Source organism: Deinococcus marmoris (genome assembly GCF_001949125.1).
GTDB classification, from domain to species: Bacteria; Deinococcota; Deinococci; order Deinococcales; family Deinococcaceae; genus Deinococcus; species Deinococcus marmoris_A.
In genome coordinates this window covers 1-56975 of sequence record NZ_MSTI01000018.1, presented here as the reverse complement: position 1 = coordinate 56975, position 56975 = coordinate 1, and the positions used below count along the sequence as shown (strand labels likewise).

Genomic DNA, 56975 nt, shown 5'->3' with positions numbered 1-56975 from the left:
GGCTATGACCTGACCCGCCCCTTTGTGGGGAGCTTCGGTGCGCTGGGCGAGGCGCTGGAAATCACACTGCGCCTGCGCCCCGGCCTGAGCGCCCGCCACATTTCGGCCTCCGGCTCGCTGGATGACTTGCCCGATTTATCCGCCCGTTTCGCCTGGGAAGTGGACGGGCAGGTTCACCTGATGCACTTCGGGCATGGGAGGCAGGTGGACCGTGCGCTGGATGTGTTGTCTGACGCGGTGGAAATCACCGAACCCGTGGACCTGACCCCGCATTTTCCCGGTGGCATGGGCGTGGGCGCAGGCGGCAGCGTCAAGGACCGCCGCTTCGGCTGGGTGGATGGTGGGGCCGTGCCGCCTGTGCCAGAGCTGTTCGCGCGGGTGGCGGCGAGTCTGTGAGGACTGTTTAACCGCTTGGCAGGTTGATCCACGGCCCCCACCCACTACACTCCACCCATGTCACAACCCAAATCTTCCGGCCCCGGTCCTGGCCGCAGCCGTCAGACGCAGATTTTCGTGGACGGGCTGGGCGGCACGCGCCCTCTGGTTCCGGTGGACCCCGAAGGTCTGCGAAAGGCCGCGCGGCGCAAGCTGGACGCCCCGGCTTTTGCATATCTGGCAGGGGGTGCGGGGATGGAACGCACCATGCAGGCCAATCTGGACGCCTTCTCGGGCGTAAAGTTGCTGCCCCGCCGTCTGTGCGGTTCGGCGTCGCGGGACCTGAGCGTGGAACTGTTCGGGCACACCTACCCCGCGCCCGTGCTGCTGGCCCCATTGGGCGTGCTGGAACTGGCGCACGCGGAGGCCGATCTGGCGGTGGGCCGTGCCGCCGCCGCGCTGGGCGTGCCGTTCATCTTTTCCTCCCAGGCGTCCGAGCCGATGGAGGATGTGGCCGCCGCGATGGGCGACTCGCCACGCTGGTTCCAGTTGTACTGGGGGACCGACGAGGAAGTCACACGCTCTTTCGTGCGCCGGGTGGAGGCGTGCGGCGCGCAGGCCATCGTCCTGACGCTGGACACCACGCTGCTGGGCTGGCGGCCCCGCGATCTGGACCTGGGCAACCTGCCGTTTCTGCGCGGGCAGGGACTGGCGCAGTACCTGACGGACGCGCACTTTCGCTCCCGCCTGGATACCGTGCAACTGCCCGCTGGCACGCCCCGCCCCTCGCCCGCGCTGCTGAAAACGGCGGCCAGCCTCGCCGCGCATGGCCGCAAATTCGGCCTCTCACTGGCGCAGATGCGGACGGCGGCGGCCCACTTCACCGCCAGCTACACCCGCCCCGATTTGCAGTGGGATGACCTCTCGCGGCTACGGGAATGGACCACCCTGCCCATTCTCCTCAAGGGCATCCTGCACCCCGACGACGCCCGTGAGGCCGCCCAGCGCGGCATGGACGGAATCATCGTCAGCAACCACGGGGGCCGCCAGATCGACGGCGAGGTGGGCAGCCTGACCATGCTCCCGCGCGTGGTGGAGGCTGCGGGCGATTTGCCCGTGCTGCTCGACAGCGGTGTTCGCACGGGCGCGGATGTGGCCAAGGCGATGGCGCTGGGCGCGCGGGCCGTGCTGCTGGGCCGCCCCTATGCCTACGGGCTGGCCCTGGCCGGACAGGCGGGCGTGCAGGAGGTCATCCGCAACGTGGTGGCTGAATTTGACCTGACGCTGGGCCTGCTGGGGGCGCACTCGGCGCGGGAGCTGGGGCCGCAGCATCTGGCATGAGGCATCCAGGCACGCGCGTCATGTCACAGACACGCCCCTGACCGGGAGGCGTATTCTGGACAGCGTGAAAAAACACAATTCTCTGGCTCTGATGGCGGCGTTGCTGCTGGGCGGTCTGGGTGCGGCGGGCGCTCAGACGGTCAACCTCCGTATTCTGGAAACCACCGATCTGCACGCCAACGCGCTGGGCTACGACTACTACCAGGACAAGCCCACCGGCGAGTTCGGCTTCGAGTACACCGCCACCCTGATCAAGCAGGCGCGCGAGGAAATGCGCAACACGCTGCTCTACGACAACGGCGATCTGATCCAGGGCACGCCGCTGGGCGATTACGTGGCCAAGGTCAAGCCGCTGGAGCCGGGGCAGATGCACCCGATGCACGCTGCGATGGCCCTGCTGAAGTACGACGCGGGCAACCTGGGCAACCACGAATTCAACTACGGCCTGCCCTTTCTGAAGCAGGTGATCGCCGCCGCGCCCATGCCTATCGTCAGCGCCAATACCTATCTGGAAGACGGCGACGGCAACCCCGCCAACGACAAGAACGCCTTCACGCCGTACCTGATCCAGCGCAAGCTGGTCTACGACACCTATGGCCGCCCGTACTACCTGAACGTGGGCGTGATCGGTCTGGTGCCCCCGCAGATCGTCGATTGGGACAAGGTCAACCTGGACGGCAAGCTCACCACCCGCGACATCGTGGAAACCGCCCGCAAATTCGTCCCCGAGATGAAGGCGCGCGGCGCGGACATCATCGTGGCGGTGGCGCACAGCGGGATTGCCGCCGACTACCAGCCGGGCCAGGAGAACGCCGCCACCGAGCTGACCAAGATCGACGGCATCGACGTGGTCCTCAGCGGCCACAGCCACCAGGAATTCCCCGGCCCGGTCTACAAGGACATCCCCGGCGCGGACATCACCAACGGCACCATCAACGGCAAGCCCGTCGTGATGGCCAGCTTCTGGGGCAGCGACCTGGGTATCGTGGACCTGACCCTGGCCCGCCAGGGCAACAACTGGAAGGTGACCGGAGGCAAGGCCGCCGTGCGCCCCATCTGGGACAAGGCCGCGAAGAAAAATCTGGTCACGCCGGACCCCGCCATCGCGGAGGCCGTCAAGGCTGCCCACGAGGGCACGCTGGCCTACGTGCGCGGCAAGGTGGCTGAACTGGCCACGCCCATCAACTCCTACTGGGCGCTGGTGCAGGACGATCCCAGCGTGCAACTGGTGGCGAGCGCCCAGATCGCCTATGTCAAGGCTGCGCTGGCCGACACCCAGTACAAGGACCTGCCCGTGCTGAGCGCTGCTGCCCCCTTCAAAGCGGGCGGGCGCGGTGGGGCCAGCTATTACACCGACATTCCCGCTGGAACGCTGGCGATCAAGAACGTGGCCGACCTGTATGTGTACCCCAACACCGTGCAGGCCGTGGAGGTCACGGGCGCGCAGCTTCAGGAATGGCTGGAACGCAGCGCCGGGCAGTTCAACCAGATTGACCCCAAGAAGACCGAGCCGCAGCCGCTGGTCAACGACGCCTTCCCCACCTACAACTTCGACGTGATCGACGGCGTGACCTACGAGATCGACGTGTCCCAGCCCAGCCGTTACGATATGGACGCCAAACTGGTGAACCCGGACGCCCACCGCATCAAGAATCTGATGTTTGGCGGTAAGGCCATTGACCCGGCCCAGAAGTTCGTCGTCGCCACCAATAATTACCGCGCCAGTGGCGGTGGCAAGTTCCCCGGTCTGGATGGCAAGAACATCGTGCTTGAGTCGCCCGACGAGACCCGGCAGGCCCTGATCGCCTACTTCACCGAGCAGAAGACGGTCAACCCCACCGCCGACGGCAACTGGAAACTGACGCCCATCCCCGGCGCGACGCTGCTGTACGTCAGCAGCCCCAACGCCCAGAAGTTCGCCCCGGCGGGAGCCACGCTGCTCAAGACGCGCGACGACGGTTTTGCGGAGTACACGATCAAGTTCTGACTAGGGTTAATGAAGGGAAGGGGGAAACCAGAGTTGGCTTCCCCCTTCCCCTTTTGTGCCAGATGCTTTCCTTCAGTTATCGCCCTGCTTGCTGCCTGCGCTGACGATGCCATTTGCCTGGACTGTCACAACCTGACCATTGCTACTCTGGCCAAAGAACTCAATATTTGTAACCAGGGTTGCGCTGGCATTGGTGCTGACTACTAGATCACCCAGGCCGCCTTCCAAATAAATACTGGTTGAGGCGGGAAGGCCGTTGGCGGCCACTGTGGCACCGTCACTGAAGGAACAGGAATCAAGAGCAGTTCGGGTGGGGCAACTGTAGCCTGAAGTCAGATATACATCGATCTTGTTGACGTCGCTACCGGTATTGCGGGTCACGGTTGTGCCACCAGCACTGAGAGTGCTGCTTAGAATCCGGTATCCCCTCAAATACACGGCATCCGATCCGGGCCGGGTCATAAAGGTGAAGGTCACCCCGCTACCTGGCGTCACGGCCCATGACACTTTAGCCGGGTCTTTCTCCGTTGCCGGTGTGACGGTCTTGGTGGCGACTTCAACGGACCGGGCATCGTTCACCGAGACACCAACAGAAACCTTGCTGCCCGAGACCTGTCCGGGCGCGCTGCCGCAAGCACTCAGGGTCAGGCCAGCCAATAGCAGAAGGGCGTATTTCTTCATCAAGTGTCCTCCGGGACGGGTGAATCTTTCAGGTGGGGGTTGAGGGTGTAAAAGGCCAGGCGTTTCATCCCGGCCAGGAAATCGACGTTCTCGACGATTACACCACGCCAATCATCACCAATTTCTTGCTGAGCGTTGCTCTCGGCCCGGCCTTCCGGTGGACGCGGCCCGATCACCACTGGAGCGAAATTGAGGATGCCGCGTACCCCGGCGGTGACCATCGCCTGCGCGGCGTCCTGGGCGCGTTCGGGTGGCACGGCCAGAAAGCCCATATCCACCTTGTTCTCCCGCACGAAGTCGCGCAGTTCCCCGATGTGGCGCACGGTCAGGTCCCGGACCTGCCGCCCCACCAGTTCAGGACTGACATCGAACAGGCCCACGTACTGAAACTGGTAATCGCTGGCCCCCGGATAGTTGGCGATGGCCTGCCCCAGCCGTCCCACGCCCACGATCACCACGTTCCAGGTCTGGTTCAGGCCTAGCACCCGCATCAGCTCACGCTTGAGGATCGGCACGGTGTAGCCCATGCCGCGCGTGCCGAAGCGTCCGAAGTAGGCCAGATCCTTGCGGACCTGAAAAGCGCTGACCCCGGCGCGTTCGGCCAGATCGGTGCTGCTGGTGCGGCTGATGTCGCGCGTCTCCAGTTCTTCCAGAATCCGCAGGTAGGTGACCAGACGGCTGATGGCGGCAGTGGGGACCTCGGCCATCAGCGCACCCGGAAGTGGTCCAGATTGTTGTCGTCCAGCCGCTTCTCGGTACGGGTCAGCGCGTCGCCGGTGTAGGGGCCGACAGCCACCGTGACCTTGCGGCCATCCGGGGCATTGACGGTGGGCACGTAGCCCAGGTCGCGCAATTGCTGCACCATCTTCTGTGCGCTTTCCACCCGGTCAAAGGCCCCCACTTGCAGGTAGATCGGGCCAGCAGGAGAGGCGGGCGCATCAGTTGCCGTCGGGGCGCTGCTGGCCGGAGCCGGGCTGGCGGCAGGGGCGCTGCTGGAGCTGCTGTTGCTGTCAGAAGTGGAAGTGCTGCTCTCAGACGTGCTGGGGGTGCTGCTGGCCTTGGCGCGGGGCGGGTACAGCAGCGCCCCGGGGTAGGCCCGCTGAATGTCACCCAGGGCCTGACGGGCGCTGGCCTCGTCGGCGAAGGGGCCGACCTGCGCCACCACCTGACTGCCCAGGTCGATGGGATAGACCCTGTACCCCAGCGTGCTGACCGGCGCGGTGCGGCTTTGGGCCGTGCCCACGCTGCCGAAGCTGCCCAGGCTGATACGGTAGTCGCTGCGCAGAGGCGTGCGGCTCTCGCTGGTGGCGATGGCTCCGCCGCTGCGGGGCGTGACGGTGGTGGCAGCAGGCGTCTCGGCAGGCGTGGGTGTCTCGGTGATCTGCGCCTGCGGGGTTTCCGGCTGTGGCGTGGGGGTCTCAGCCGTCGGTGTCGTGGCTGGCGGGGTGTCCGTGCTGGCTGCCGCGTCGGGCGTCGCCTGTGGTGTAGGGGCGGCGGGAATGATCGGGGCCTCGGTGCTGGCGTCGGCGGACGGCGTGGTCTGTGCCGTGTCAGCAGATGCTGTGTCGGCAGGTGTGGTGCCAGCAGGAGCCGTGTCCGTGCTGCCCGTATCGGCGGCTGGTGCGGGGTCTGCCGTAGGAGGCGTGATGCCCGTGGTTGCCGTGTTCGGGGTGGTGGCGCTTTCCGCCGTGCCCGGCGCAGCGGGAATGCCGGAAGTGGCCGATGCCGTGGCGGTGGGTGTGGTGGTGGTAGCGGTCTTGCGCTGGCCCAGCAACAGTGCGGCGAATCCGGCCAGCAGCAGCAGCACCAGCACCCCGATCAGAATGTCGGGCCAGCGGCGGGCAGAGGTAGGTTTGCTCATAGTGGTCTCCCAGCCGTGTTCATTCCAGCCGTGCCCATTCCAACTGTGGCCCCTGCCCTGCGCCGAGGACACTGCGGTGTGATGTCTTTATTCCCCCGTGGGAGACCGTGTTCTGTCGTGTTTGCCCGCATACAACCCCCTTGAACCCCTCTTCATAATTCCAGCATTGGTCTGTTTCCGTGCTGGGCTGCCCCAAACAGCGGCGGCCAAGTTGTGAATGCCGTGCCTCAGCTTACAGAAAAAGCGTGTGGGCAGGGCATCCGGCAGGCTCATGGACGCCCGTTGGGTCTGGACAGGGCCGGGGTCTGCGGCGCAGGACGACAAACGGCGGCGGGAAGGGTCAGATTTCCCCCTCCCGCCGCCACTCGTCCTCTTCTTTATTTCAGTGCGTCTTTGGCCTTGCTGTTGCCCAGGTTGGCCGCCGTCTTCAGTGACACCCTGGCCTGATCGTCCTGGCGCTGTGACCTTTGCGCCAGTCCCAGCATGTACCAAGCGTCGGCGGCTTTGGGGTCCTCGGTCACCAGACCGCGCAGCACGGCCTCGGCCTCGGGGTAGCGGGCGCTGGCCAGCAGGGCGGAGGCCAGATTTAGCCGGGCGGTGGGCGTGGGGCTGAGGCGCACGCTGTCGGCCAGGGCACCCGCCGCCGCCGCATAGTCCTGCTGGGCGTAGTAGCTCAGGCCCAGCCACAGCGCGGTGTCGGCGTCGGGGCGGCGTTTGTGGCTTTCCTTAAGGGCGATCACGGCGTCCAGCAGGCGGTTCTGGCGGTAGGCAGCAATGCCGCGCACGTACAGCGCCCGTGCCGAAGTGGCCGCGTCGGGCTTCAGCTTCAGCGCCAGTGCGGTGTCGGCGGCGGCCTCGTCGAAGCGGCCCAGGGTCAGGCGCACCCCGGCCAGGGCGGTGCGGTACATGGCGTTGTCGGGGGCCAGCCGCACGGCGTTCAGGTACGCGGCCTGTGCGCCGGGCCGGTCATTGCGCAGTGCCCGCAATTCGCCCTCGCGCGCAAAAGCCCGGGCATTGTACTTGTCGGCTTTGGTGGCCGCGCTGGCCGCCAGCACTGCCCCACGGGTATCGTTCCCGGCGGCCAGGATGTCGGCCTTGCGCAGCAGCAGCGCCGAACGCTCGCTGGCCTTCTTTACGCGTTTCACGGCGGCGTCCAGCTCGCGCAGCGCGCGGTCCGGCAGTCCCTGGCCCATGTAGATGTCGGCCAGCAGCAGGGCGGCGTCCATACGGGTGCCGTCGGCCTGCAACAGCGCGTACAGGCCCGGCAATGCCTCGGCTCCCTGCCCAGCCAGTGTGCGGGCCTGGGCCAGCCGGTAGGCGGCGTTCAGGTCATCCGGGGCCAGCGCCGTGATCTGGGTCAGGGTGGCGCTCAGGGCCGTGAAGTCGGCCATGCGGGTCTGCTCGGTGGCCAGCGCCTCCAGCACCTGCCGCTGGGCAGAGGCGCTGGCCTTGCCCACCATCAGCGTGGCGGCCTGTCCGTACAGTTGCAGCGCCCCGGCGTGGTCCCCGCCCCGGCCCGCGATCACGCCCAGGTTGTACGGCCCCTCGTAACGGTCCGGGGCTAGCGTCACAAACTGCCGCAGTTCAAAGGCCGCGCCCTTGTCGTTGCCCAGCGCCAGCAGCGAGAGCGCCAGTCCAAAATGCGGCTCCGGGTTGCCGTAGTTCTGCGCCACCAGCGCCTCGAAGCCGCTGCGGGCCTGCGCGTAGTTCTTGGCGTCGTAGGCGACCTGGGCCTTGTCCAGCCCTGCCTGCTGCGCCGGGGTCAGGGGAGTGACGGGCGGGGGAGGAGTGGCCGATGACGGAGCTGTCGAGGGGGGAGTGGCCTGTGCCGGGGCACCCTGGGCCGCCGTCTGAGCCGCTGTGGTCTGGGCCGCCGCATTCTGGCCCGCTGTGGGCAGTGTCGGCATTTTGGGGATGGTGGTGGCCGAATTCAAAGTGTTCTGGATGCCGACAGACGTGACGGTGTCGATCATGGTCTGGGCCGAACCGCTGCCTGCGAAACCCAGCAGCAGGCCGGGCAGCAGGCCCATCAATGCAGCGCGTCTGGAACGGCTGAAACGTAATTTTTGCTTCACCTGGGAGCCTCCTGAGGTCGTTAAAACACCCTCAGCGTAGCACCCGGCTTTTTCCATAACTCTTACGGCAGTGGGGGACCCGGCGGCCCTGTGGTGCCCCCTGTGGTGCCAGGACTAGAGCGCCGCGCCCAGGCCAGCCGCCGGATTCCCGCTGACCGCGCCGGGCCGCTTGAGGGCCAGTTGCCCGCAGGCCGCCCCTGCATCCTTGCCTCGTGAACGGCGCACGCTGACATCCACGCCGCGCGCTTCCAGCGTGTCGTAGAACGCCTGAATATCGGCCTCGGAGGTACTCTGGAAACCGCTGCCGTCCCAGGGATTCATGGGAATCAGGTTGACGTGGCTGACCAGCCCGCGCAGCAGATCGGCCAGCAGTTCGGCCTGCCACACCGCGTCGTTCACCCCGCGCAGCATGGTGTATTCAAAGGTGATACGCCGCCCCGTCACGCCCTGGTACTCGCGCGCCGCCGCCATGATCTCGGCAATAGAATTGGCCGCCCCGGTGGGGATGATGCGCTGGCGGGTTTCCTCGTCGGGCGCGTGCAGGCTGATCGCCAGCTTGAGGCCCAGATCGTCCTCGGCGGCCAGTCGGGTGATGCCCTTGGCAATGCCCACGGTGGACAGCGTGATGCGGCGTTTGCTCATGCCCAGCGCCTGCGGGTGCAGCAGAATGCGCGCCGCCGCCATCGTGTGGTCATAGTTGAGCATCGCCTCGCCCATGCCCATGAACACCAGATTTCGTAGCTCACGCGGGGCCAGACCCTCGCCCCCGGCCACCGCCAGCACCTGCCCCACGATCTCGCCAGGGGTCAGGTTGCGCCCGAAACCCATCGCCCCGGTGGCGCAGAACGAACATTTGGCCGGGCAACCCACCATTGTGGACACGCAGACCGTTTTGCGGTCCAGGTACGGCATATACACCGCTTCCATCTGCCGCCCGTCTTGCAGGGTAAACAGGTACTTGACGCTGCCGTCGCTGCTGCGAACCGTTTCGATCTCGCGGAAGGGGTTGAGGTGGTACTGCCCGGTCAGCTCGGCCCGCAGCTCGGCGGGCAGGTTGCTCATGCCGTCAAAGGTTCCCGCTCCCTGCACGTAGACCCATTCCAGCAGTTGCGTGCGCCGGAAGCCTTCTAGCGGGTAAGCGTCGGGGTGAAGGTCGAGAAGGAGCTGCATCCCCGCAGTCTAGGGGTTCGGCGCGCTGCGTAACGTGACGCTGGACTGCTCAGGTCAGAGGTGTGGCAGACCCGCCCACCCAGACTTCCACCCCGGTCCCGACTTCCCCAAATTGCACACTCAGCTGCGCGGGTTGCCCCGGCATCCGCTGGGCCGCGCGCAGCAGATTGGTGTCGGCGGGCAGACGATTCGATGCGCCCAGCACGCCCACCGTACAGGCCAGCATGTTGCTGCTGGCGGCATCCTCCTGAAAGCCCTTGAGCGGTCCAAAAGCCCGGAAACTCAGATCGGCGCGGCCCAGCCCACCCGCTGCCAGGAGAATCAGGCCCGTCGTGTCTGTGCTTTGGTTGACGGCTGAAATCGCCTCCGCATTTGGCGTGAAGGCGTCCAGCGCAGCCAGAGTGGAAACCTCCACCACCAGATTGGGCCGTCCCAGACTGGAAATCCAGACCCGCCTCGTGCCCAGGCCGATGGGGGAGAGGTCCGCCTCTCTCTCCGCCACGTCTGGCACGCCCTGACGCAGCAGCCATTCGCTGCCGCACAGTTGGGCGGGCAGGGTCTCGCCGCCCATCTGGACCTCGGCCACGTCCAGCAGGTTTGTCCGCAAGTGCGCCAGTGCTGCAATCGCCGCGCTGTCCGAGCTGCCTTTCTCCTTGACTGGCGTGAAGACCCGCAACGCAATCTCAGACAGGCTGGCCGACTGCACGAACACGCTCAGGGGTGCGCCGGCCTCGGCTGCCCTGGCCTGCAAATCATCGTCCGCATCGGGAAAGACGGCGACAAGTTTGCCCCCCTCTCCTGCCTCAGAAAGAACCCGGTAAATAGAAACGTTCACCGCTTCATTCTGCCGCTCCTCAAGCACTGACCCACTTGCGGAGCAGTTCTTCAAGGTGCGCGTCGTCCAGATCGTCGTTCTCGGCCAGCGCCTTGATGTGATCGGTGACGCGGCGCAGGGCGTCCTCGCCGTAGTGCAGGCCCAGTTCGCGGGCCTTGTAGGCAATGGCGTGCTTGCCCGTCACCTTGCTGGCGGCCTGAATGCGGCGGCCCACGCCGAAGGCTCCGGGTGGGATGGCCTCGTAGGCGCCGGGGTTCAGGTAGATGGCCTTGAGGTGCATCCCGGCCTTGTGGTTGTAGGCGAATTCGCCGGTCAGGTAGTTGTTCCAGGGAATCGGCAGGCCCACCATGCGGGCGATCATGTTGTCCAGTTCGGGCAGCATTTCCAGGTTGTACTTGTCCACCAGCCCCTGTGGATCGAAGGTGAACATGCGCGCCAGAAAGCCCCCCAGCGGCGTGATGCCGTTGCGCTCGCCGATGCCCAGGATGGTGGTGTCAATGTGGGTGGCCCCGGCCTCGATGGCCTCATAGGCGTTGCTGACCGCGCAGCCGGTGTCGTTGTGGCCGTGGAACTCGATGCCGCAGCCCTCGTGGATCACGTTCCGCACTTCCCTCACCAGCGCGTAGACCTGCCGGGGCGTCGCCACGCCCACCGTATCCGCCAGCCCGACGCGGTGAACACCCAGATCGGAAACGGCCTTGTACACGGCCATCAAATCGGCTTCCTCGCTGCGGAAGGTGTCCTCGGCAGAGAAACGCAGTTCCAGATTCGGGTGGTGGGTCTTGATCCAGCCGATCACCTTCTGGGCCGATTCGATGATCTGCCCGATGCTCTTGCCGTGGCTAAATTCGCGCAGAAAGCTGGACGTGCCGAACAGCAGGTCCAGGCCGTCCACCCCAGTGTCCACCGCCCGCTGCACGTCCTCCATATGGCAGCGCACATGCGTCAGCAGCTTGGCGTTCAGGTTTAGATCGGCCAGTTTGCGGATATCACATGCCGTCTGGGCGCTGACCATCGGCGTGGTCAGTTCGATGTACTCGGCCCCGAAGGCGTCCAGCGCGCGGGCCACCTCGATCTTGTCGTCACTTTTGAAGTTGCCGCGCGCGAACTGCTCGCCCTCCCGCAGGGTGGAATCAATGATCGCCCAGGAGCGGGCCGGGATCGGGGGAACGGTGGATTGGGCGGGCAGGGGGATTTGCTGGGTCATGGGGGCCTCTTGTGGGGTCATTCTGCCCAGATACCTGATAAATGTCAAGAATAATTGTCTAATACTTTTCAAATGAAAATACAGACCTCAATCTTTTCACGAGCAGACCATCGGGCACCAGTCTGTCTGGGCCGAAGAAATATCTGTCCTCCAGACTGGAGTGGCTAGGATTCCCCTGCTCAACAGAGGACGGAGGCGGAATGCTGAACGATCTGAGAGTCATTTGGAAAATTAGCATTTCATACAATCTTTGTATATCTGTTAAGGGGATGGTTTAGACGAAATATATGAAAATTCACGTATTGCTAGACTGGATTCAGGACGGATTACCGAGGTTGGAGTCATGAATCTGTGAGACAGTATGATCTAGGCTATCCATAAGAATTGAGTCCCACTCCAAAGATTTTAAATCGGTTTCTGAAGAAAACTGATCGTCCTTTTCTATGCCAATATCCGTCATCTCAAAGGAGCCCTATCATGTCGCGTATTCGCCGGTTTACCCTGATCGCCACTGCTACCCTGCTGTTCACGGCCTCCGCGCAGGCGCAGTCCGAACTCAAGATTCTGGCCCCGGCCTCGGCGGGCGGCGGCTGGGACGGCACCGCGCAGGCGATTGCCGAGACGCTGCGCGCCGAGAAACTAGCCCCCAACGTCAGCGTGTACAACATTCCCGGCAAGGCCGGAACGCTGGGACTGGCCGAATTCGTGAAGCTCAAGGGCCAGCCCAATAACCTGATGGTCACGGGATTTGTCATGGTGGCTGGGATTCCCATCAACAAAAGTCCGTATGACCTCAACTCGGACGTGACCCCCATCGCCCGTCTGACCACCTCCTACGAGGTGCTGATCGTGTCGGCCAAATCGCCCTATAAGACTGTCGAGGAAATGATCAGCGCCTTCAAGAGCAACCCCTCGGCCATCCGCTTTGGTGGCAGCAGCGAGGGCGGCAGCGGGCACGTCGCGGTGGGCAAGCTGGCCAAGGAACTCAAGATTCCCATGTCGCAGGTCAAATTCATTCCCTCGGCAGGCGGCGCGCAGGCGGCCAAGGCCATGCTGGGCGGCGAACTGGACGTGGTCAGCGCCGGATACAGCGAGATCGAGGACATGATCAGGAGCGGGCAGGTGCGCGGTCTGGCGATCCTGGCCCCCGAAGCGGTGGTGGGCGTCAACCTGCCCACATTGATCGCCAAGGGCTACAACGTGGACGTGTCCAACTGGCGCGGCGTCGTGGCGACAGGCAAGATCAGTGCTGCCCAGCGTTCTGACCTCACGGTCATGATGACCCGCATGGTCCGCACGGACACCTGGAAGAAGAAACTGGCCGAGAACAAGTGGGATGCATACTTCGCTTCCGGCACGACTTTTGACCGCTTTGTGCGAGTACAGAGGACCGATGTGGCGCAGTTGTTGCAGGATCTGAATATCCTGAAGTAACCGTTTCAGAACATGCGGCGAGGAGAAGACCCTGACAATAGGGTTTTCTCCTCGCTCGCTTTCATTCGCTCAGGCCGGGTGCAGCCCTGCAAACTCCAGCCCCGTCGTTTCCTCCCAGCCCTGCGCGATGTTCAGCGACTGGACAGCGTGCCCCGCCGTGCCCTTGACCAGATTGTCGATGGCGCTCATCAACACCACGCGCCCGGTGTCCTGATCCATCTCGAAGCCGATGTCGCAGTAGTTGGTGCCGTCCAGCAGCATCGGATCGGGGTATCGGTGAATTCCCTTCGCCACCTTGACGATGCGGATAAACGGCTCGGCGGCGTAGACCTCGCGGTAGGCGCTCCAGACGTCGCGGTCACTGTAGCCGTCGGGAATCCACGCCTGCGCGGTGGTCAGGATGCCCCGCACACGCGGCGTGCTGATGGCGGTCAGGTGCAGCGGAAAGTGGCCGGGCAACTCCTGCTGCGCCTCGGCGGTGTGCCGGTGACCGACGGGTTTGTAGACCCGCAGACTGCCCGCCCGCTCCGGATGGTGCGAGGATTCCGAGGCGCTGGCCCCCGCCGCACTGCTGCCCACCAGCCCAGTGGCAATGATGTCCTTGGGCAGCAACACACCCAGCTTGAGCAGCGGATACAGCGCCAGAATCACGGAGGTGGCAAAGCAGCCCGCGCAGGCGATGCGGGTCGCGCCGACGAGTTCCTCGCGGTGAATCTCGGGGTTGCCGTAGACCCATTCAGCCAGTTTCTCGGGTGCGGGGTGGGGTTCGCCGTAGACTTTCTGGTACACCTCCGGGTCTTTCAGGCGGAAGTCGGCGGACAGATCGATCAGAATGCGCCCCTTGCCCTCAAATTCGGCCAGCCGTTTGGCCGCCGAGTTGTGCGGCAGGGCCAGCACGATCACGTCGGCTTCCTCCAGCTCGGCCAGTTTGCGGAATTTCAGGGTGGTGCGCCCGCGCAGGTTGGGATGCACCATGCTGACCGGGGTTCCGGCGCTGCGTTCGCTGGTTACCTGCGTGACGTTCAGGTTGGGGTGCCCCAGCGCCAGCCGCAGGAATTCCCCGCCCGCGTACCCGCTGCCCCCCACGATGGCGACTGTCAGTTGTTCCGAAGATGGACGGCTCATACGCGCCCCACTCTGCCCGAAAACCTTTGGGTGAATTGGGAAGTGGCTAGGGGAGGGGGCTGGGCTGGGTAAATCTGTCCGGCGCTCACGCCAGCGCCAGCAGCAGCCACCCGCTCACCAGAACGCCGCGCAACAGCCAGAGGACGGTCCTCAGCCAGTTGGTCGTGACCAGACGCGCATGCAGCGCCGCATCGAAGCCTGTGGTCAGGCGGCCATGCACGGGCGACTGGATCAGGGCGGTGGAGACCCAGATCAGGATGATCAGTCCCAACCCCAGTCCAGCAGAGGCCGCCGACACGAAAGTTGGTGGGCGCAGGACCAGGGCAGCCCCCGTCGCCAGTTCAGCCAGCATCAGGGGCGCGACGAGCCAGGTGATGCGCGTGACGTGTTCCCGCTGGTACGCCGCGTACCCCTCTGCACCCACGCGGGAGAACAGCGGATAGTGGACGAGCTGGATGGTCAGGATCAGGCCGACCAAGGCCCAGGTCAGTGCGGCGTGAACAACAAGGAGCATGGGCCGAGTGTGCCACTGAACTGGCGCTCGATCTGCCTGATCGAGCCAGGTCCTGATCAAACCGTGGGTCTGGTCAAACCGGGTGTCTGGTCAAGCCAACGTCGGACACAGAAAAGCCCCGCCTCCTCCACATCGGAAGAGACGGGGCCAACGACAGCGGGGCTTACGCCTTGGCGGGTTTTGCTCCACTCTGGCGCTTCTTGTTCCATTCCTCCACGTACACCACCAGCGGCGCGACAATGTAGATGCTGCTGTACGTGCCGATGACGATGCCCACCAGCAGCGCCAGACTGAAGTCGCGCAGCACCGGGCCACCGAAGATCAGCAGGCTGATCAGGGGCAGCATGGTGGAGACCGAGGTCATGATGGTGCGCGACAGCGTCTGGTTGATGCTGACGTTGACGATCTCGCGGAAGCCCTTACCGCGCATCTCGCGGATATTCTCGCGAATCCGGTCCGAGACGATGATCGAGTCGTTCAGCGAGTAGCCGATCAGAGTCAGCAGGGCGGCCACGCTGGCGATGCCGAACTCCAGCCCCAGCAGCGAGTACAGGCCCATCACGATGGCCACGTCGTGCAGCACAGCCACGATGCTGCCCAGCCCCATGATGAAGTCGAAGCGGAAGCCCACGTAGACCAGGATCAGGCCTAGGCCCAGCAGCACGGCGTAGATGGTCTTCTGGGTCAGCTCCTTGCCCACCGTGGGACCGACGGTTTCGGTGGCCTGGACCTCGCCGCCGGGCAGTTTGCTCAGGGCCGCGCCCAGCTTGTCGGCCTCGGCGGCGGTCAGTTCGGGCACCTTGACGTTGTACTGCACGCCGTTCTGGGTGGGATTCACGTCGCGCTGGATCGCCGCGCTCTGGTCGTTGACCTTGGCGATGCCCGCGCCCGACGCCGCCGCCCGCACCTGCTCGGTGTTGGTGGTGGTGTCGGTCCGCAGGGTCAGCGTGGTGCCGGAGGTGAAGTCCACGCCGTAATTCAGGCCCTTGGTGGCCAGCACGCCCCCGCCGATGACGGCGAGCAGAATGCTGGCGCTGGTGATGTACGGCGCGGCTTTAATAAAGTCGATGTGGGTGTTCTTGACCCACTGCCGGGCGTTCATGTTGGGATGACGCCGGGCGATCCACTCGATAAACCAACGGGCGAAGACCAGATTGGAGAACGTCGCGGCGATCACGCCGATCATCAGCGTCACGGCAAAGCCCTTGACCGGCCCGGTGGAGTAGTTGTACAGCGCAATGGCCGCCAGCAGGTGCGAGGCGTTCACGTCCAGAATCGCGGCGGTGGAGTGTTTGTACCCGGCCTCGATGGAATTCCTGATGCCCTTGCCCCGGTACAGCTCTTCCTTGATGCGCTCGAACGAGATCACGTTGCCGTCCACGGCGGCCCCGATGGTCAGCACCAGACCCGCGATCCCCGGCAGCGTCAGCGTGGACCCGAAGCCCGCCAGCATCCCCAAAATCAGGATGCTGGAGAACAGCAGGCCCAGCGCGCCTACCAGACCAAACCACAGCCCGTAGTACAGGAACAGCATCACGAAGACCAGTCCGATACCCACCAGCGCGGCAATTGCGCCGCTGCGGATGGCGTCCGCACCCAGGGTTGGCCCGATGGCGCGTTCGGCCTCCGTCTTGATCTTGATCGGCAGCGCCCCGGATTTCAGCACGAGGGCGAGCTGATTGGCTTCCTCCGGCGTAAACGATCCGCTGATCTGAATGTCGCGGAACAGCTTCTGGTTGATGGTGGCGACGCTCTGGATCTGATCGTCCAGCACCACGGCCATCAGCTTGTTCACGTTCTTGCCGGTGAAGTCGCCGAAGGTCTGCGCGCCCTTGTCGGTGGTCTGGAAGTTGACCACCCACTGCCCGGTCTGCGGGTTGGTGCCCGAGGTGGCGCTTTCCACCACTTCCCCGGTGGCCTCGACAGGCCCAAGCTGCGCCAGCGTGTAACCGCCGGAGCCGGGTTTGCTGGTACGCACTGCCGGATCAGGCTGCGCGCCGTCCTTGACGATGCGGAATTCCAGCTTGGCGGTCTGCTGGATGATCGCGCGGGCGCGTTGCTGGATGGCGGGCGTCGCGCCTGGAATCTCCACCACCACGCGCTTGCCCCCGGCTACCGTCACGGTGGGTTCGGCCACGCCCAGGGCGTTGACACGGTTCTCGATCACCGTTTTCACGCGGTCCAGTTCATCCTTGGTGGCCGTACCGGACTCGGGGGCCAGTTCGATCCGCAGGCCGCCCTTGAGGTCCAGCCCCAGCGTGATGAACTGGAATTTATCGTTCCAGATGCTGCCCAGGTTGTCGGGGTGTTCCCAGGGCCGCCAGATGTAGGTCAGGCTGCCCAGTAGGGTGATCAGCAGTAGCAGCGGAATCCAGGGGCTGGGTTTGCTGGAACTGGGCGCGCCACTGCGCCGGGGCGGTGGCGGACGGCGGTCATTGCCGCCCTTATTTTTGTTGTTGCGGTTGTTGCCGTAGGTCACGGTGGAACTCCTATTCAGATGGGGGAGAAGCAGAGAGGCATGTTCGGCGTCTCTGCCTCTCAGCCACCGTCGGTCTGCCGCCGCCCCAGTACGTTCAGGTCACTCAGCGGCGCGGGCTGTTGCCAGCTCCAGCGGATTGACTGGCCCCCCGTCTGTTCTCGCACCAGCCGCAGGGATGCTGCGGGCGGCGGTGGCGTCAGCACCGGCACACTCGGTCCCGGCTGCGGCATGGCGCGCACCTCGGGCAGGGCGGGGGCCACGTTGCTGGCGCTCAGGCGCTGTCCCACTTCCGGCGGACGCACGGGCGTTCCCAGCACCACGGCCAGCACCGACAGCAATGTCAGCACACCCGGCCACGCACTCAGACGTGAAACCCAGGCAGGGAGGGGGGTGGGGGAGGGACGCAAAGCGCCGCAGCATACCAAGCATGGACTGACGGGGAGATGACGGCCCGCACCTTCTGCGCCGCCTGCGCCGTTTCTTCGCGGTCCGTGGGCCGTTTGTTGATGCCCCACTGAGAGGCTGGACGCAGGGTCAGAAGCCGTTTCTGGCCCGCGACATTCAAGGAGGACTCCACATGAGTCGGTTCAAGACCACCAGCATCAAGATGATTTTCCGCAAAACGCCCCTGATCGTTCTGGCCGCCCTGCCGCTGACCGTGGGGGCAGTGCTGGCCCAGCAGTCTGGAACAGCGGCTGCCGACGCCACCGTGCAGGCGCAGCAAGCCCAGCCCCAGCGTGTCCAGCCAGCGCAACCGGGTCAGCGCGGCGCAGCAGGCACACAGACACGTACCAGAAGCGGTACAAATTACGGTGACGTGTACCTTCAGAAGCTGGCCGCGCAGCTCGGCATCAGCCTGGACAAGCTGAAAGCTGCCGCGCTGGCTGCCGGGAACGCCACCATCGATCAGGGCGCGAAAGACGGCAATATCGCCAGCAACCGCGCCGCAGACATGAAAACCCGCTTGAAGGACAACCCCTTCGGCATGCTGGGTGGCCGGGGCATGGGCGGGCCGGGCGGTGGCCCTGGCGGACGTGGGATGCAAGGCCCTGGTGGGCGGGGCGGGGGGCCGCGTGGGGATTTGAACGCTCCAGACGGCACGCAGGGGCAGACCGACAGCGGCACCGTGGACCCGAACGCGGTGGAGGGCGGAAGCTGACGCCCGACTGCTGAGCAGTTCAAGCAGGCCCGGCGGGTGCATTCCTCCGGGCCTGCTTGCCTGCTCGTTCCATTTCCTCGCCAGTCCCGGTGAATCCAATCCCCCCTGCTGTGCGTATCCTTGAATGGAAGCCCATGATGGTTGACGCATGACGGACGAACCCACGCTGATGCTGCGGCTGCGCCACGGAGACGAGGCCGCGCTGGCCGAGCTGTATGCCCGGCTGGGCGGGCATGTTCACGCCCTGGCCTGGAAGCTGCTGGGAGACCGCGAGGAGGCGCAGGAGGTGGTACAGGACACGTTTGACCGCGTCTATCGACGTGCCTATCAGTACCGGCCCGAACTGGGTTCGCCGCGCGCCTTCGTGTACACGGTGGCCCGCAACGAGGCCCTCAGCCGCCTGCGGGCGCGGGGGGCACGGCCTGTGCTGGACGGCAACGAAGATCTGTTGGGCGAGGTGCCGTCTCCCAGCTCCAGCCCTGAGCTGGACACCCGTATGGTGGTTCAGGGCGCGCTGGTTCGCCTGTCCGAACACGATCAGGCGCTGATTCACGACTCTTTCTTCCTGGGTCTCAGCCACGGCGAGATTGCGAGTACGCACGCCCTGCCCCTGGGAACGGTCAAAACGCGGGTGCGCCGCGCCCTGGCGAGGATGCGCCGTACCCTGGAGGGATCATGAGCGCCCCGCACCCTGACACGAACGTGCTACGGGCCTACGCGGTGGGCGATCTGGGCGGCCCGGTGCAGGCTGAGACCGAGGCCCATCTGCTGGGCTGCGCGGCGTGCAGGGCGCGGGTGGTGGCGTGGCGGGCTGAACTCGTGGCCCAGGTGGAGGCGCTGCCACTGGTGGGCGCACTGGTGGGCGATTTGCCGCCGCTGCGCCGCACGCTTCGGCTGCCAGCGCGGGCGGCTCCTGGAACGCCTGCTAGTAGAAAACGGCTCGTCTCTCCCCGCCCATCTGCCTTCGTCCTGCCCGTCGTTCTCGCGCTGCTGGGTGCGGGGGCTATTGGCTGGGGCGGCCAGCAGCAAGCCCAGGCCAACGCCCTGCGCGCCGAGCAGCGTCAGGTGGCGGGCTGGCTGGCGCAACCGGGGGTGTCCGTGGTGGGTCTGCGGGCCAAAGACCAGCCCACTGCCGGACACCTGCTGCTGCTGCCCAGCCGCGAGGTGCTGTTCGTCTTGCCGCCGCCCGCGCCGGGCAAGGTCTATCAGGTCTGGGTGGCCTCCAACTGGAAACGCGGCGATCCCCTGACGCCCACCACCCGCAGCGCCCACGGCGTCCTGGCCGCCAGCGTGGGCGGCGGCGATTACGTGTGCGTCAGCCTGGAAGACGCGGGGCGCGACATGACTGGGCAGACAAAGCCGACGCTGATTCTGGGCTGGGCTAGCCTCTGAAGTCAGGTCAAGGGTGAGATTGAATCCAAACAGACCTCCGCCGCGTTTCTAGAAGTGGAGGCTCCCCATGATCAAGACCAAGACTGTCCACACCGCCGCCCTCGCCCTGTTCGCCAGCCTGACCCTGGCCAGCACCACGCTTGCCAGCGCCGCCACACCGCAGCTTGAGCTGCGCCAGGACGCCAAGCTGGGCAGCATCCTGACTGGCGACAAGGGCATGACCGTGTACCTGTACACCAAAGACACGCCCGGCGTGACCAACTGCTACGAGCAGTGTGCCGTCGCCTGGCCTCCGCTGCTGGCCGACGCCCTGCCCAAGTTGCCCGCCGGGATGCCCGGTAAGGTCACGCTGGTCAAGCGCAAAGACGGCGCGCAGCAGGTGGCCTACAACGGCTGGCCGCTGTACTACTGGGTGCGCGATCAGAAGGCGGGCGACACCACCGGGCAGGACGTGGGCAAGGTCTGGTACGCGGTCAATCCTGGCCCTACCGTCGGCACGGCCAGGGGCGGCGAGCTGGGCGACTATCTGGTTGCGCCCAACGGTATGACCCTGTATCTGTTCACCAAGGACGAGAAGAGTGTCAGTACCTGTTATGACGGCTGCGCTACCGCCTGGCCGCCGCTGCTGACCGCTTACCTGCCCGCCGAGAAAGGCAGCAAATTAGGCACCACCGCCCGCAAGGACGGCGCGCTTCAGGTCACCTATGACGGTAAGCCGCTGTATTTCTGGGCCAAGGACAGCAAACCCGGCGACACCACCGGGCAGAACGTGGGCAAGGTCTGGTTCGTAGTCAAACCCTGAATTGGGATTGAACACAGCAGGGGCCGTTCCTGAACATGGGAGCGGCCCCTCTCGTGTGGGACGAAAGTGATTTGACCTTGCCGAGACGGGCTTTCAACCCCTCTCCTCCCTCGTGATGCTTGATGCGCTATAGAAATTCGTTGTCCAGGAAGAGGGCTTTTAGCTCCTTGGTAGGGAGGGGCGGGCGTAGCTCGTCCTCGTCCTGGACAGTAAAAACGGTTCTGGCAGCTATTTCCTGGGTTGCCGCATACATCATGCGGACTCCGATTAGAGGGTGTTGAAAACACCCGTAATCCGAGCGGGAGGAATAGCGTCCTCATGGGCGTCTGTTCATGACGAGAGCGAGCAGGAGAAAAACGGGTTCCGGGCGTGGAGTGGAGGGATCGGCGCTGTTCCGATTCCTGCCGCGTTACAAACGGAATCTGTATCCGGCGTTCGCGGCAGAGGAAGGAAGTTGCACAGCGCCGGAAGGGCAAGGGTGCCACCCAGCCACTTCCAACATCCAGAGAAGAAGGGCCGCTCCCCCAATCGGAAGCGGCCCCTTCTTTCCTGCTTGCTCAGGCTTACGCCACTTCCACTTCCACCATCTCGCTGGCCTCGATGATATCGCCGATTTCCGCGCCGTCCCAGTCCAGGTTGATGCCGCACTCGTAGCCGGTCTGGACCTCGCGCACATCGTCCTTGAGGCGCTTGAGGCCCACCAGCGTGCCCTCGTAGACGGTTTCCTTGCCGCGCGTGACCTTGGCCTTGGCGTTGCGCTTCAGGCTGCCGTCGGTGACATACGATCCGGCGATGTTGCCGAAACGTGGGTGCTTGATGACCATGCGGACCTCGGCGCGGCCCAGGTATTTCTCCTCGAATACGGGTTCCACGTTGCCCTTCATCAGGCGGTCCACTTCGTCGATCAATTCGTAGATGATGCGGAAGGACTTGATGTCCACACCCTTGTTATCAGCGATCTTGGTGACGCTGCCGGGCGCGGTGACGCTGAAGCACAGGATGGTGGCCTCGGCGGTGGAGGCCAGCAGCACGTCGCCCTCGGTGGGCGCGCCGATGCCCGAGAGCATCACGTTGATCTTGACGTCCTCGGACTCCTTGCGGGCCAGGATGCCCTGAATGGCCTCCACGCTGCCCTGGGTGTCGGCGCGCAGGATCAGGTTGACGGTGCGCACGGTGGTTAGCGGCCCCATCATGTCTTCCAGGGTCAGTTTACGCAGCACCTGGGCACCCTCGGCGTCGCGGCGGTCACTGGCGCGCGAGGCGATCAGGTCACGCGCGGCGTGTTCGTTCTTGGCGCTGCTGACCTTTTCACCGCTGGTGGGCACTTCGGAAAAGCCCAGAATCTGCACGGGGGTGGAGGGGCCAGCCTCCTTGATGCGCCCGCCCGCGCTGTCCATCATGGCCTTGATCTTGCCGTAGTTCTCGCCCACCACCAGGAAATCCCCGACGTGCAGCGTGCCTTCCTGAACCATCACGGTAGCCAGGACGCCGGACTGCTTGTCCACCTTGCCCTCGATGACCACGCCCGAGAATTGCCCATTGGGATCGGCGCGCAGGTCTTCCAGCTCGGCGTTCAGGCTGATGTATTCCAGCAGGTCTTCCACGCCCTCGCCGGTTCTGGCGCTGACGGGGACCACGATCAGGTCACCGCCGTACTCCTCGGGAACGAGGTTGAGCTGCGTCAGATCGGTCTTGACCTTGTCGGCGTTGGCCTGCGGCAGATCCATCTTGTTGATAGCGATGATCATCGGCACCTTGGCGGCCTGCGCGTGCGCGATGGCCTCGCGGGTCTGGGGCATCAGGCTGTCGTCGGCGGCGATCACGATGATGGCGATGTCGGCGACGTTGGCCCCGCGCGCCCGGATGGTGGTGAACGCCTCGTGGCCAGGGGTGTCGATAAACACGATCTTGCCCTTGGAGGTCTGCGCCTCGAAGGCCCCGACGTGCTGCGTGATGCCCCCGGCTTCCTTGGCCGCCACCTTGGTCTTGCGGATGTAGTCCAGCAGTGAGGTCTTGCCGTGATCGACGTGGCCCATGATGGTCACGACGGGGGCGCGGTGGGGAATCTCAGCCTTGGAGGCCGGTGCGACATCGTCGCGGGTCTGGACGGCGGTGGCCGAAGCCTGGGCCGCTTGAGGCGTTTCTTGCTGCTCTGGCGCGTCCTGAGACTGGGTTGCCTGAGACTGGGTTGCCTGAGATTCGGCGGGTGCGGCAGCCTGGGCTTCCCCGTCTGCGCTTCCTGTGCCTTCCTCGGCCACGATCTGCTTGATCAGTTCGACGGTGTCTTCCTCGATGGTGCTGCTGACGCTCTTGTACGAGACGCCCAGCCCGTCGAGGATTTCCAGCATCCTGGCGTTTTCCAGATTCAGCTCTTTGGCCAGCGTGTAAATTCGGACTTTAGACATGACTCACCTCCGGTGAGACCCGCGCGTCTGGCGCGGAATGGTTCTGATTTGGGTCTTTTTGGTGGTTTTGAAGTTGCTCCGCGATCTCGGCGGCCTGTGCGCGAAAGGCCCGTCGCAGCCGCTTTTCCTGCCAGCATTCGGGGGTGTCAGCGCAGACATACGCGCCCCGTCCGACTCTGTTCCCGGCCCGCACGTCCCACTTGCCGCCTACCCGCGTCACTCTCAAAAACTCGCTTTGAGGGCGTTTGCGGCGGCAGGCCGCGCAGGTGCGTTCCGGCACATGCTTGGCAGGTGTTGGCAGGGCGGCAGTCAAGGCTTACTGCTCCCCGATGTCCTCGGGCGTGGCGACGGCCACCGACTTGCTGTCCTTGAACAGCGCGTCGAAGGCGGACTGCGCCACGTCACCGTCGCGGCCCTCCTGCTCGTCCTGGAGCGCCTGCTGCATGGCGGCGTCCAGATCGCTGATGGCGGCGGTTTCGCGCAGGTCGATTTTGAAGCCGGTCAGCTTGGCTGCCAGCCGCACGTTCTGTCCGCCCTTGCCGATGGCCAGGGACAGTTGATCGGGTGTGACGGTCACGGTGGCTTCCTGGCGATCCGGCAGCACCTCGATCAATCCCACCTTCGCCGGGGACAGCGCGTTGCGGATGAAGTCGCGCAGATTGGCGTCCCACAGGATCACGTCCACGCGCTCGCGGCCCAGTTCGCCGGTCACGGCCTGGATGCGGTTGCCCCGGTGGCCGATGCACGCGCCGATGGGATCGACGTTGGAGTTGTGGCTAAAGACCGCCACCTTGCTGCGCTGCCCGGCCTCGCGCGAGATCGCCTTGATCTCCACGATGCCGTTGGCGACTTCGGGGATTTCCTGGCGCAACAGGTAGTCCAGCAGGCGTTCGTCGGCGCGGCTGGCCAGAATCGTCGGCCCCTTGGGGGTCTTGCGGACTTCCTTGAGGTAGATCTTGACGCGGTTGCCGGGGGTCAGCTTCTCGCCGGGAATCTGCTCGCGGGGGGGCAGGATCGCCTCGCCTGCGCCCAGTTCCACGAACCAGTTGCCCTTGTTGTCGCTGCGGACCACCTGCGCGGTCAGCACCTGGCCCTCGCGGTCCTTGTACTCGTTGAAGACCACGTTGCGCTCGGTCTCGCGCATCTTCTGCGTCAGCGTCTGCTTGGCGGCCTGGAGGGCAATCCGCGAGAACTTCTCGCGGTCCACCGGAAATTCCATCTCCATGCCCAGTTCCACGCCGGAATCCAGCTCCAGCGCGTCGGCCAGCGAGATCTGGAGGTGTTCGTCCTCGATGACCTCCACCACTTCACGCACCACCAGCACTTCCAGCTCGCCGCTGGCGGGGTCCAGATGGACCTCGATGCGCTTGTCGGGTTCCACGTTGCGGGTGTACGCCTGCGCCAGCGATTCCTCGAAAGCCTGGATCAGCGCCAGTTCGTTGATGTTGCGGGCCTGCGCCACTTCACGCAGCGCGTCGGCAAAATTGAATTCGGGTTCGCTCATCTCACTCTTCCTTTTTCGGTTGTCTGTGTTGTCTGTTGTCTGGGTTTTAGAGGCGGTCAGGCTTCAGCGGTGGCGGTCCGGGAACTCGGCCAGATTGGCGGTGAACGTTCCGGCTTTCAGCGTCACGTCGTCGCCGTTCACGTCGAAGGTCACGTCCTGGCCCTCCACCGCCTTGATCGGGGCGGTGAACGCCTGCCCGTCGCCGCGCACCCGCGCCTTGAGGCCCACCATGCGCTCGAAATGCCGGGCCGTCAGCAGCGGACGCTTGGCCCCCGGCGACTCGAATTCCAGGCGGTACTCGCCCGTGATCGGGTCCACGCGGTCAAACTCGGCCTCGGCGGCACGGCTGGCCCCCGTGATGTCGGCCATCGTGACGGGCTGCTCGTCCAGGCGGTCAATCCGCACCAGCACGATCAGTTCTCCGCCCGCGTTTTGAAGCTGAACTTCCAAGACCTCGAAGCCCAGCGCCCCCACCCCTGCCTGCGCGATGGCCTGAAGCCGGGCGATCTGCCCGTCGGTCTGCCCACTTGAATTGTTGGCCGTCTGGCCGTCTGAGTTGTCGTTTGCGTTGTTATTCATATTGTCGGGGCCTCCCATCCGGGCTGCCCACCTGACCACCCCCTCCACGAAAAAAGGTGGGCTTGCTGCACCCACCCCTCTATTCCGAGGAATTTCAAAAGCCAGTATAGCCGACGCGGCCATTTGGGCGGCGAAGGCGGTCACAAAGTCGGAGGTGGAAGGCTGGTTGTAGCCGATGTTCTGGAGACGCCGCCACGGTTTAACCCCTCAGTCAGCTTCGCTGCCAGCTCCCCTCAAAAGGGAGCCAGGGAGCGCGTCTGACGCAGCAATTCCACAACTCTTGCCTCCCTTCTAAGGGGAGGTGGCGCGTAGCGCCGGAGGGGTTAAACCGCAAGCAGACTCCCTCGAAAACCCACATAACAATCCCTCTACTTCTGAACGTCAATCGCAATCACGCCGTTTTGCAACCGCGCCAGTTCCGCCACCGGCTGGCCATCCCGCTGGCGCATGTTGCTCAGGCTGCTGCCTTCCGGGGCGCGGGCCACGGCGTCGCCGATGCGGATCTGGGGGCTGGCAATCGGACGCGCCCACACGATGGCGTCGCTGTAGCCGCCCTGCCCGGCGTGGGCCAGGCCCCGTAGCGCGCCGATCACGATCACGTCGCCGCCCGCGATCACCTCGGCGCTGGGGTTCACATCGCCCAGCACGATCACGCTGCCCCGGTACTCGTTGCGCGACCCGGCCCGGATGGTGTGCGGCACGATCACTGTGCGGGCGCTGTCGATAGGGTGGGCTTCGGGCGCGGCCTGGGCAGGGGAGGCCACCGTCACGCGCGGCGCGCGGATGCGGCCCGGCTGGCCTCCGGCCTCGCGGATGGCGGTCAATGCCTGCTCAAGAGCGCCCGGATCGGCGTCGCCGTTGATCTCGATGGTCACACTGTTGCCGGAGAGGTTGGGCATGGTCAGCCCGCGTGACACGCTCTCGGCAGTGTCGCCCGGTTCCAGCAGCAGATTCAGACCGCCCAGCGTGCCGCGTAACTTCATGACCTCTAATCTAGCGTCACATTTCGCCCCAGGGTCCGCACAGGAGCAGCGCAGGGGTCCGCACAGGATCGGCGCAGCGTCCGGGGCAACCTCTCACCCGCCTTCCCCGTATAAGAGGGCATGTCCGCGCCCACGCCCACCACACCCGAGATCGCCGCGCTGGAACTGCGTGGACTTCACAAGTCGTTCGCGGGCCGGGCGGCAGTCTCCGGCCTGAGCCTGCGCGTGCAGCCCGGCGAGCTGTACGCCCTGCTGGGTCCGAACGGGGCAGGGAAGACCACCACCATCCGCATGATCGCGGGCCTGACGAAGCCTGACAGCGGCGAGGCATTTATCTACGGTCACAGCGTGCAGCACGATGCTCAGGCGGCCAAGCAGGTGCTGGCGTATCTCCCCGACGATCCCCTGCTGTACGGCAAGCTGAGCGCCCCCGAATACCTGGAATTCGTGGCCGGACTGTGGGGCATGGACGCCGCGCAGGCCGCCCCGGAGGCTGAACGCCTGCTGAAATGGCTGAACCTGTGGGACCACCGCCAGGAGCGGGTGGAGGGCTTCTCGCGCGGCATGAAGCAGAAACTGGCGATGGCCGGGGCGCTGATCCACCGCCCGCGCCTGCTGCTGCTGGATGAGCCGCTGACCGGGCTGGACGCGGCGGCCTCGCGGCAGGTCAAGGACGCGCTGCGCCAGTACGTGGATGACGGCGGCGCGGTGGTCCTGACCACCCACATTCTGGAAGTGGCCGAGCGCATGGCCGAACGAATTGGCATCATCGGCGGCGGAAAACTGATCGCGGAGGGCACGCCGGAGGAATTGCTGGCACGTACCGGAACGCAGACGCTGGAAGACGCGTTCCTATCGCTGACGGGCTTGGACGTGCCGCAGACCGAGGTTGAAGTGCTGTGAGAACCGAGACCGTCAAAGCGTCATCTCCTCGTGCCAGAGGCTCCAAACCCGGCAGTCTGCCGTGGCTGCTCAAAAAGCAACTGCTGTGGCAGTGGCAGGCGCTGACGGGCGGGCAGCGCATGGGGCTGTATACCGCGCTGGGTGTGCTGATTCTGGGGGTTGTGGGAGGTTATTTTGCGCTGCGTTCCGTGTTGGCGGACCTGCCGCTGAACGCCCCGTTGCCCGATGTGGCGCTGGGGCCGGTGCTGCTGGCCCAGGCATTCCTGCTGACGCTGATGCTCTCGGCGGCGGTGCGCGCGTCTCTGGTCACGCTGTTCACGCGCGGCGATCTGGACCTGCTGCTGCAATCGCCGTTGCCGCCGCGCGTGGTGCTGGCCTCGCGGGCGCTGGGGGTCTCTCTTTCGGCGGCCCTGCCCGCTGGCCTGCTGGTGGTGCCGCTGACCCTGGCCCTGCTGGTCCTGGGCGTGTGGCGCGGTGGAGTGGGATTGCCGCTGTGGTGGCTGTCGGCCTCATTGCTGGCATCCAGCGCGGGGCTGTGGCTCACGCTGGGACTGGTGCGCGTGCTGGGTGTGCGCCGCACCCGCACGGCGTCGGCGGTGCTGGGGGCGCTGTTCGGGGCGGGCATTTTTCTGGCAACGCAGTGGGCCAATTTCAGCGGGGGGCGGGGCCGGGGTCAGCAATCCAACGCTGTTTTTGAGGCACTGTCCTCTTTCGCACCGGGGCAGGGAGGCTGGCCGGGCCGGGAGGCGTGGCTGTGGCTGCCCGCCCGCGCCGCGTGGCTGGAGCCGTTGCCCGCACTGCTGCTGGTCCTGCTGTCTCTGGCCGTGTTCGCCGTCTCAGTGCTGGCCCTGACCCGTCAGTTCGTGAACGGCGCACAGGAAATCGCCGCGCCCGAAGGCCGGGTCAGGCATTCGCGCACTGCGTCAGGCAAGTTGCGGTTTGTCTCCGGTTCCCGCGCCACGCTGCTCAAGGAATGGCGGCTGATCGGGCGTGACCCGGAACTGCTGTCGCGCACGTTGCTGCAACTGGTGTATCTGCTGCCGCTGCTGTTCTCGGTCACGCGGGGCGGTGGATTGCGGGCGGCAGGCGGCACCGGGGTTATTTTGCTGACCGCTAGCCTGACCGCTGCCCTGGCCCACCTGACCCTGAACGCCGAGGACGCCCCGGACCTGCTGATCAGCGCCCCGCGCAGCCCGGCGGCCCTGCGGCGCGACAAGTGGCTGGCCGCCGTGATTCCTACCGTGCTGATCGGTCTGGTGGCGCTGACGGTGCTGGCCCTGCGTGGCGCACTGGGGACGTCCCACACGCTGTTCCTGCTGCCGCTGCTGCTGCTGGGAACGGGCGGCACGGCGCTGATGGTGCTGTGGCAACCCCTCCCGGTGCGCCGCGCCGACGCCTTCAAGCGCAGCCAGCGCGCCCCGCTCATCAATACGGTTCTGACATTGCTGTTTCAGGGCGGACTGTCTGCAACTGCGTTCGCGGCCAGCAGCGGCGCGGTGTGGGGGCTGGCGACGCTGGCGCTGGCCGTCATTGCGCTGGGCGTGGCTTATGCCATGCGGCGCAGTGACGTGCGGTGAGGCGGCATTTGCACACGCCCACGCCTCCCCGGCAGTTATCCTGATTCCATGCTTCTCAAACGTCTTTTCATCTCCATGAGACAGCCCTGATGTCCGCCCCCACCCTGCGCCCCCGCTCCATGCTGTTCGCCCCCGGCAACCGCGCGGACCTGATCGCCAAGCTGCCGCGCAGTTCGCCCGACGCGGTAGTCATTGATCTGGAGGACGCCATCCCCGGCAACCCCGAGGCCAAAGCTGCCGCCCGCCCCATCGCCCGCGACGCCGCCCGTGACCTGATCGCCGCCGCGCCGCATCTGGCCGTCTTCCTGCGCGTCAACGCCCCGCACTCGCCGTATTTTGCCGACGATCTGGCCGTCCTGACCCCGGAACTGGCCGGGGTGGTGATTCCAAAACTGGAGTCTGCTGCTGATGTTCGGCTCGTCGCTGAGGCGCTGAAGTCGCGCGGCCTCACCCTTCCTCTTCTGGCCGGGCTGGAAACCGGGGCGGGCGTCTGGAATGCGCTGGAAATTCTGAAAGAAGAGGCCGTCACGCTGGCCTACTTCGGTGCGGAGGATTACACGACAGACTTGGGCGGACGGCGCACGGCGGGCAATCTGGAAGTGCTGTACGCCCGTTCAAAGGTGGCGCTGGCGGCCCGGCTGGCCGGGGTTCCGGCGCTGGATATCGTGGTCACGGCGCTGAACGATGAGGCCGCCTTTCGCGCCGATTCCGAGCAGGGCCGCGCTCTGGGCTACGCGGGCAAACTGTGTATCCACCCCGCTCAGGTGGCGCTGGCCCACGACATTTTCGGAACCACTCCCGCCGAGGCAGCTCGTGCCCGTGCCCTGCTGGACGCCGCCCACTCGGCAGCCGAACGCGGTCACGGGGCCTTCAGCTTTGAGGGCCAGATGGTGGACGAACCCATGCTGACCGCCGCCCGCGCGGTACTGGCACAACTTCAGGAGGCCCAACATGAATGAAGACCTGAACCGCCCCCAGGGCCGGTACTTCGAGGAACTCACCCCCGGCACCGTCATCCGCCACCGCGTCACGCGCACGCTGACCGAGGCCGACAACGTGCTGTTTACCACGCTGACCATGAACCCGCAGCCGCTGCATCTGGACCACGAATACGCCGCGCAGACCGAGTTCGGGCAGCCACTGGTCAACAGCCTGCTGACCCTCAGTCTGCTGGTGGGCCTGAGTGTTCACGAGTTGACGCTGGGAACCCTGGTGGCCAATCTGGGCATGACCGATGTGGTGTTCCCCAAGCCCGTTTTTCACGGCGATACCATTCACGCCGAATCGGAAGTGCTGGAAGCGCGGCAGAGCAAATCCCGTCCGAATCAGGGTCTGGTTACCGTGGAACACCGCGCCATCAACCAGCGCGGTGAGGTGGTGGCGCAGTGCAAACGCACGATGCTGATGCAGAGGCGGGTGTAGAACAATTGAAATGGGTGTCGCCGCTATTCACAATTATCCTGTCTCCAAGTGTTGAAAGGGATCGAGAAAGAACTTGAGGTGAAATGCGATACTGCCCAAGAGACGGTGGTAATAGTGTCATTTACAAGAATGTATTTCTACCTACTGGCGAGATAGTTTATATCTGTGATGAGTGTGACTGTGTTTGGTTATCAGATGAATCTCTCGATGATTTATCATTCTATTTCATTCAAGATTACCTAAAAGATAGGGGTATCGAATTTAAGACCGCCGATGACTATAAGGTGCTGCGAAAAGTGTTGCCTGCCGATTAATTGTGAAGCGTCCTGGCCTTACTCTTCCGCCGGGTTGTACCAGTTCCTGTCCCAGCGGTGGGCGTACAGGCGGGCCACGTCATCGGCGGGCAGGCCCTGACCATCGGCAATGGCTACGTTGCGCTCCACATTTCGCACACTCCGCATCCCCACGATCACGGTGCTGACGGCGCGGTGGCTGAGAACATAACGGAGCGAATTCTCGGCCAGTTGCGAGCTGTTGATGCCCAGATCGCTCTCAATGGCCCTCAGACGCGGCTGTAACTCGGCCTTGCGGTTGCCGCCGAAGTAGCGGTTGCGCCAGTCGCCCTCGGGAAACTCGGTCCCGGCGGTGATATTGCCGGTCAGGCTTCCCTCGTCCAGCGCCACGCGCACGATCACGCCCACGCCGTTGGCGAGGCAGGCGTCCAGCAGGCGGTCCTGCGGCGACTGGTCAAAGACGTTGTAGATCACCTGTACGGTTTCCACCACGCCAGCCTCCACCGCTTTCACGGCGTTGTCGGGCTGGTGGTCATTGATGCTGACGCCGAAGTGCCCGATCTTGCCATCGCGCTTGAGTTGAGTCACCGCGTCCTGCCAGTCACCCTGGCCCAGCCATGAATCGTTCCAGACGTGGAATTGCTGCACGTCAATTCGGTCCATTCCCAGCCGTTCCAGACTGGCCTCGGTCATGGCGATGATGTGTTCGGCGGGAAACGCCTCTTCCGCTGGCACACTAGGCTGCGCGGGCCACTGCCCATTCTTTGGGCTGATCTTGGTGGCGACGATGGTGCCGGGATAATCGCGGGCGGCCTGTCCCACCAGCCGCTCGCTGTGGCCGTCGCCGTAGCCCATCGCTGTATCTATAAAGTTGCCGCCCAGGGCCAGATAACGGCGCAGTGCCTCCAGACTTTCGTCGTCCTGCGCGCCCTTCCACATGTCCGCGCCGATGCCCCAGGCCCCGTAGCCGATCTCGCTGACGCCCAGGCCGGTGGCCCCCAGATTTCGCATGTGGATGGTGGGTTGTGGTGTGGTCATGCGCCCCAGGGTAGACCCGGACCTGTAGAGATGAGGCTTGCATTGGGCATTTGACAAGACGGAATGCTGGAGGAAGAGGACTGTCCCGGTGCGCCTCCCCACCCTCTATGTGGGTGTGGGGGAGTAGCCTCCCCAACGTGACTCCGCCCACCACGACTGCCGCTGCCGCCTCACCGAATCAAGCTGCGCTGGATCAGGCGCGCAAACTGGCCACCGTGGGCCTGATTCTGGGCGTGTTTTTAAATGCACTGGAATCCAGCGTGGTGGCCAGCGCCATGCCCAGCGTGATCCAGGATCTGCACGGTCAGGCGCTGTATGCACTGCCCTTTGCCGCGTATCTGCTGACCAGCACGGTGTCCAGCCCGCTGTGGGGCAGAGGCTCGGACATTGTGGGCCGCAAGAAGCTGTACCTGACCGGCATGGTCATCTTTCTGCTGGGCAGCGTGCTGTGCGGCGCGGCGCAGAGCATGGGCTGGCTGATCGGCGCGCGGGCTTTGCAGGGGCTGGGTGCGGGGGCGCTGCTGTCCATCGCCCTGACCATCATCGGCGAGCTGTACACCCTGGAACAGCGCGGGCGGGTGCAGGCGCTGTTCAGTGGCGTGTGGGGCATCAGCGGTCTGGTGGGGCCGCTGCTGGGCGGCTGGCTCACCGAAACGTGGTCCTGGCGCTGGACCTTTTTTGTGTCGCTGCCGTTTGGGATCGCGGCCTTTTTCATGGTGTCGCGTTACCTGCGGCAATCCGGCGTGCGGCGCGAGGCCAGCCTGGACTGGGGCGGCGCGGCGCTGTTCACGGCGGGCAGCGGCCTGCTGATCTGGGGCCTGGAGCTGAAGCACTGGTGGGCGGCGGCGGCAGGTGTGGCGGTCCTGGCGGGGGCGCTGTGGGTGGAAAGCCGCCATCCCTCGCCGCTGCTGCCCATGTCGGCCCTGCGTGACCGTGTTCCGCGCGTGGCCTTCGCCGGAAACCTGCTGGCCGGGGCAGCGTACTTCGGCGTGATCGCCTACCTGCCGCTGTACGCGCAGGGCGTGACGGGCCGGGGCGCGACGGCGGCGGGAGCGATCCTGACCCCGGCGCTGGTGGGCTGGACCCTGGCGAGCATCCTGGCCGCGCAACTGATGCGCCGTATTCCGCTGGCGCGCATCTCGCAACTTGGCTTCGCAGTGCTGGTGGTGGTCTTCGCCGCACTGACCTTCACCGTTCACTCGCCGCTGTGGGTCACGTCTGCGCTGGGCTTCGTGGTGGGCAGCGGCATGGGCTTTTCCATGCTCACGCTGCTGCTCTCGGCGCAGGGTGCGGCGGCCAAGGGTGAGCTGGGCGCAGTCACCAGCGGCGTGCTGTTTGCCCGGCAGATGGGCGGCGCACTGGGCGTGACCGTCATGGCCCTGCTGATTGGCGAGGCGGCCATTGCTAACGGCGGCGCGGCGCTGGCCGAGGGGCTGCGCTCCGCCTACTTCCTGGCGCTGGGACTGGTGGCGGCGGCCTTCGTGTTCACGCTGACGCTGAAGATGAGTCCTGTCGTCGCGCAGGAAGAGACGCGTCCGGCTGCTCCGTAAGGCACATGGTCCAGGTTGCTGGAGAAAGAAAAACCCCCACCGCCGCGCATGAGGGTGAGGGTTGCTGGTCTTGCTGCTCTCAGAAGGCACTCTCGAGGAACGCCGCCAGATCCAGCCTTGTGCCCAGCTTGGATTGATAGGCGCTGGAATTCACGCTATCGATATCCTTGCCGTCCCTGTACAGCAGCATGTTGAGCATGTTCGGCTTGCCCTCTCCCAGCGCCAGCGCCAGCGCGCCCGTGACCATCGGTGCGGCAAAGGAGGTGCCGCTCCAGTACCCCGCGCCGTTGTCGGGCATGGCGGTATAAATGCGTTCGCCAGGGGCCGTCAGGTTCAGAGAGTAGCCGTAAGTAGAGAAGCTGGATTTCACGTCTCTGGCGTTCACGCTGCCCACACTGATCAGATAATCGCTGGGGACAAACTGGCTCGCGTTGCCCGCCGGATAGGTGATCTTCTCGTCGCCGCTGTTGCCACTGGAGGCCACCACCACGATCTTCCGTGAGGCCGCCAGCTTCAGCATGTCGTTCAGCGCCGGGGAGGGCGTATCTGACCCCAGCGACAGGTTAATGACCCGCGCGCCCTTCTTCATGGCCCAGTCCATCGCCTGCACCACTGTAGACACGTCGCCCGAACCGTCGGGCCTCAGCACCCGGATGGGCAGCACAGTGGCTTTCGGGGCAATCTGCAAGATCACGCTCGCCACGCCGGTCCCGTGCCCGTAGGCTGCGCCCTTGACTTCCTGCGGGGTGCTGTCGCCGTCCACAAAATCCTTCCATTCGGAAGCCGGGGCCAGGTTGCCCAGGAATGCCGGGTGATTCAGGTCGATGCCGGTGTCGATCACGGCCACCTTGATCCCCTGCCCCAGCCGGGGTGCCTGAAACCGCGCGCCCAGGAGATTGATCTGGTTCCAACTGACCTTGTTCTCGGACGCGGCTGTCAGGTTTCCGGTCAGCTTCGCCCAGCTTGCAGAGCCGCTACTGCCGGACCAGGCACCACGTCCACTGGACCAGACGCTGTTGCCCTGCACCTCCGGCGGGGCGAAACGGTTGGCGTTCGCCTCACCCTGTGGCCCACCCTGTGCGCTCAGGCCTAGGGGCTGTGACCGGGCGACCAGCGCGAAGCCTTCCTCGGGGTGCCAGGCCAGGATCTGGGTGCCAGGAGTTGCCACCTGATCCTGTGTAGCGTCGGCAGAGAGCGCGATCCGCAGAACTTGGGTGTTCCCGGCGGAAGAGGGCGCAGATGCGTCGGCGGGGGGCAGTGAGGGCGGGGATGTGGAGCAGCCTGCCAGCAGCAGGGTGAGTGCCGCGAGTGCGCTCCAGGGAAGGGGGGAACGGGTCATGAATGATGCCTCCGGGGAATAGGGGATGGGGGTCCGCCCTTACCACTCAGGAAGGGCACGGGCTTCAGGGGGCAGTGTGAAATTTGACCCACTGCCCCATGCTCACATGAATAACCTCACAAAGACTTGACCAATCGGATATTTAAGGTCGGGTGTCGGCGATAACTGGGAGGGGTTTTTATGACCGGACGACTACCCGGTTGCGGCCAGTCGCCTTGGCTTCATACAGCGCGTGATCGGCAGCCTGAAGAACGGCTGTCAAGTCCTCTCCACCCCGGCTGACTGCTGCGCCCAGGCTGATGGTCACGCACAGGCCGGAACGAATGGCCCCCCAGTTGTGGCGCTCGGTGGCCAGCCGCAGGCGCTCGCAGATGTGCGCCGTGGTTCCGGCGTCGGTGCCGACCATCAGAATCACGAATTCCTCACCGCCAAAACGGGCCAGCAGATCGCCCTGACGCAGGCGCACCTCGGCCCCCAGCACGCCAGCGATCTGGCGCAGCACCTCGTCGCCGATCAGGTGAGAATACTGATCGTTGACCTGCTTGAAATGATCTATGTCGCCGATCACCACCGTCATCTGCACGCCGGGTTGCAGGCGTGCCACGGCGCTGTCGAAGGCCCGCCGATTGGCCAGACCGGTCAGGGCGTCCTGATTGGCCTGTTGCTCGACCTGTTCCAGCAGGGCCGAGGTCCGGGCATGGGCGACGGTCAGTTCCTGGTGCGTGCGTGCCAGTTCGCTGTTCAGTTGTTGAAGTTCGGCGCTCAACTGCTCGGCGGCGGCGCGTTGCTGCTCGGCACGTTCCAGTTCAAACTGGATCTGCAAGCTCTGTACCCGCTGATCGGAGGCCGCGTTGAATAGCTCTTCTTTAAGCAGCAGGTGCTGTTCCAGGTGCAGGAACCCCTCGCGGAACTGCCCGGCCTGACGGTAGGCGTCGGCCAGAGCGAGATCGGCGGCGCAGCGTTCGGTCTGGGCCTGGCTCTGTTCGGCGGTTACGCGCGCCGCATGAATGGTGTCCAGCGCTTCCTGCGTCTGGCCCAGGCGCAACTGAAGGCCGCCCAGATGCCGCAGACTCTCGGCCTGACCGCGTAGATCGCCAATTTGCTGGCGTATCTGAAGGCCAAGACGGAAAAAGCGCTCAGCCTCCTCGAATCCGTGCTGATGCTGAGAAAGCCGACCCAGTTCGTCGTGAACTTCTGCCACAGCCGCCTGATCCTCCAGTTCCTCAAAAATCGCCAGCGCCTGCCGATTCAAATCCAGAGCGCGGTCCAGATGGTTGAGCTTGAAGCACGCGCGGGCGGCATTGTGAAGGGCCAGAGCGGAGGTATGGGTGATGGAAGATTCTGTCTCGGGCGCGACATTCAAACTGGCCTGGGCTGATTCCCATGCATCTTGGTATTGCGTGAGTTCGTAATAGACGACGCTCAGGTTATTAAGGGTCTCGCGCCCCACATCCTGTAAGCCATGACTCTGACCGAGCCGAAGAGCGCGCAGATGATAATCCAATGCAGCAGCATGGTTCCCCATACTGGTGTATACCAAGCCAACATTGTTCGTCGCTTCAGCTTCGCCCTGAACCAATCCAAGTGCCACGCTCAATTGCCGCACCTGTAAAAATGTCTGCAAGGCGGCCACCGGCTGGCCCAGCTCGCACTGCACCATGCCCAGAATGTTGGAGGTCGTGCGCTTCTGGAGTAGGTCGCCTGCTTCACTGAACGCATCGAGGGCCTGGATCAGTTCGGTCTGGGCATCGGCGAATTCACCCAGACGCAGGAGGCCGTACCCCAAACACAGCCGCGCCCTGGATTTCTCGGGGCTGGGCAGGGCATAGGTCAGTGCCAGCCGCGCGAGCCGCACGGTTTCACGCGGTTCGCTGCGGCGAATTTCCCACGCCTGATCCAGCATCTCTGTTATGGAAACAGAAACCAGTTCGGAAACAGGGGGGGCGGTAAAGTCAGTCATGGGTGAAGGAGTGAGACAGGTAACTTGTGGCGCAATTCCGATACCAGGGAAATCAGTCCGTCTTCAGACTAGAAGTATGGGGCTTACCTCAAGCTTACAGCCAGTCACTTATAGACCCCTTTAGAGCAGTCGCTGGCTCATCCCGAACGGGGTCTCACCCCAGATGTATTGACCCAAACGAGATTGGCGGCGAGACCAGACGGGGGCGCCACGCCTCTCATCTGGATTTTGGGGCCGTGGAGCCGGATTTCACGTTTCCGTAACGCCTGTCGCCTGAAGATGGACTCAAGCATTATTTCCGTTGAGCGGGCGCATCTGCGCGGTGTGGAATATACGCAGCGTAGAAAGAACCGTATCGAATGGGCAAATTGTCCTGAAGAGCGGGCGGGCGCACCTCTTGATATGATGCGGTTTCTGTCGCCCTCTTTTTACGCCGTGTGAGAGGGAACGGAGTCTCTGTACAGAACGGATTGCGGTAGATTTAGACGAGGTAAATTCCGTTCTATATGCGGCAAAAAAGTGCATGCTACGATACTTAACGCCATCCCTGACCCCTCGCCCTCTCAATACTTCTCTGCAAAGGTAAGGTACTTCATGTCAACACTTTCCATGTTCCGCCGTCCCGTATCCATCGCCCTGGCCCTGACCGCCTCAATTGCCATCGTGTCTTGCGGCGATACCAAGACCCCCACGGCTACCGTGACCAACGTCGCGATCACCGCTCCAGCCGGGTCCGCAGCCACCCTGACCGTCGGTGCCACCACCAAGGCTATCGCCAGTGTCGTGGGAACCAATACCCCGGCCCAGACTGTCAACTGGAGCAGCAGCGTTCCTGCGGTGGCGACCGTTGATGCCACTGGTCTGATCAAGGCGGTTACGCCCGGAACGACGGTTGTCAAGGCGACTTCCACCGTCGACACCAGCAAGAGCGCCCAGGTGACCATTACCGTCAATGCGGTCACCAGCACCACTCCCACCGTCACTGCCGTTGCCGTGACCCTGGCCCCGACCACTGTGGCTGTGGGCGGCACCTCTCAGGCCACCGCCAGCGTGACCGGCACCAACAGCCCGGCCCAGACTGTGACCTGGACCAGTAGCAATACGGCAGTGGCCACGGTCAGCGCGGCGGGTGTGGTCACCTCCCTGATACCCGGTACCGCTGATATTATCGGCACTTCAACGGTGGATAACACCAAGAAGGGGCAGGCGACGCTGACGGTCACTGCGGTTGTGACCAACCGTCCTACCGTCAAAATCAACTTTGCGCCCGCCACTTCTCCGGTGGTTGGTTATGACACCAACTCTGGCGCTGCCTACACCGCCGCTAGCATGACTGGTTGGATCACGGAAGCCAGCGCCGGAACGGCGACCCCTGTTCCTCTGGATATGACCGGCAATGTTCGCCCCAGCACCCCCATCGTGCTGGCCACGGCGGAGCCTGCCCAGTTGACCCAGATCAACATGCAGTGTGGAACGCCCACCACCGGCAACCCCTGCGCCAGCGGGACCACAGTCTCCGGCGCGTTCGAGTACAAGATGGCAGATGGCAAGTACAACGTGACCGTCAGCGTGGGCGACGCCAGTGCCAGCACCAACGCGGGGAACACCAACAGCTCGCACACCATCAATGTTGAGGGAACGAATATCTTCAGCAACAAGACGGTGACCTCCGCCGCTCCGTTCTTCAAGAACGCTACTCCTGTGGCGGTGACCGTGACCGGCGGCGTGATGACCATCGACGCCAAGGGCGGCATGAACACCAAGATCAACTACATCGAACTGGTTCCCGTCAACTAAATCTCAATCTGGTCCCGGCCAGAAGTTGACAAAAGAACGCCCCCCGCAATGGGGGGCGTTTTCTATTCCCTGTTCCAGAAATTTACCCTTCCTTCTCCTCGACCTCCGCGCCCTTCTCGCCCCACTCTTCCAGTTTGCGTTCCAGGGCCAGTTCCAGGTTGTGGGCGGCCTGACCCAGTTCGGTGAAATCGGCGTCGGGGGGGGCGCTGCTCAGGGCGATCTGGGCGGTGTCCAGCTCCGTTTCCAGGCGGGCAATGTCGGCTTCGATTGCTTCCACTTCGCGCTTGAGGTGCCACAGACCCTTACCCTTCGGGGCGGTGGGTTTTGGGGCCGCTTTCGCCTCGGCCTGCGCGGCCTCTTTCGCTTCCTCGGCCTCCAGTTCGACCAGACTGCGGTGCCTGGCGCGGTAGTCCTCCCAGCCGGGGTACTCGTAGAAATGGCCGTCCTCAATCAGCCAGATGCGGTCCGCCAGACCCTCGATAAAGGCGCGGTCATGGCTGACCATCAGCAGGGTGCCGCCGAAGTCCTCCAGGGCAATTTCGAGGGCCTCCACCATTTCCATGTCCAGGTGGTTGGTCGGCTCATCCATGACCAGCAGGTTGCGGTCCTCCTGCGCCAGCTTCAGCAGGGCCAGCCGCGCCCGCTCGCCGCCAGACAGGATGCGGGCGGGTTTGTCGTGCTGGTCATAGGGAAACATGAAGGTGCCCAGCAGATCGTGGGCCTGGGGGTCCTTCTGCACGTACTCGCGGGCCACGTCGTAGAGGGTCTGATCAGGGGAGACGCCGCGCAGGGCCTGATCGTAATAGCCCACGCCCACCCGCGCGCCGGTCAGCACCTTGCCGCGTGGGTCGTCGCTCTTTTCCAGGCCCAGCAACGTCCGCAGCAACGTGGTCTTGCCCGCCCCGTTGCGTCCGATGATGGCAATACGCTCGCCCCGGCGCACCTGCACATTGATGTCCTCAAACAGCTTGCGGAATTGCCCGTCCTCCACCGGAATGCGGCGGCTGAGGTGGCGGGCGTCCAGCACGATGTCGCCGCTGCCGGGGGCGTGGAAGGTGATGCGGGCGCTGCGTTCCTCGGGCGGCGGGGCAGAGGTGGCGCGGGCCTGCATGCGGTCCACGCGTTTTTGCATGGCCGCCGCGCGCCGGGCCAGCTTGCTCATGCCCAGGCCCCAGATCTTCATGCGGTCCGCGCTGCTCTGCAAGGATGAGATCTGGCGGGCGTCCTGCACGGCGCGGGCGGCCTGCTGTTCCAGCTCGGCGTCCAGTGCGGCCCGGAAGGTGCTGTAATTGCCTGGATAGGTCCGCAGGGTTCCGGCGCGCAGGTGGGCCGTTTCGTTGGTCACGCGGTCCAGAAAGGTGCGGTCATGGCTGATCACCAGCACTGCACCGGGGTAGCGGCCCAGGAAGTTTTCCAGCCACTCCACCATCACGATGTCCAGATGGTTGGTCGGCTCGTCCAGCAGCAGCACGTCGGGGTTTTCTACCAGCAGCGCGGCCAGACCCAGGCGGGTGCGCTCGCCGCCGCTGAGGCGCTCGGCCAGGGTGTCCTCGCGGCCCCGGAAGCCGAAGGCCAGTGTGACGGCGTCCTTGCGGCTGCGGCGCTCAAAGCCGCCGCGCCGCACGTAATGTTCCAGAATCTCCTCGTGGCGCAGCACGCTCTCAGGCGTTCCGGCGCTCATGGCCCGCGCAGCGGCGTCCAGCTCGGCCTCCAGGGCGTCCAGATCGTGGAAGGCGGCGTCCAGCACGCTGTCCACTGTCGTCCCGGCTTCAAACACCGGGTCCTGCTGCAAGGCGCGGACGCGCACGCCCGGCGCGCGGCGCACACTGCCCCCATCGGGGGGGAGCTGCCCGGTCAGCAGGCGCAGCAGGGTGGTTTTGCCTGCCCCGTTGCGGCCCACCAGACCGATGCGGTCGCCGCTCCTGACGGCAAAAGTGACCTCAGATAACACGGTGGCGGGACCGTAATCTTTGATGGCGTCCTGCACAGCAACAAGCACGCCCTTAAGTATACCTTGGGTTGCCCAGATGTCAGGTTTTTCTCGTAAACTGGTGGGTAATGATGTCGCGCGTCCTTTCCTCTCCCTCGCCTGCCCGTGAACTTCTGCTGCGGTCAATGGCGCTGTATGGCTGTCTGGGAGCGGGTGGACAGGCCGTGGCGCAGACCTCGCCCCTGTCTCCTGCGCCTGTCCAGGCCGTTCCCGGTCAGGCCGCTTCCGTCCCGCCGCCCGTCTTGCGGGCCGCGCAGGGGTGCGTGGAGATCCAGGGACCGGACGGCACCTGGCGTGCCCAGACCGCGCCCACCGAGATCACCACCCGTCTGCGCGTCGGTACGGGCCGGGCCGTGCTTCAGGAAGGGCGGGTGGGTCAGGTGGTCGTCGGCAGCGCTTCCGAGTTGCGGCGCTATCTGGGCGAGGCCGATCTGCTGTCCGGGCGGTTTTTCCTGCGGGGGCCGGTGGCCGTGCATGTGGCGGGCAACCATGTGGTGATGGACGGCGCGGGGCAACTGCGCGCCGATCTGAATGGCAACGAGAAGCGGGTGGCCGTGATCGCCGGGCGGCTGCGGATCGCCCTGAAGGGACGCAGCATCGAAGTGGGTGCGGGCCAGCAGATCGCGCTGGACAGCGGCAGGGTCAGCGCCTTTCGTGAGGCCGATCCGTGGTATGCCGCGCAATTCACGGGGCTGGGCGCGGCCAGCGTGGAGGCCACGCGCGGCCCCGTCAGCCTGCTTCAGCGGGGGGCGACGCGCGTGGCAGTCATCGGCGACGATCTGCAACCCGGCGCGGCGCTGAACACCGGGGCCGCCGCCTGGGCCGAGATCGGTTTTACGGGCGGCGGCTACCTGCGCCTGAACGAGCAGAGCGCCCTGAGTGTGGTCAGTATCGAGCGCACCAGTGCGGGGCGCGAGGTGCTGCTGAGACTGGACCGGGGCACCGCCTGGAATGTGGTGGAAAAGGGCCAGGGCGGCTACCGCATCGACACGCCAGTGGTCAGTACGGCGGTACGCGGAACCGTTTTCCGGGTGGATGCCAATGGACTGGTCAAGGTCTTTGACGGTCAGGTGGCGCTGCCGGGCCAGATGGCTGGAGGCCAGGAAGCTGGAACACAGGCCGTTTCACAGGGCCAGCAGCTCAGTCCTGGCGGGCAGCTCGTTCCGCTGCAACTCGACGCCGTGGACCGCTTCAACATCGCGCAGGACGCGGTGCGGGCGCAGGCGCTGACGCTCAGCCTGGACCTGCCGGGCCGCAGCTTGCAGGAACTGGCCCTCTTGGCCCGCAGCCTGCCCGACGCGCGGGTCACGCTGACGGTGGCTGGGCAGACCGTTCCCCTGAGCGGCGAGAACGGGCTGTTCCGGCTGGAGCGCCTCCAGGACTCGCTGCCGGAAGGCCAGTACACCGTGACCGTCCGTGCCCAGCGCTACGGCCAGACGCTGACGCGCACGAAGCCCATTACCGTGGACCGCACGCCGCCGCGCCTGAGTGGGCTGGCCGTGACGCGCGTGGGCCGCATCCTGACCCTGAGCGGCGTGGTCACGGATGCCGGAGACTCCCGCATTGGCCTGGGTGTCACGGTGGGCGGCCAGACCTACACCCGCATGGTGGATACCCGCAAACTGGATACCCAGGACGGCGGGCGTTTCGTCTGGTCCGTGCCGCTTCCCACCCCCGACGCCTCCGCCTCGCTGACCCTGCGGGACGGGGCGGATAACCAGAGTCATGCTCGGCTTCCCTGATTCCCTGACGGTCCGCCCCGGCACGGCCCGTCCGGTCCGGCGGCTGGCTGTGCCGCTGGCCGCGCTGCTGGCGGCGGCGCTGGCCTGGGCGGTGCCCGAGAACGGCCTGCTGTGGGACGCCCTGAACCGCGCCCTGCCCAGCCCCCCCGACGGGCGCGTGCTGGTGGTGGGCATCGACGACGCCACGCTGCGGGATTACGGGCGCATCGGAAGCTGGCCGCGCGAACTGTACGGTCAGGCCCTGAACACGCTGGATCAGGCGGGAGTCGCGGCCATCGGCGTGGACGTGCTGCTGGCCGATCCGGCGCGCAACGACGCTGCACTGGCCGCCGTGTTCAGCCGTCCCAACGTGGTGCTGGCCACTGCCCCCGGCGAACCCACCGCGCTGCGCCCCGACTGGCGCTCGCCCACCGGAATCAGCGCCCTGAACCTGAGTGACGACGGCATCGTGCGCTCCTTTCAGGCGGCCTACCCGGACCCGGCCTTGCCCGGCAACCTGGCCCCCAGCTTCGCGCGCCAACTGGCGGTGGCGGCGGGGCGCACCGTGCCGCTGGACGAACAGCCGCGTATCCTGCGCTACAGCGCCCCTGATCCCCAGCGCCTGCCCGTGATTCCCTTCCGTGACGTGGTCAACGGGTCTATTCGCTACGGCGACTTTCAGAACCGGGTGGTGCTGGTGGGTCTGACCGCCAGCGGCGTGGGCGGCCCGACGGTGCGGGACGTGAGCGGTCAGACCGTCCCCGGTGTGGAGTTACAGGCGCGGGCGGTCTCCAGTCTGCTCAGCGCGCCGTTTATCTCTCTGCCGCTGTGGACGGTCATGCTGGCCGGTGTGCTGGCCGCCATTGCCGCCGTGCTGGCGGGCGGGGTGTGGGGCTTTGCCATCGCGCTGCTGGCGCTGGCGCTGGCCGTGCCGTACTGGTTGCTCAATTCGCTGCTGCCGGGGGTCACGCTGTCGCTGTGTGCGGTGCTGGGCACCGGGCTGGTCATGCTGGAACGCTGGTGGATTCTGCGCCGTTCCGGCGTGCGCGATCCCCTGACCGGCTTCGGCAACCGCCTGGCCTTTACCCGCGCCGTGGAGAGCCGCTGGCAGGGCCGCCAGAGCCGTCCGCTGGGGCTGCTGCTGGTGGACCTCAGCGGCTTTCGCAAGGTCAATTCGGTGTACGGGTACGCCGCCGGGGATGAGCTGCTGCGCGAGCTGGCGGGCCGCATCATGCAGCACAAGCGCCGGGGCGACCTGATCTTCCGCTGGGGTCCCGACGAGTTCGCCGTGCTGCTGGACAACACCGCCTCTGCCGAACTGGCCGACCTGACCCGCCGGGTGCAACTCTCGCTGGACACCGTGGCGTACCGTGATCTGTCCCTTCAGGCGAGCGTCGGTGGGGCCAGCACCGGCCCGGACATCAACACCCCCAGCGACCTGATCGAGGCCGCCAGCCGCAGCCGCTACCGCATCAAGTACCAGCGCCAGCAGTGGCGGGTCTAGACTACTTTTCTCAGCGTCACCCGCGCACCCTCCTGCACAAAACCCAGCCGCTCATTGACCGCCAGCATGGGTGTATTGCTGCTGTGGTTGCCCGTCCGCGAATGCGTGAATCCCCGCTCCAGTGCGGCGTGGGCGGCGGCCAGCTTGAGGGCCAGGCCGCGCCCGCGCCACCCCGGCAGAACGCCGGTCAGGCCGTTGTGCAGCGTGCCGGGGCGCGTGGCGATGGGCAGGTACAGTTCGCTCAGGCCCACCCATTCGCCCGTCGGAGCCACGGCGATGAACACGCCCTCGGGCAGCATCTTCACACCCGCGCGGCGCTGCCAGACCTCAAAGGGCCACACGCTGACTGGCGTGGTGCTGGGGACGTCATTCAGCAGGGCCGCAACCAGCGTGTAGAGGCGGCGCTGCTGTGTCTCGTCAAATTTGCCCAGCTCCGAGAGCGGGCGAAGGGTGAGACCCGCCTCCGATACTCGCGTTCCCGTCCCCACAAAACGGTCAAAGTCCAGCGTCCGCAGGTCCAGGGTGCTGTGCCACATCCGGTCATGTTCGGCATAGCCACGCGCGAGCAGAAAGGGATGTTCCCACCAGATTTCGTGGACGTGAGAGACCAGGGTTTTTGCGCCCAGTTCGGCGGCGCTGTTCTGGGCCAGCTTCAATAATTCTTCCGCCAGTTTGCCGCCCGCCTCGTCCTGCCCGGTGCGAATTTTGATTTCCAGCCAGCCGGGATGCCCGTCCATGCGTGGCACGCCCATTTCCGCCAGCCCCACGATGTTCTCGCCATGCAGGGCCAGAAGCTGCCGATGGGGTTCGTCCGGTAGTCGCCCCGCCGCCAGCCGCTCCAAATCCTCTGCGGAAGTGGGGGCGTCGGGATGGGCGGCGCTCAGGAATTGGGCCAGACGGGCGAAGTCTGCGGCGCCGCCCTCCCGGAGTTGGAGGTCTGGGAAGCCGGGCAGTGGGGGAGAGGCTGTGCGTTCCATAGGTGAATAGAACACGGGAGCGTCCGCCGCGCATCGGCCAATCGGCGGAGGACGACAGCAGAAATCCCTCTCCAGCCAACAGAGAGGGACCGTCTGAGAACCAGAACTGCTCTAAACAGCCAGTCCATCGGCGTGTGCGCTGACTCCGTGCGCCGCGTACTGGCCCGGCGGCAGCGAGATGGACGAGGCGTCGTTGTCCCCGTACTCATCCACCCAGCCGATCTCATCCAGCGCTTTTTTCCACGCGCCGATGCTCTCGTTGCGGTAAAGGGTGTAGGCGGCCATGCCAATTTCCGGGCCACCCCGCGCGATCACGCTTTCCACCCAGGCCCATTTGGCAGACACGTTGCGAAGCTCGGCGGTGCGGCGCAGTTCTTTCTGGATACGCTTGAGCCGCGCCTCAATAATCTGCACGCCCCCAAAGGGATCGGCAAAATGCGGCGTGTGGCGCTTGGGAACAAAGGGCGAGATGCCCAGTGCGATGCGGTTGATGCCTGCCAGTTCCTTGGTGAACGAGATCAACTCGGTGATGTCGTCGTCGTTTTCCGGCCCCAGACCGATCATCATGTAGACCTTGAGGCCGGAAAAGCCCAGGTCACGGCTGATCTGCGCGGTTTTGAGCAAGTCCTCGGTGGTAATGCCCTTCTTGAGCCAGCGGCGCAGGCGTTCGCTGGGGGCGTCGCTGGCCACTGTGAAGGTTCGCAGGCCGCCCGCCTTCAGAATCTCGGCCAGTTCCTCGTCCACCGTGTCAGCGCGGATGGAACTGACGCCCAGCTTCACGCCGCGCTCGGTCAGCGTGCGGCCCACGAACTTGGTGTGTGGAAAATCCGAGAGGGCCGCGCCCACCAGCCCCACCTTCTGTGCCCAGTCGGGAATCACGTCCAGCAGTTCCTGGCCGCCGTTGTTGCGGTTGGGGCCGTACATGGTGCGCGCCAGACAGAAGGTGCAGGGGCGCGGGCAGCCGCGCTGCGCTTCCACCAGAAACATGTTGCTCAGTTCGCTGTGCGGCGTCACGATCTGGCTGTAAGCGGGCAGCAGTTCCTTGGGCGCGGTGGCCCAGGTGGGTTCATGCGTGTGCCGGGCGGGCAGGAAAATCCCTGGCATCCCATCAATGAGATCGTAGAAATCTTCACGGGAGGTGGCTTCGCGCAGGGCGTCGGACACCACGGGAATAATCTGTTCGCCGTCACCGATCACGATCACATCGGCAAAGGGGACCAGCGGGTATGGATTAGAGGACGTCAGTGGCCCGCCGATCATCACGATGGCGTCGCTGTCGTCGCGCTTTTCGCGCAGGGGGTGAATCCCCACCACGTCCAGCATGCGGATGATGTTGGTCAGGTCCAACTCAAAGGACACGCTCATGGCGAACAGTTCGCAGTCCCCGGCCTCGCGCCCGGTTTCCACGGTGGGCAGCGGCTGGCCCAGCTTTTCAAAGGCGTCCACATCGTCGGGCAGAAAGGCCCGTTCGCAGGCGACGCCTTCCTCATTGTTGAACATGCGGTAGATGACCTGAAAGCCCAGCGAGGCCATGCCCACGCTGTAGCGGTTGGGAAAGGCCAAGGTCACGCGCACCGGGGCGTGCTTGAACATCGTGCCTGTTTCGTCGTCCAGCAAAGGTTTCATGGTATTGCGCCAGTAACTCAAAACTCCTCCGGGGTGTGCGCGCGGCGGCCCCGGAAATTGCTTGAGGTTAGCAGGGAGGCGGGCGCGTCACAGCCGCACAGTGTATCGCGTTTGGGCGCGGGAATTGGGGGATTGAACGCGGGTTGAATGTCACGCCTCCAAGCGAACATTCACTTTTGGGACTTCGTCGCCTTTCCCTTTCCACTCGCCTTCGTCTCGGTGAAACTCGGCACCCTGTCACCAAAAATTGCGTAAGCGTCGCAGCGCTCGCGCAGGATGCACACGCCACATTTGGGGCGGCTCCAGTGGCACACTTGCTGACCGTGCTTCAGGAGATTCAGATGCAGCTCGTATAGAAAGGGTGGATCGTCGGGCAGCACCTTGAGAAGGGCGCGGTGGGCCGCCTGCTCGCCCATCAGGGGAATCGCGCCTGTGCGGGTGGTGATACGGTGGACGTGGGTATCCACTGGAAAAACGGGGTGGGCGTAGTTGAACAGCAGAACGAGACTGGCCGTTTTCACGCCTACTCCGGGCAAATCCGTCAGCCATTTCAGCGCGTCCTTGCTGGGCATGTCGCGCAGGAATTCCAGATTGTAGCCACCCGGCGAATCCCTGATCTGGCGCAACGTTTCCTTAATGCGTGGGGCCTTGGCCTCCGGGTAATTGCTGCGGCGGATGGCGTGGGCCACGGCCTCGGTGGGCGCGGCGATAATGGCGTCCCAATCACCGATCTCGCACAGTTCGTCGTAGGCGGCGGCCTCGTCCTGCCAGGTGGTCCGCTGCGACAGGATGGTGCTGATCAGCTCGTGCATCGGCTCGCGGCGGGGGTCCAGGTGACGGTCCCCGTATTCGGCGTGCAGCGTTTCCCTGATCCACGCTAGCAGTTCAGCCCGCTCTCTCTCAGGACGGGCTGCGTTCAGGACGGGTTCAGCGGTCATCGCGCGTTAGCTGTGGGGCGTGCTGTCGTCTTCCACGGCGTCCCGGCTACCTTCAGCGGGGCCGTCCTTATCGGCGGGATCAAAGTTGGGAGCCTTGCCCCGGTCTGCCTCGGGAATCGGGTGGCTCTGGCCTTCGGCGGGAGACTGGTTGGCGGGATCGTAACCCGGCTTGATGTCGTCGCTCATGCCCCCCAGCCTGAGCGCAGGCCGGGCCGGATGAGGGCGAAGTGGGTGAAGAGGGCTTTAGGGTGGATGGGTGAGGGTTGAAAGTTGATGGGGAAAACTGTCCGCTGCATGTCCCTTTCTACACGCCATGAACAGAAAAAAGCCGAGCCTCCCAATTCAGGGAAACCCGGCTGCCGTGCAATCCGCTCAGTTCAGGGGATTCAGGCGACTTGCTTTTTCTTGCCCGTCGCGGCGGGGGCGGCCTGCTCGGTGCCCAGCGCCTGCACTTCCTTCATGCGGAAGATGACCAGACTGCCCACGAAGGTGCAGGTGACCATGCCGTGCGCGTTCAGCAGGCTCAGCGCGGTCATGACGTCCTCGCGGGTCATGCGGAGCTGCTCGCTCATGTACAGGGCGCTGTCGGCGCGGCCTTCCAGGTAATCGCGGACTTTCTTGGCGTCCACCGTCAGGGGCGTGGCAGGCACGTCGGCCAGACCGGGATCGGCCAGACCGTACACCGCGCGGGTGCCGGTGCCGGGCAGACGGCGCACGCGGCCCTGATCCAGCAGGCTGGCGAGGGCGGCGCGCAGATGCGACAGGGCCAGTCCAGTGGTCTTGGCCAGTTCGGTTTCAACCCATTCGGGCTTGCTGTCCAGGGCACTCAGGACCAGCTTTTCATTGGCGCGGCGGGTTTCTTGCAGGTCTTCCAGGGTGGGGGGATTAAACATTCAGTGTCCTCCGGGTAGGAATTTCAGCGCGGCGCGACAACCATTTTTCCAGGCACCGACATCAATTCCAAAGAAGCGATTTACATCTTGATCGCCTTGAACGTGAAAAATCAAAAAGGAGTGCGTTTGCGGACGCAACTTTCCTATTGTCACATATTTTCTCTCATTTTTGATGAGGGTACAGAATGTTGACCTTGAGAAACTGAGGCGACTCTGCCAGCGCTAAGTCAAGCTTAGTTGACATTAGGGTCAATGAAGCCGTACTCTCAAGTCAAGGAAGTTTGACGCGCGCGGAGAATTTTTTCCAGGCGGTCAATTCCATCTCAGGCTCGCAGTTGACAGGCAGAGGACCTATCCAATCTCAGATTCTTGATGGGAACTCAACCCCCTGTTGAGTGCATCCATCCCCGAAGCTGCTCTCTAACAGATCAAGGAGGCTTGACATGACTCCCATCCCTATTCCCTCTCCTTCCTCCCCTCCCGGACGCAGCCGCGCGCAGCGGGTGGGCGCTCTGGCCAGCAAAATGGGACTGATCGGAGGCATCCTGGCCGCACTGGCTGCTGTAATGATCGCCATCGGCCAGAGCGGTGAAAGTGATGTCCTCAGTTTCGTGAAGGGCATGGGCTTCGGCATTCTCTCGGCCTTGCCCTTTTTCTTCGCGGTTTACACCGTCCGTGCCGTGTTGCTGATGGACGAATACGTGCGCGCCTTGCAGATGCAGGCCACCAGCATCGCCTTCATGGTGACGATGGTGGTGGCCGGTGGACTCATTGCGCTTGAGGCTGCCTTCAAATTCCAGACGCCTTCCTACGTGTTTTACGCCGTGGGCATGCTGAGCTGGATGATCGCGCTGGCCGTCCTGAATCGGCGCAGCCGCCAGGAGTAGTGCGCCGTGGACAACCACATCCGCACCCTGCGCGCCGCGCGGCAGTGGACCCAGGCGGACCTGGCTGCCGAACTGGACGTGAGCCGCCAGACCGTCAATGCGCTGGAAACGGGCAAATACGATCCCAGCCTGCCGCTGGCCTTCCGTATCGCGCGGCTGTTCGGGCAGCCCATCGAGGGGATTTTTATCGACCCGCAGCAGATCAGTGTGCCTTCCCCGGCACTATCTTCGCTGGCCCCATCTTCCCTAACACCCTCCTCCCTGAAACCAGCCACTGAGCTGGAACCGCGTTTCGACTATCAGACACGCGCCGCCACGGCCTTCAGTGAGCTAGGCATTCTGCGCGAGATGGGCGAACACGGCTGGGAGCTGACCGGCGTGGGTCTGGGAACGCTGTCTTTTCGCCGTGCCAGTGAACCGCAGAGCGCCCCGCCGCGCTGGCTGTATCAGCGGCTGGGCGGCGCACTGAGCGCCCAGCAGCGCCAGGAACTGGTTCAGCAGGGCTGGACGCTGGTAGACACCTGGCTGGGCGGCGTTTTCCATTACTTCAAACGGCCTCTGGCGTAGGTACGTCAGTATCTGAATTCGTGATTGCCGAAGCAACCGTATCCTCTCTGCCCCCGTATCGCTTTCCAGGAGAACCATGACCCAGGCTCAGGTACAGACCATGCTGGACATTCAGAACGTCACCAAGACCTACGGCAAGTTCACGGCCCTCAAGGGTGTGACCCTCAGCGCCCCGGAGGGCGAGGTCTTCGGACTGCTTGGCCCCAACGGCGCGGGCAAGACCACGCTGCTGCGGATTCTGGCGACGTTGCTGCGCCCCACGTCCGGCACGGCGGCGGTGGCCGGATACGACGTGCTGCGTCAGCCCGAGGACGTGCGCCGCCGCGTCGGCGTGGTCAACGGCGGCATGGGCCTGCCCGCCCGCCTGACGGGCCGCGAGGTGCTGCGCTCGTTTGCCGGGCTGTACGGCATGGGCCGCGCCCAGACCGAGGCCCGCATTGCCGAACTGGACGCGCAACTGGAACTGGGCCGCACCCTGGACGTGCGCGCCGGGGACTACAGCACCGGCATGAAGCAGAAGGTGGTGATCGCCCGCGCCGTGATTCAGGACCCGCCCGTGCTGATTCTGGATGAGGCGGCCAGCGGTCTGGACATCTTCGCGCGCCGCACGCTGCTGGATTTTGTTCTCGCCACCCGCGCACCCGGACGCCTGACCCTGTATTCCACCCACGTCATGTCCGAGGCCGAGGAGGTCTGTGACCGCGTGGCGATTCTGCACGAGGGCGGGTTGCTGACGGTGGGCCGCATCCCCGACATTCTGAAACAGACGGGAGAGAGCAACCTGGAACGCGCCTTCTTCGCGCTGGTTCGGGGAAATGGGGTTCGGGGAGATGGGCAGCGTGCGGTCTAACTCTATTCGCCCCAACATGGTCTGGCGCATCGCCGCGCGCGATCTGCTGTCCACTCTGCGGGACCGCCGCACGCTGGCCGCCACCATCCTGATGCCGCTGATCCTGATTCCGGCGCTGTCGCTGGGGCTGCCCCTGCTGCTGGGCAGCTTTATCGGCGGCCAGCAGCAGGAACGGCAGAAGGTGGGTGTGGTGGGAACCCTGCCCCCGGCATTACGCACGGCGCTGGAGCAGGATGAGAAGGTGGACGGCAAGACGGTGCGCGCGGGCGTGGACCTCGTGGCCGTGCAAGACCCGAAAAAGGCCGTGCAATCCGGCGATGTGGACGCGGCCATTCAGGCCCCGGTTGCCCTGCCCACCCGCGCCGGAGAGGGCAGCGCCGCGCTGGAGGTCTATGCCAAGCTGAGCAGCCTGAGCGCCCAGGCTGGGGCTTACGGCAAGGTGCAGGACGTGGTGGACGGCTACAACCGCACCCTCACGCTGGACCGGTTGAAGGGCCTGGGCCTGGGGGCGGATACCCTGACGCCCGTGACCGTCAAGCCTATCGACGCCAGCCCCCCGCAGGAGCAGCGCAGCGGGCAACTGGCCTTCCTGATTCCCTTCCTGATGCTGCAATTCATCCTGTCGGGCGGCATGGCCACCGCCATCGACGCCACCGCCGGGGAAAAGGAGCGCGGCACGCTGGAAAGCCTGCTGGTGTCCCCCGTGCGCCGCGCCGAGGTGGTGACCGGCAAGCTGCTGGCCACCACCATCACGGCCCTGACCAGCGCGTGCTTCAGCGTGCTGGGCTTCATCATCAGCGGATTGGTGGCGGCGCTGTTCCTGGCCAATCGAAGCGGTCTGGGCGCGGACATCACCAGTTCCATGGGCGGGCAACTGACCCTGACCCTGGGCGGCACGCTGGGGATGCTGGGACTGGCCGCCAGCGCCGCCCTGCTGATCAGCGCCGTGCTGATCGCCATCGGCATCTACGCCCGCAGCTTCAAGGAGGCGCAGACGTATATCGCGCCGCTGACGCTGATCATCGTGCTGCCCGCCGTGATGCTGCAATTCGCCGATTTCCTGACCCTGAGTACCGCTGTTTATGCCGTGCCGCTGTTCGGCTCGATGATCTCGATCCTGAACATCGTCAAGGGCGCGGCACAGCTCGATCAGATTCTGCTCGCCATCCTCGCCAATGTGATCGGGGCGGCGTTGCTGGCATTGCTGGCGCTGCATTCATTCGGGCGCGAGGAAGTGATTTTCAGAAACTGATACGGAGTCCGTATGGGCGGATGGGCAGTCTTGCGCCGCCAATTTTCCAGCGGCCCAAAAAAAGGTCCGCCTCCTCCCTTGCGCTTCAATTCAAGCGTTGGGGGAGGAGGCTGACCTTACGGTTGTTAAGCGTTACTTCTGCCCGGCCCAGAACGCGTCCAGCGCCGCCTTGACTTCCGGCATCTTCTCGAACTGGGGTAGGCCATCGGTATCCTGGATTCGCACGGCTTTCACGCCATCCTGCTGGGTGAACTGTTGCAGGCGGTCAAAGCTGACGAAGCCGTCCTGGTCATAAAGAACGATGACGGGAATGGTCAGTTTGCTGTACAGCTCGCCGTAAGCGTCATCCGTGAACAGTTGCCCGCTGATGAAGTACACCGGGGCGTATTTCGCGCCCGGCTGACGGGTGGCGTCCATCGAATAGTCCACCAGCCCGCTGTCCACTGGCCCCCGGAACGAGCGGCTCAGGAAGTATTCGATGCTGGGTTTGATTCGCAGTGCGGCGTACAGCGGCGTGCTGACCGAGTTGAGGCGGTCATACAGCTTCTTGCCGCCGTCCTCTGCGTTGGCTTCCTGCGTGCCGCCGCGCGGTTTGCCCAGACCGCTGGGGCTGATCAGCGCCAGACTGCGGATGCGCGGGTCGCTCAGGGCGGCGCGGGCGTCGAATTCGCTGCCCAGGCTGAGGCCCACCACGTCCACATCCTTGCCGATCAGTTCCACCAGCGCGTTCAGCGAGCGTGTCATCAGTTCCTTGGTGTACCGGGTGTCCGGGCGGGCGCTGCTGCCGAAGCCGGGCCATTCAATCGCGTAGACCGGGCGCGTGCCCACGTAGGCGTCCCACACGGGTTTCATCTCGTAGGCACTGGCGGCGGCGTTGACGCTGGGGGTCAGGACCAGAGGACGGCCTTCCCCGCGTGCATCCACGTAATAGGCCACCTGCCCAAAGCCGGGGAGGTCCAGATACTTGCGCTCGCCACTCAGGGCCGGACGCAGTCCAGTGGTGGCCTTCGCGTCCGGCACGGGCACGGTGGTGGCGGTGGGGGCACAGGCGGCCAGACCCACGGCCAATGCTCCGGCCAGCAGGATGATGGCGACGGTCTTTCGGTTCATCTTCATAATGTAATGTTGCTCGCTAAGGCGTCTCATTGTCTGTTCGTTGCGGTACGGTTCTCTTCATGTTTCAGGCGGTTAGACTTGCGCTCAATGCGCCCTGATCTGCTGTCCCGCGTCCTTTCTCTGCTGCCCGAACACGGCACGCGCCCCGAGTACCAAACCTATTACGACATGCTGCGCGACTATCCCAAACGCGGTGGCAAGGGCATTCGCAGCGAACTGCTGCTCGCCAGCGCCCGCGCTCATGGTGTGGCAAAGAACACCCCACAGTGGGAGGCCGCTCTGTGGCTGGCCGCCGCGCTGGAACTGTTCCAGAACTGGGTGCTGATCCACGACGATATCGAGGACGACTCGGAAGAGCGCCGGGGTCAGCCCGCCCTGCACCGCCTGCACGGCATTCCGCTGGCGATCAACGCCGGGGACGCCCTGCACGCGTACATGTGGGCCGCCGTCCATAAGGCCAACGTGCCGGGCGGCATGGACGAGTTCCTGAACATGATTCACCACACGGCCAAGGGACAGCATCTCGACCTGTGCTGGGTGGAGGGCCGCCGCTGGGATCTGGTGGAAGAGGACTATCTGGAGATGGTCCGCCAGAAGACCGCCTATTACACGGTGGTCATTCCTCTGCGGCTGGGGGCGCTGGCGGCAGGCGTTGCGCCATCCGAACAGTTCACCCTGGCGGGACTGGCCCTCGGCACGGCCTTTCAAATCCGGGACGATGTGCTGAATCTGGAAGGCGACGCGGCCAAATACGGCAAGGAAATCGGCGGCGATCTGCTGGAGGGCAAGCGCACCATGATCGTGCTGCACTGGCTCCGAACCGCGCCGGCTGCCCAGCGTCAGGCGTTCCTGAAGCAGATGGGCCTGAACCGCCCTGACAAGGACTTGCGGACCATCGCAGACATTCACCGCTGGCTGCTGGAAAGTGGCAGCGTGGCCTATGCCCAGGACTACGCCTACGCTCGGGCTGAGGAAGGGTTGACGCTGCTCGCGCAAGCCTTTGAGGCTGCCCCCAATCAGCAGGCGGCGGGCGAATTGCTGAACGCCATGCGCGCACTAGCCACCCGCGAGGCTTGAACATAAAGGTGGGGTGTGGGGACTTTTCCGTGGCGTGGAGCCAGAATCGCTGTCTGAGACACGCTTATCAGGATTCTGGCGGCGACGATTGCAAGGTCTTCAGCGTCCATCATTCATGGACCTCACCACCAGCCTAACGCTCGTTAGGTAGAATGGAACCATCTCAGGAGGTCCTTCCTATGACTCAGCCCAACAGCCACATTGCGCCGAATGAAACCGCCGCCCAGCACGCCGCTTTTGAGGCCCGCATTGAGCGCGGCGAGAAGATTGAGGCTGGCGACTGGATGCCCGCCGAGTACCGCCGCCAGTTGATCCGCATGATCTCGCAGCACGCGCACAGCGAAGTGGTGGGCATGTTGCCCGAAGGCGAATGGATCGCCAGTGCGCCGACGCTGAAGCGCAAGACCATCCTGATGGCGAAGGTGCAGGACGAGGCCGGGCACGGGCAGTACCTCTACCACGCTGCCGAAACGCTGGGCGCAACCCGCGAGGGCATGATTGACGCCCTGCTGACGCGCCGCGCCAAGTACAGCTCCATCTTCAATTATCCCACCACGAGCTGGGCCGATGTGGGCATGATCGGCTGGCTGGTGGACGGCGCAGCCATTAAAAACCAGACCATGCTGGCGGGCGCAAGCTACGGCCCTTACAGCCGCGCGATGGTCCGCATTTGCTCTGAGGAAACCTTCCACCACAAGCAGGGCAAGGAAATGATCGTCGCCTACGCCGTGGGAACCCCCGCCCAGCGCGAAATGGCCCAGGACGCCCTGAACCGCTGGTGGTGGCCCGCGCTGATGATGCTGGGGCCGCACGACGCCGACAGTCCCAACACCGGAATCATGAGCAAGTGGGGCGTGAAGCTCAAGACCAACGACGAGGTGCGGCAGGAGTTCATCAATGAACACGCCCCCGAACTGCTGGAAGCCGGGCTGACCATCCCCGATCCCGATCTGCATCAGGACGAGCAGGGCAACTGGAAGCACGGCCCGATTGACTGGACCGAGTTCTGGGCCGTGATCAAGGGCGAACGCGGTTTGGGCGCGGAACGCCTCGCCACCCGTCAGGCCGCCCACGACGACGGCGCATGGGTGCGCGAAGCCTTGCAGGCATATACGGATCGTCAGCGGGCCGTAGCGGCGGACTGAAAGCCAACCCCTCAGTCAGCTTCGCTGCCAGCTCCCCTTAAAAGGGAGCCAAGGAACGCGGCTGGCCGGGCAATTCCGCGACTCTTGCCTCCCTTTAAGGAGAGGTGCCCCGCAGGGGCGGACTGGCACAGCTCAGCAGGAGAGGGGTTAAACCGCCAGCTCCCCCCTTGTTCCTCCAAAGGAAATTCATGACCCAGCCTCATCCCGATACCCAATGGCCCCGCTGGGAAATCTTCAAGCAGGACAACGAGAAGCGTCCCTATCAGGGGGTGGGCAGCGTCCACGCGGGCGATCCCGATCACGCCCTGTTGACCGCCCGCAACGTGTTCGTGCGACGCCCCGCTGCCGTCAGCCTGTGGGCCGTGCGCGAGGACGACATCCTGAATGCCACGCCGGAAGAAGTCGGCACGCACCCGGAAGTGCTGGACACGCCCGGTGAGGCCGACACCTACCATGTGGGGATCAAGAAGACCCACAAGCGCAGCATGACGTTTGTGGATCTGGTGGAGTCTGTTGAGGCCACTGGCCCCGGTGACGCCCTCCGGCAGGCACGGGAACAGCACGCGGACGCTCTGGCGTGGCTGGTTTTTCCTGATTCGGCCATTGCGCGGACCGACGACGATCCCGGTACGGTGGAAAGCTGGTTTGCCCCAGCCAAGGAAAAAACCTACAAACAGCAGCAGTATTACGGCGTGATCGGCAAGCATGTGGGCGAACTCAAGCGCGAGGGCCGCATGCCCCGCCGCGCCACCGAGGAGCCGCACGCGGGGGACCATAAGGTCTATGACCACCCGCACGACGCCTCGCCCGCAGAACTGAAAACGCACGAGGTCCAGAAACCCGAGGTACAGAAATGACCGCGCCCGCCATGACCCTGTCTGATGTTCAGCAAGCCGCCCTGATTCGCAAACTGACCGCGCTGGCCGACGACGAGATCATCCTGGCCCAGCGCGGCGGCGAGTGGACCGGACACGCCCCGATTCTGGAAGAGGACATCGCCCTGGCAAATATCGCGCAGGACGAATTGGGCCACGCTGGGCTGTATCTGGAGCTGCGCCGCGCGCTGGATGGTAGCGACGCCGACGCCCTGGCCTTCACCCGCAGCGCAGATGAATTCACCTCTGCCCGTTTCGTGGAACTGCCGAAAGGCGACTGGGCGTTTACCATGCTGCGCCAGTACCTCTACGACGCCTACGAGGCCCTCTGGCTGGACGCGGCCCGCAAAAGCGTGTACGAACCGCTGGCCGAGGTGGCGAACAAAGCCTTCCGCGAGGAGCGCTTCCATCTTCAGCACACGGCCCTGTGGGTGGAACGGCTGGCCCTGGGAACGCCCGAAAGCATGAAGCGCACGCAGGATGCCCTGAATGCCCTGTGGCCGTATGTGGGCCAGTTGTGGCAGCCGGTAGAGGGTGAAGGCGGGTTGATTGAAGCTGGACTGCTGCCCGATCTGAACGCCGTCAAGACCCGCTGGGAGGGCCTGATCGTTCCGCATCTGACCGTGCAGTGCGGCCTGATTCTTCCTCCCGGTGGGGCCGAGCAACCCGGACGCGACACGCACACGGAAGACCTCGCGCCGCTGCTGGACGAGATGCAACGCGTGTACCGCGCCCACCCCGATACGCCGTACTGGTAAGCGCCCAATCCTGAAGGAGCTGACATGACCGCAATTCAACCTCAACTGACCCCGCAAGCCATCTGGGCCGTGCTGGATACCGTGCCAGACCCCGAAATCCCGGTGGTGTCCGTCACCGACATGGGCATGGTGCGTGACGTGCAGATCGGCGAGGATGGCGCGGTCACGGTCACTTTCACGCCTACGTTCAGCGGCTGTCCGGCCCTGCACGTCATCCGCGACAGCATTGGCGAGGCGGTGCGCGGGCTGGGGGCGTCGGCGGTGGAAGTCAAAAGCACCCTGACGCCGCCGTGGACCACGGACTGGATCAAGGAAGACGCCCGCGAACGCCTGCGCCAGTACGGCATCGCCCCGCCCGCCCCCGCCGAGGACGGCCTGATTCAGCTTCAGGCCGACGCTACCCGGTGCCCCCGTTGCGCCAGCTTTGACGTGCGAATGACGGGCAGCTTTGGTCCCACCCTGTGCAAGCGTTTGTACGTCTGCGACTCGTGTAAGGAACCGTTTGAGGGGTTTAAGAGCGTGTGAATAAATTGCTAAGTGAGTTGATAGCTGAGAAACTGATAGACTGCGAGGATTTAGTAGAATTTCTTCATAAATTTCTTACTGCTCGCTACGCCGCACTGCAAGATGCTGAGAATTTTCAGGACATATGCTTAGTTATTGAGGAATTCGGATATGATACGGATTCCGATTAATTTGTGCAGAGCGGCCACCAGTGAAATAAGGTGTGTTGGGTGATCAGGTCAGGCTGAGTTTCAAGCCAGGCACATTGGCGGCCCAGCACATCCTGAAGCTCATCTAGAGAATCAAAACAGCGGTTCGCAAGTGGTCTGTCGGTCAAATTCCACGCCCGTTCCACGGGTTGCAGTTCTGGTGAATAGGGCGGGAGCGTGATGGTTTCAATGCCTGGGGGATGTCCCTCCACAGGAGGGACATGGAAGCCCGCGCCATCTTCGACCAGCAACACTTGATGATCTGGACCCGCGCCAAGACTGGCCGCAAACGCGGCAAC

51 protein-coding genes and 1 pseudogene (1 of these 52 running past the window's edge) are annotated in these 56975 nt (G+C 64.7%); 25 read left to right on the top strand and 27 right to left on the bottom strand.

What is annotated here, in order from left to right:
• From BOO71_RS02370 to cpdB, 3 genes are all read left to right on the top strand, one after another.
• On the top strand, positions 1-396 hold the 3' portion of the coding sequence (locus BOO71_RS02370) for an FAD-binding oxidoreductase (RefSeq protein ID WP_075830378.1). The gene continues 258 nt to the left of window position 1, outside the view; 396 of the gene's 654 nt are visible here — the last part of the coding sequence; its start codon lies off the left edge, out of view; the stop codon is at positions 394-396.
• 57 nt (positions 397-453) lie between these two features.
• A complete protein-coding gene (locus BOO71_RS02365) occupies positions 454-1716 on the top strand; it encodes a lactate 2-monooxygenase (RefSeq protein ID WP_075830377.1) in 1263 nt (420 codons plus the stop codon).
• Between the two features lie 91 nt (positions 1717-1807).
• Positions 1808-3703: a 2',3'-cyclic-nucleotide 2'-phosphodiesterase gene (cpdB, locus tag BOO71_RS02360; protein ID WP_083652881.1), complete on the top strand. Its 1896-nt coding sequence runs from the start codon at positions 1808-1810 to the stop codon at positions 3701-3703.
• A gap of 72 nt (positions 3704-3775) precedes the next feature.
• Here cpdB and BOO71_RS02355 read toward each other — a convergent pair whose 3' ends face one another.
• The 7 genes from BOO71_RS02355 to lysS form a co-directional block, all read right to left on the bottom strand.
• Positions 3776-4384 carry a hypothetical protein gene (locus BOO71_RS02355; protein WP_075830375.1) on the bottom strand — a complete coding sequence of 203 codons (609 nt, stop codon included), beginning with the start codon at positions 4382-4384 and terminating at the stop codon, positions 3776-3778.
• Positions 4384-5091, bottom strand: coding sequence for a redox-sensing transcriptional repressor Rex (locus BOO71_RS02350; RefSeq protein WP_075830374.1), 708 nt, complete (start codon positions 5089-5091; stop codon positions 4384-4386). Before BOO71_RS02350 ends, BOO71_RS02355 begins: the two co-directional genes overlap by 1 nt.
• On the bottom strand, positions 5091-6245 hold the full coding sequence (locus tag BOO71_RS02345; protein WP_075830373.1) for an SPOR domain-containing protein: 1155 nt from the start codon (positions 6243-6245) through the stop codon (positions 5091-5093). The genes BOO71_RS02350 and BOO71_RS02345 overlap by 1 nt, the downstream gene beginning before the upstream one ends.
• Positions 6246-6622: 377 nt before the next feature.
• A complete protein-coding gene (locus BOO71_RS02340; protein ID WP_254842993.1) occupies positions 6623-8320 on the bottom strand; it encodes a tetratricopeptide repeat protein in 1698 nt (565 codons plus the stop codon).
• Between the two features lie 114 nt (positions 8321-8434).
• Positions 8435-9490 (bottom strand): 23S rRNA (adenine(2503)-C(2))-methyltransferase RlmN, encoded by a 1056-nt coding sequence (gene rlmN, locus BOO71_RS02335; protein WP_075830372.1) that lies wholly within the window; start codon positions 9488-9490, stop codon positions 8435-8437.
• A 49-nt stretch (positions 9491-9539) separates the two neighbouring features.
• Positions 9540-10325: a PhzF family phenazine biosynthesis protein gene (locus tag BOO71_RS02330; RefSeq protein ID WP_075830428.1), complete on the bottom strand. Its 786-nt coding sequence runs from the start codon at positions 10323-10325 to the stop codon at positions 9540-9542.
• Positions 10326-10344: 19 nt separating this feature from the next.
• Positions 10345-11532 carry a homocitrate synthase gene (gene lysS, locus BOO71_RS02325; RefSeq protein ID WP_075830371.1) on the bottom strand — a complete coding sequence of 396 codons (1188 nt, stop codon included), beginning with the start codon at positions 11530-11532 and terminating at the stop codon, positions 10345-10347.
• A 477-nt stretch (positions 11533-12009) separates the two neighbouring features.
• Here lysS and BOO71_RS02320 point away from each other — a divergent pair, with 477 nt between their 5' ends.
• A complete protein-coding gene (locus BOO71_RS02320; protein WP_075830370.1) occupies positions 12010-12966 on the top strand; it encodes a Bug family tripartite tricarboxylate transporter substrate binding protein in 957 nt (318 codons plus the stop codon).
• 69 nt (positions 12967-13035) lie between these two features.
• Here BOO71_RS02320 and argC read toward each other — a convergent pair whose 3' ends face one another.
• From argC to BOO71_RS02300, 4 genes are all read right to left on the bottom strand, one after another.
• Positions 13036-14091, bottom strand: a complete 1056-nt coding sequence (gene argC, locus BOO71_RS02315; protein WP_075830369.1) for an N-acetyl-gamma-glutamyl-phosphate reductase — start codon at positions 14089-14091, stop codon at positions 13036-13038.
• Positions 14092-14176: 85 nt separating this feature from the next.
• Entirely contained in the window at positions 14177-14605 is a 429-nt protein-coding gene (locus tag BOO71_RS02310) for a hypothetical protein (RefSeq protein ID WP_075830368.1), read from the bottom strand.
• Positions 14606-14768: 163 nt separating this feature from the next.
• Positions 14769-17084: a protein translocase subunit SecD gene (gene secD, locus BOO71_RS02305; protein WP_075830367.1), complete on the bottom strand. Its 2316-nt coding sequence runs from the start codon at positions 17082-17084 to the stop codon at positions 14769-14771.
• Between the two features lie 59 nt (positions 17085-17143).
• Positions 17144-17491 carry a hypothetical protein gene (locus BOO71_RS02300; RefSeq protein WP_139322692.1) on the bottom strand — a complete coding sequence of 116 codons (348 nt, stop codon included), beginning with the start codon at positions 17489-17491 and terminating at the stop codon, positions 17144-17146.
• A 170-nt stretch (positions 17492-17661) separates the two neighbouring features.
• Here BOO71_RS02300 and BOO71_RS02295 point away from each other — a divergent pair, with 170 nt between their 5' ends.
• The 4 genes from BOO71_RS02295 to BOO71_RS02280 all read left to right on the top strand — a co-directional run bounded on the left by BOO71_RS02295 (position 17662) and on the right by BOO71_RS02280 (position 20437).
• Positions 17662-18243: a hypothetical protein gene (locus BOO71_RS02295; RefSeq protein ID WP_075830365.1), complete on the top strand. Its 582-nt coding sequence runs from the start codon at positions 17662-17664 to the stop codon at positions 18241-18243.
• A 148-nt stretch (positions 18244-18391) separates the two neighbouring features.
• Positions 18392-18922: an RNA polymerase sigma factor gene (locus tag BOO71_RS02290; protein WP_075830364.1), complete on the top strand. Its 531-nt coding sequence runs from the start codon at positions 18392-18394 to the stop codon at positions 18920-18922.
• Positions 18919-19635, top strand: coding sequence for a hypothetical protein (locus BOO71_RS02285; RefSeq protein WP_075830363.1), 717 nt, complete (start codon positions 18919-18921; stop codon positions 19633-19635). The genes BOO71_RS02290 and BOO71_RS02285 overlap by 4 nt, the downstream gene beginning before the upstream one ends.
• A 67-nt stretch (positions 19636-19702) precedes the next feature.
• Positions 19703-20437 carry a hypothetical protein gene (locus BOO71_RS02280; RefSeq protein ID WP_075830362.1) on the top strand — a complete coding sequence of 245 codons (735 nt, stop codon included), beginning with the start codon at positions 19703-19705 and terminating at the stop codon, positions 20435-20437.
• Positions 20438-21000: 563 nt separating this feature from the next.
• On the opposite strand, the gene infB is transcribed toward BOO71_RS02280, so the two are convergent.
• From infB to BOO71_RS02255, 5 genes are all read right to left on the bottom strand, one after another.
• A complete protein-coding gene (gene infB, locus BOO71_RS02275) occupies positions 21001-22842 on the bottom strand; it encodes a translation initiation factor IF-2 (RefSeq protein ID WP_075830361.1) in 1842 nt (613 codons plus the stop codon).
• Positions 22835-23155: a YlxR family protein gene (locus BOO71_RS02270; RefSeq protein WP_075830360.1), complete on the bottom strand. Its 321-nt coding sequence runs from the start codon at positions 23153-23155 to the stop codon at positions 22835-22837. Before BOO71_RS02270 ends, infB begins: the two co-directional genes overlap by 8 nt.
• A gap of 3 nt (positions 23156-23158) precedes the next feature.
• Entirely contained in the window at positions 23159-24346 is a 1188-nt protein-coding gene (nusA, locus tag BOO71_RS02265; RefSeq protein ID WP_029480910.1) for a transcription termination factor NusA, read from the bottom strand.
• A gap of 63 nt (positions 24347-24409) precedes the next feature.
• Positions 24410-24925, bottom strand: coding sequence for a ribosome maturation factor RimP (rimP, locus tag BOO71_RS02260; protein WP_083652878.1), 516 nt, complete (start codon positions 24923-24925; stop codon positions 24410-24412).
• A 368-nt stretch (positions 24926-25293) separates the two neighbouring features.
• Positions 25294-25908: a septum site-determining protein MinC gene (locus tag BOO71_RS02255; protein ID WP_075830359.1), complete on the bottom strand. Its 615-nt coding sequence runs from the start codon at positions 25906-25908 to the stop codon at positions 25294-25296.
• Positions 25909-26028: 120 nt separating this feature from the next.
• Here BOO71_RS02255 and BOO71_RS02250 point away from each other — a divergent pair, with 120 nt between their 5' ends.
• The 4 genes from BOO71_RS02250 (at position 26029) to BOO71_RS02235 (ending at position 29810) form a co-directional block, all read left to right on the top strand.
• On the top strand, positions 26029-26811 hold the full coding sequence (locus BOO71_RS02250) for an ABC transporter ATP-binding protein (RefSeq protein WP_075830358.1): 783 nt from the start codon (positions 26029-26031) through the stop codon (positions 26809-26811).
• Positions 26808-28388 (top strand): hypothetical protein, encoded by a 1581-nt coding sequence (locus tag BOO71_RS02245; RefSeq protein ID WP_075830357.1) that lies wholly within the window; start codon positions 26808-26810, stop codon positions 28386-28388. Before BOO71_RS02250 ends, BOO71_RS02245 begins: the two co-directional genes overlap by 4 nt.
• An 89-nt stretch (positions 28389-28477) precedes the next feature.
• A complete protein-coding gene (locus BOO71_RS02240) occupies positions 28478-29347 on the top strand; it encodes an HpcH/HpaI aldolase/citrate lyase family protein (protein ID WP_075830356.1) in 870 nt (289 codons plus the stop codon).
• Positions 29340-29810 carry a MaoC family dehydratase gene (locus tag BOO71_RS02235; protein WP_075830355.1) on the top strand — a complete coding sequence of 157 codons (471 nt, stop codon included), beginning with the start codon at positions 29340-29342 and terminating at the stop codon, positions 29808-29810. Before BOO71_RS02240 ends, BOO71_RS02235 begins: the two co-directional genes overlap by 8 nt.
• A gap of 332 nt (positions 29811-30142) precedes the next feature.
• On the opposite strand, the gene BOO71_RS02230 is transcribed toward BOO71_RS02235, so the two are convergent.
• A complete protein-coding gene (locus tag BOO71_RS02230) occupies positions 30143-31141 on the bottom strand; it encodes an aldo/keto reductase (protein ID WP_075830354.1) in 999 nt (332 codons plus the stop codon).
• 137 nt (positions 31142-31278) lie between these two features.
• On the opposite strand from BOO71_RS02230, the gene BOO71_RS02225 reads away from it, so the two are divergent.
• Positions 31279-32691: an MDR family MFS transporter gene (locus tag BOO71_RS02225; RefSeq protein ID WP_254842992.1), complete on the top strand. Its 1413-nt coding sequence runs from the start codon at positions 31279-31281 to the stop codon at positions 32689-32691.
• 79 nt (positions 32692-32770) lie between these two features.
• Here the strand turns inward: BOO71_RS02225 and BOO71_RS02220 are convergent, their stop codons facing one another.
• A complete protein-coding gene (locus BOO71_RS02220; protein WP_075830353.1) occupies positions 32771-34030 on the bottom strand; it encodes a S8 family peptidase in 1260 nt (419 codons plus the stop codon).
• Positions 34031-34208: 178 nt separating this feature from the next.
• Positions 34209-35990, bottom strand: a complete 1782-nt coding sequence (locus tag BOO71_RS02215) for a diguanylate cyclase (protein WP_083652872.1) — start codon at positions 35988-35990, stop codon at positions 34209-34211.
• A gap of 594 nt (positions 35991-36584) precedes the next feature.
• Here BOO71_RS02215 and BOO71_RS02210 point away from each other — a divergent pair.
• Positions 36585-37787: an Ig-like domain-containing protein gene (locus tag BOO71_RS02210; protein ID WP_083652870.1), complete on the top strand. Its 1203-nt coding sequence runs from the start codon at positions 36585-36587 to the stop codon at positions 37785-37787.
• Between the two features lie 82 nt (positions 37788-37869).
• Here BOO71_RS02210 and abc-f read toward each other — a convergent pair whose 3' ends face one another.
• Positions 37870-39786, bottom strand: coding sequence for a ribosomal protection-like ABC-F family protein (abc-f, locus tag BOO71_RS02205; RefSeq protein WP_075830350.1), 1917 nt, complete (start codon positions 39784-39786; stop codon positions 37870-37872).
• A 59-nt stretch (positions 39787-39845) separates the two neighbouring features.
• Between abc-f and BOO71_RS02200 the strand changes: the two genes are divergently transcribed.
• Together BOO71_RS02200 and BOO71_RS02195 are read left to right on the top strand one after the other, a co-directional pair.
• A complete protein-coding gene (locus BOO71_RS02200; RefSeq protein ID WP_083652868.1) occupies positions 39846-41519 on the top strand; it encodes a FecR family protein in 1674 nt (557 codons plus the stop codon).
• Positions 41503-43002, top strand: coding sequence for a CHASE2 domain-containing protein (locus BOO71_RS02195; protein WP_075830348.1), 1500 nt, complete (start codon positions 41503-41505; stop codon positions 43000-43002). The genes BOO71_RS02200 and BOO71_RS02195 overlap by 17 nt, the downstream gene beginning before the upstream one ends.
• Here the strand turns inward: BOO71_RS02195 and BOO71_RS02190 are convergent.
• The 5 genes from BOO71_RS02190 to BOO71_RS02170 all read right to left on the bottom strand — a co-directional run bounded on the left by BOO71_RS02190 (position 42999) and on the right by BOO71_RS02170 (position 47436).
• Entirely contained in the window at positions 42999-43979 is a 981-nt protein-coding gene (locus BOO71_RS02190) for a GNAT family N-acetyltransferase (RefSeq protein WP_254842991.1), read from the bottom strand. The two genes, BOO71_RS02195 and BOO71_RS02190, sit on opposite strands and share 4 nt — an antisense overlap.
• A gap of 111 nt (positions 43980-44090) precedes the next feature.
• Entirely contained in the window at positions 44091-45626 is a 1536-nt protein-coding gene (locus BOO71_RS02185) for a B12-binding domain-containing radical SAM protein (protein WP_075830347.1), read from the bottom strand.
• Between the two features lie 149 nt (positions 45627-45775).
• Positions 45776-46543 (bottom strand): endonuclease III domain-containing protein, encoded by a 768-nt coding sequence (locus BOO71_RS02180; protein WP_075830346.1) that lies wholly within the window; start codon positions 46541-46543, stop codon positions 45776-45778.
• Positions 46544-46549: 6 nt separating this feature from the next.
• On the bottom strand, positions 46550-46729 hold the full coding sequence (locus BOO71_RS02175; protein WP_075830345.1) for a hypothetical protein: 180 nt from the start codon (positions 46727-46729) through the stop codon (positions 46550-46552).
• A 200-nt stretch (positions 46730-46929) separates the two neighbouring features.
• Positions 46930-47436 (bottom strand): transcriptional regulator, encoded by a 507-nt coding sequence (locus BOO71_RS02170; protein ID WP_029480936.1) that lies wholly within the window; start codon positions 47434-47436, stop codon positions 46930-46932.
• Positions 47437-47879: 443 nt separating this feature from the next.
• Between BOO71_RS02170 and BOO71_RS02165 the strand changes: the two genes are divergently transcribed.
• The 4 genes and pseudogenes from BOO71_RS02165 (at position 47880) to BOO71_RS02150 (ending at position 50992) form a co-directional block, all read left to right on the top strand.
• The gene (locus BOO71_RS02165) at positions 47880-48323 is read left to right on the top strand and encodes a hypothetical protein (protein ID WP_254842990.1); all 444 of its coding nucleotides are present in this window, start codon (positions 47880-47882) and stop codon (positions 48321-48323) included.
• A gap of 6 nt (positions 48324-48329) precedes the next feature.
• Positions 48330-48515, top strand: a pseudogene (locus tag BOO71_RS02160) (helix-turn-helix transcriptional regulator); the annotation flags it as partial.
• 475 nt (positions 48516-48990) lie between these two features.
• Positions 48991-49740, top strand: a complete 750-nt coding sequence (locus tag BOO71_RS02155; protein WP_075830423.1) for an ABC transporter ATP-binding protein — start codon at positions 48991-48993, stop codon at positions 49738-49740.
• A gap of 16 nt (positions 49741-49756) precedes the next feature.
• On the top strand, positions 49757-50992 hold the full coding sequence (locus BOO71_RS02150; RefSeq protein ID WP_075830344.1) for an ABC transporter permease: 1236 nt from the start codon (positions 49757-49759) through the stop codon (positions 50990-50992).
• Positions 50993-51124: 132 nt separating this feature from the next.
• Here BOO71_RS02150 and BOO71_RS02145 read toward each other — a convergent pair whose 3' ends face one another.
• Positions 51125-52108, bottom strand: a complete 984-nt coding sequence (locus BOO71_RS02145; protein ID WP_075830343.1) for an alpha/beta fold hydrolase — start codon at positions 52106-52108, stop codon at positions 51125-51127.
• Between the two features lie 87 nt (positions 52109-52195).
• Between BOO71_RS02145 and BOO71_RS02140 the strand changes: the two genes are divergently transcribed.
• The 5 genes from BOO71_RS02140 to paaD all read left to right on the top strand — a co-directional run bounded on the left by BOO71_RS02140 (position 52196) and on the right by paaD (position 56488).
• Positions 52196-53185: a polyprenyl synthetase family protein gene (locus BOO71_RS02140; RefSeq protein WP_075830342.1), complete on the top strand. Its 990-nt coding sequence runs from the start codon at positions 52196-52198 to the stop codon at positions 53183-53185.
• Positions 53186-53364: 179 nt separating this feature from the next.
• Positions 53365-54330 carry a 1,2-phenylacetyl-CoA epoxidase subunit PaaA gene (gene paaA / locus BOO71_RS02135; protein ID WP_075830341.1) on the top strand — a complete coding sequence of 322 codons (966 nt, stop codon included), beginning with the start codon at positions 53365-53367 and terminating at the stop codon, positions 54328-54330.
• Between the two features lie 188 nt (positions 54331-54518).
• Positions 54519-55187, top strand: a complete 669-nt coding sequence (locus BOO71_RS02130; RefSeq protein WP_075830340.1) for a phenylacetic acid degradation protein — start codon at positions 54519-54521, stop codon at positions 55185-55187.
• A complete protein-coding gene (paaC, locus tag BOO71_RS02125; protein ID WP_254842989.1) occupies positions 55184-55963 on the top strand; it encodes a 1,2-phenylacetyl-CoA epoxidase subunit PaaC in 780 nt (259 codons plus the stop codon). Before BOO71_RS02130 ends, paaC begins: the two co-directional genes overlap by 4 nt.
• A gap of 24 nt (positions 55964-55987) precedes the next feature.
• Positions 55988-56488 carry a 1,2-phenylacetyl-CoA epoxidase subunit PaaD gene (paaD, locus tag BOO71_RS02120; RefSeq protein WP_075830339.1) on the top strand — a complete coding sequence of 167 codons (501 nt, stop codon included), beginning with the start codon at positions 55988-55990 and terminating at the stop codon, positions 56486-56488.
• A gap of 166 nt (positions 56489-56654) precedes the next feature.
• On the opposite strand, the gene BOO71_RS02115 is transcribed toward paaD, so the two are convergent.
• A partial coding sequence (locus tag BOO71_RS02115) for a transposase (protein WP_175607335.1) occupies positions 56655-56975 on the bottom strand: 321 nt, incomplete at its 5' end.

Coding starts and splice junctions, on each gene's coding strand:
- BOO71_RS02200 (WP_083652868.1), top strand. CDS start 39,846: ATGATGTCGCGCGTCCTTTCCTCTCCCTCGCCTGCCCGTGAACTTCTG.
- cpdB (WP_083652881.1), top strand. CDS start 1,808: ATGGCGGCGTTGCTGCTGGGCGGTCTGGGTGCGGCGGGCGCTCAGACG.
- BOO71_RS02345 (WP_075830373.1), bottom strand. CDS start 6,245: ATGAGCAAACCTACCTCTGCCCGCCGCTGGCCCGACATTCTGATCGGG.
- BOO71_RS02165 (WP_254842990.1), top strand. CDS start 47,880: ATGACTCCCATCCCTATTCCCTCTCCTTCCTCCCCTCCCGGACGCAGC.
- BOO71_RS02195 (WP_075830348.1), top strand. CDS start 41,503: ATGCTCGGCTTCCCTGATTCCCTGACGGTCCGCCCCGGCACGGCCCGT.
- nusA (WP_029480910.1), bottom strand. CDS start 24,346: ATGAGCGAACCCGAATTCAATTTTGCCGACGCGCTGCGTGAAGTGGCG.
- BOO71_RS02230 (WP_075830354.1), bottom strand. CDS start 31,141: ATGACCACACCACAACCCACCATCCACATGCGAAATCTGGGGGCCACC.
- rlmN (WP_075830372.1), bottom strand. CDS start 9,490: ATGCAGCTCCTTCTCGACCTTCACCCCGACGCTTACCCGCTAGAAGGC.
- BOO71_RS02255 (WP_075830359.1), bottom strand. CDS start 25,908: ATGAAGTTACGCGGCACGCTGGGCGGTCTGAATCTGCTGCTGGAACCG.
- paaA (WP_075830341.1), top strand. CDS start 53,365: ATGACTCAGCCCAACAGCCACATTGCGCCGAATGAAACCGCCGCCCAG.
- BOO71_RS02365 (WP_075830377.1), top strand. CDS start 454: ATGTCACAACCCAAATCTTCCGGCCCCGGTCCTGGCCGCAGCCGTCAG.
- BOO71_RS02355 (WP_075830375.1), bottom strand. CDS start 4,384: ATGAAGAAATACGCCCTTCTGCTATTGGCTGGCCTGACCCTGAGTGCT.
- BOO71_RS02130 (WP_075830340.1), top strand. CDS start 54,519: ATGACCCAGCCTCATCCCGATACCCAATGGCCCCGCTGGGAAATCTTC.
- BOO71_RS02210 (WP_083652870.1), top strand. CDS start 36,585: ATGTCAACACTTTCCATGTTCCGCCGTCCCGTATCCATCGCCCTGGCC.
- BOO71_RS02235 (WP_075830355.1), top strand. CDS start 29,340: ATGAATGAAGACCTGAACCGCCCCCAGGGCCGGTACTTCGAGGAACTC.
- BOO71_RS02215 (WP_083652872.1), bottom strand. CDS start 35,990: ATGACTGACTTTACCGCCCCCCCTGTTTCCGAACTGGTTTCTGTTTCC.
- BOO71_RS02285 (WP_075830363.1), top strand. CDS start 18,919: ATGAGCGCCCCGCACCCTGACACGAACGTGCTACGGGCCTACGCGGTG.
- BOO71_RS02240 (WP_075830356.1), top strand. CDS start 28,478: ATGTCCGCCCCCACCCTGCGCCCCCGCTCCATGCTGTTCGCCCCCGGC.
- BOO71_RS02140 (WP_075830342.1), top strand. CDS start 52,196: ATGCGCCCTGATCTGCTGTCCCGCGTCCTTTCTCTGCTGCCCGAACAC.
- BOO71_RS02150 (WP_075830344.1), top strand. CDS start 49,757: ATGGTCTGGCGCATCGCCGCGCGCGATCTGCTGTCCACTCTGCGGGAC.
- BOO71_RS02310 (WP_075830368.1), bottom strand. CDS start 14,605: ATGCTCCTTGTTGTTCACGCCGCACTGACCTGGGCCTTGGTCGGCCTG.
- BOO71_RS02155 (WP_075830423.1), top strand. CDS start 48,991: ATGCTGGACATTCAGAACGTCACCAAGACCTACGGCAAGTTCACGGCC.
- BOO71_RS02190 (WP_254842991.1), bottom strand. CDS start 43,979: ATGGAACGCACAGCCTCTCCCCCACTGCCCGGCTTCCCAGACCTCCAA.
- BOO71_RS02290 (WP_075830364.1), top strand. CDS start 18,392: ATGACGGACGAACCCACGCTGATGCTGCGGCTGCGCCACGGAGACGAG.
- BOO71_RS02250 (WP_075830358.1), top strand. CDS start 26,029: ATGTCCGCGCCCACGCCCACCACACCCGAGATCGCCGCGCTGGAACTG.
- infB (WP_075830361.1), bottom strand. CDS start 22,842: ATGTCTAAAGTCCGAATTTACACGCTGGCCAAAGAGCTGAATCTGGAA.
- rimP (WP_083652878.1), bottom strand. CDS start 24,925: ATGAATAACAACGCAAACGACAACTCAGACGGCCAGACGGCCAACAAT.
- BOO71_RS02180 (WP_075830346.1), bottom strand. CDS start 46,543: ATGACCGCTGAACCCGTCCTGAACGCAGCCCGTCCTGAGAGAGAGCGG.
- BOO71_RS02220 (WP_075830353.1), bottom strand. CDS start 34,030: ATGACCCGTTCCCCCCTTCCCTGGAGCGCACTCGCGGCACTCACCCTG.
- BOO71_RS02280 (WP_075830362.1), top strand. CDS start 19,703: ATGATCAAGACCAAGACTGTCCACACCGCCGCCCTCGCCCTGTTCGCC.
- paaD (WP_075830339.1), top strand. CDS start 55,988: ATGACCGCAATTCAACCTCAACTGACCCCGCAAGCCATCTGGGCCGTG.
- BOO71_RS02175 (WP_075830345.1), bottom strand. CDS start 46,729: ATGAGCGACGACATCAAGCCGGGTTACGATCCCGCCAACCAGTCTCCC.
- lysS (WP_075830371.1), bottom strand. CDS start 11,532: ATGACCCAGCAAATCCCCCTGCCCGCCCAATCCACCGTTCCCCCGATC.
- BOO71_RS02295 (WP_075830365.1), top strand. CDS start 17,662: ATGAGTCGGTTCAAGACCACCAGCATCAAGATGATTTTCCGCAAAACG.
- argC (WP_075830369.1), bottom strand. CDS start 14,091: ATGAGCCGTCCATCTTCGGAACAACTGACAGTCGCCATCGTGGGGGGC.
- BOO71_RS02145 (WP_075830343.1), bottom strand. CDS start 52,108: ATGAAGATGAACCGAAAGACCGTCGCCATCATCCTGCTGGCCGGAGCA.
- BOO71_RS02320 (WP_075830370.1), top strand. CDS start 12,010: ATGTCGCGTATTCGCCGGTTTACCCTGATCGCCACTGCTACCCTGCTG.
- paaC (WP_254842989.1), top strand. CDS start 55,184: ATGACCGCGCCCGCCATGACCCTGTCTGATGTTCAGCAAGCCGCCCTG.
- BOO71_RS02350 (WP_075830374.1), bottom strand. CDS start 5,091: ATGGCCGAGGTCCCCACTGCCGCCATCAGCCGTCTGGTCACCTACCTG.
- BOO71_RS02170 (WP_029480936.1), bottom strand. CDS start 47,436: ATGTTTAATCCCCCCACCCTGGAAGACCTGCAAGAAACCCGCCGCGCC.